The organism is Flavobacterium zhairuonense (assembly GCF_004352915.1).
GTDB classification, from domain to species: domain Bacteria; phylum Bacteroidota; class Bacteroidia; order Flavobacteriales; family Flavobacteriaceae; genus Flavobacterium; species Flavobacterium zhairuonense.
In genome coordinates, this window is record NZ_SJSY01000067.1 from 57,672 (window position 1) to 115,342 (window position 57,671).

The following is a 57,671-nucleotide window of genomic DNA, read 5'->3' on the forward strand; positions in this document are numbered from 1 at the left end:
ATAAAGTGTTAAAAGCAGAAGATCATACTTTCGAAAAAAATAATGATTTTGGCAGAGATATGCTGAATTGTGCAATCGGGATTGTATGGCAATCGAGTATGATTTTGCTTCCGATATTCTTTATCATCAAAGATTATCCAAAAGCAATCGTAGCATTAATAGTTTTTCTGATCACGACTACCATCCTGAAATTTACATGGCTGGATAGAGTTAGAAAAATTGCAGATTAAATAAATTTGGAATGCGTAGAAACATAGATTTTTATTTTTAGAAAAGAAGAGTACAAAAGAAAATTCCACACACACATATATCTTTTGGACTAAACCGAAACCAATTTTTTAATCTTAAAAACTATGTTTCTAAGTGTTTCAATAAAAAGAGAAAATAAGAAACAATTTCAGACTGTTTAAAGAAATAGAAAATATCTTTTTAGGAGTTTGGAGAATTAAAAATAATAAACGAAAAACTAAGAAAATGAGCAGTATTCCTTGGCAAGACAGACCAGAAAACAGTAATGATGTAATGTGGAGATATTCAAATAATCCTATTATAGAAAGATACGCGATTCCTTCATCAAATAGCGTTTTTAATAGTGCTGTTGTTCCTTTTGGAGATGGTTTTGCAGGTGTTTTTAGATGCGATAATAAGGCAGTTCAAATGAACATTTTTGCTGGTTTTAGTAAAAATGGAATCGATTGGGAAATCAATCACGAACCAATCGAAATGAAAGCTGGAAACACAGACATGATCGAGTCTGCTTACAAATACGATCCGCGTGTTGTTTTTATCGAAGACCGTTATTGGATTACGTGGTGTAACGGTTATAACGGACCAACAATCGGAATTGGTTATACTTTTGATTTTAAGGAGTTTTTTCAATGCGAAAATGCGTATTTGCCTTTTAACAGAAATGGAGTTTTATTTCCACAAAAAATCAACGGAAAATACGCCATGTTGAGCCGTCCGAGTGATAACGGGCATACACCTTTTGGAGATATTTGGATCAGTTATAGTCCCGATATGAAATATTGGGGAGAACACCGCCTAGTTATGAAACCAACTCCTTTTGAAGACAGTGCTTGGCAATGTACAAAAGTGGGAGCAGGACCAATTCCTATTCTTACCGACGAAGGTTGGTTGATGATTTATCATGGCGTTATCAACACTTGCAATGGTTTCCGATATGCAATGGGAGCGGCGCTTTTAGAAGTTGATTCACCCGATAAAGTAAAATACAGAACACAACCTTATTTATTAGGGCCAGCAGAACTTTATGAAATGGTAGGCGATGTGCCAAATGTTGTTTTTCCATGCGCTGCTTTACATGATACTGAAGAAGATAAATTAGCTGTTTATTATGGCGCTGCCGATACTGTCGTGGCTATTGCTTTTGGTAAATTAAGCGAGGTAGTCCAGTTTACGAAAGATAACAGTTTATAGAAAAATATGGATTTTAAATTTAAATGGTTACCCGTCGCTTTAGGATTTTTTTCTGTTATGGCGTTTTCGCAATCGAAAAAGACAATTGTGCCTAAAACCTATGTCGCAACCAAAACAGCAACTCCCATTGTAATTGATGGAGAAGATGCTGACACTTCATGGAGCAAAGCGGAATGGACTGATCTTTTTGAAGATATTGAAAACGGCATAAAACCAAAATATGCCACCAAAGTAAAAATGCTTTGGGATGAAACCAATTTCTATATTTTGGCAAAAATGGAAGAACCTCATGTTTGGGCCAATTTGAAACAGCGCGATACCATCATTTTTTATAATAATGATTTTGAGGTTTTTATTGATCCCGATAATGATACTTACAATTATTATGAGTTAGAGATAAACGCCTTAAACACCGCTTGGGATTTGTTTTTGACAAAGCCATACAGAGAACCTGATATTGTAGTCGCAAACGGCTGGGATATTCCTGGGCTTAAATCGGCTGTGAAAATTAATGGCACAATCAATAATCCGAATGATACTGATGAAGGCTGGGTCTTAGAAATGGCTATTCCGTGGGCGTCTTATAAAACGTCTTATTTTGACAAAGTTGTTCCGATAGATAAATTCTGGAGAGTTAATTTCTCTAGAGTAAATTGGCAACATTCGATTAAAAATGGAACTTATGAGCGAAAAAAAGATGCCAATGGAAAGTTCTTGCCCGAATACAATTGGGTTTGGTCGCCAATGGGTGTCATCAACATGCATGAGCCTGAAAAATGGGGATATGTTTATTTTTCTTCAAAAGAAGGGAAAGATGCTTTTGTAATTCCGCAGGATGAAAAAGTAAAATGGGAACTTTATACGTTGTACAGAGCGCAGAAACAATATGCTGAAAAGCACAAAGCTTGGGCAAAATCAATGGCAGATCTTACGAAAGAACCAATCGTAGTTGATACTAAAATTTTGAAACCGGTATTAGAAAACCATGCTTCGGGATATAATATTTCGATAAAAAGTCCTTTTTCAAACCAAACTTATATTATAAGGCAGGACGGCAAAATAATCTCAAAATAAACCACCTATGAAACTACCAAAACTATTACTTTTTTTATTAGCCTTTAGTATTTTTTCATGTGCTAAAAAAGAAGAACCAACCACTTTTAAATTTGCTGTCTGGACCACAGCTGACGCTAAAAAATCGGATGCAGATTATACAAAAGAATTTAAAAAATATAAAGACGGCGGCATCGATGAGGTTTTGATCAATACTGCTACAGATCCAAAACTTTTAAAAAAATTAGTGCCGCTGGCTACAAAAGAAGGCTTAAAAGTACATGCCTGGATTATGGCCATGAACAGACCTGGCGATTCGATTGCGCTACAACATCCAGACTGGTATCAGGTAAGCAAAGAAGGGAAATCATGTTTTGACACTCGTCCTTATGTTGATTATTATCAATGGCTTTGTCCAACCAGAAAAGAGTCTAGAGAACACGTTTTGCACTTAGTTGAAGAACTGGCAAAAGTGGATGGCATTGAAAGTGTTCATTTAGATTATATTCGTTTCCCGGATATTTTTTTGCCAATTAGTTTATTGCCAAAATACAATTTGGTTCAAGATGTAGAATTGCCACAATTTGATTTTTGCTATTGCGATGAATGTGTAAAAGCATTTGAAAAAATACATCATAAAAATCCAAAACAAAGCCACAATACTTCAATCGATATGGAGTGGAAAAACTTTAGATTAAATGCCATTCAAGCTGTAGTTAATGATGCTTATGCTATCGCGCATAAACACAACAAACAATTAACGGCGGCGGTTTTTCCTTATCCAGAAATGGCTGATCATATGGTTCGTCAACGTTGGGATAAATGGGATATCGACGAAGTTTACCCAATGATTTATCATAGTTTTTACGATGAAGAAATTGATTGGGTTGGTTATGCTACAAAACAAGGCGTTGCTGATTTGAAAGATAAAAAAACAAAAATCAATACAGGGATTTACGTTCCAGGATTAAAGAATGATAAAGAATTAAAAGAAGCCATTTTATTAGCCAAAGAAAATGGCGCAATCGGGGTTTCCTTTTTTGACGGAAACGCGCTGTCTGAAAGTAATTTCAAAACCATAAAAGAAACAAAAGCAAGTCTGAAATAATGTTCAGTTGCGAAAGGAAAACCGTATTGCTTTAATGCGGTTTTTTCTTTACAAATTAACAGCATGACTGTTTATTTGGCTTAAAAGAAACATAGTTTGAAGCTTTTGCTTAATTTTAAAATTATGTTTTCTGCGCCAAAAGCAGTAGAGAATAAAATAAAGAATGAAAAAAGCAATATCTATATTATCCCTATTATTTTCTTCAGTTTTAACGATAAATGCTCAGGAAAAAGTTCCGTTTTGGCAGAATGAAAAAATCAACGAAGAGAATCGTGAACCGATGCATGCTTCCTATTTTGTATTTGAAAATGAAGCTTTAGCAAATAAAAACAACTGGAGAGAATCTAAAAATTATCTCGACATCAATGGACCGTGGAAATTTAAATATGTTGACAGTCCGAATGATCTTCCAAGGGATTTTGAAAAAACGGATTTTAATGACAATTCTTGGGATAATTTTAAAATTCCTGCAAGCTGGGATGTAAACGGATATGGATTTCCAGTTTATGTAAATACCACTTATGATTTTGATTATTTGATGGCGCCAAATCCGCCATTTGTTCCAACAAAATACAATCCAACCGGCGTTTACAGAAAAGAAATCACAATCGATAAATCATGGGAAGGAAAAGATATTTTTCTTCACATTGGAACAGCAAAATCAAATCTTACGGTTTGGGTAAATGGCGTGTATGTGGGTTATGGTGAAGACGGAAAATTGCCTTCTGAATTTAAATTGAACAAATATGTAAAAACAGGTAAAAACTCAATCGTTCTAAAAGTAATGAAATGGAATGATGGTTCTTACTTGGAATGCCAAGATATGTGGCGTATGAGCGGAATCACAAGAGATTCTTATTTGGTTGCCCGAAATAAAGCGCATTTAAATGATTTCGAAATTATCCCAGATTTGGATGCAAATTACGTAAACGGAACTTTAAAAATTACAACTGACTTTTCTGATTTAGACAAAAAAGAAAGCTATAATTTTGAAGTGCAATTAAAGGATAATGGTCAAGTTGTTGACACTAAAAAAGTAGTTCTTTCGGGTAATTCTAAAAAATTGAATTTTGATTTCGCAGTAAATAATCCGAAAAAATGGAGTGCCGAAATTCCTAATTTATATCAGGTTAGTTTTCTTCTTAAAGATAAAAAAGGAAACTTGATTGAAGTAATCAACCACAATGTTGGCTTCAGAAAAGTAGAGATTAAAAACGGACAGCTTTTAGTAAACGGAAAAGCGATTTACATAAAAGGCGTGAACCGTCATGAAACCGATCCTGTAACAGGACAAACGATTTCTAGAGAACGAATGGAGCAGGATATTAAATTGATGAAAGAATTTAATATCAATGCAGTGCGAATGTCGCATTATCCAAACGATGAATATTTTTATGAATTATGTGACAAATACGGAATTTATGTTGTCGATGAAGCCAATATTGAATCGCACGGAATGGGTTACGATATTACGAAAACATTAGGCAATAAACCAGATTGGGAACTCGCTCATATACAACGTATGGAGCGTATGGTTGAACGCGATAAAAATCATACTTCGATCATTATTTGGAGTATGGGTAACGAAGCTGGAAATGGCTACAATTTTTACCGTGGTTATCTATGGATTAAAAACCGAGACAAATCGAGACCAATTCAGTACGAAAGAGCAACTGCTGGAGCTTGGGATGGAAAAGGTTTGAAATTTGAATGGGATTCGGATATTATTGATCCAATGTACAGTTCTCCGGATAAAATGGAAGAATATATTTTGGCAAATCCAAATCCGTCAAGACCTTACATTCAGTGCGAATACGCACATGCAATGGGAAATTCAATGGGTAATTTCAAAGATTATTGGGACGTTATCCGAAAATATCCAAACTTTCAGGGAGGTTTTATTTGGGACATGATCGATCAATCAGTTTATAAAAAATTGCCAAACGGAATTACGGTTTTGGCATATGGTGGTGATTTTGGCCCGAAAGATGTCAAAAGTGACAACAACTTTGTAAACAATGGTGTATTTACCGTAGATAGAAAACCAAATCCGCATGCGCTTGAAATGCGAAATGTGTTGCAGAATATCTTGACTTCATGGGAAAATAAAGAAACAGCAACAATCAAAGCTTATAATGAATTTTCATTTAAAGATTTGAGCAATGTAAAACTGGAGTGGAAATTAATTTTGGACGGAAAGATTGAAGCAACAGGTAATATCGATAATTTAGATATTCTTCCAAATCAATTTAAAACCTATGCTTTGCCAATCAAATTGGGAGACAAAAAGTTTCAGGAAGCATTTGTAAATATTACATATACTTTAAAAAGTGCTGAACCGTTTTTGCCAAAAAATTTCGAAATTGCAACTGAGCAATTAGCTTATAAAGGCGAATGGAAAAATGACATTAAAATTGCCGGAAAAGGAAAAATAACAGTTGATAAAAAAGAAAACAGTACTATTTTTAAAAGTGAAAATACCGAAATTGCTTTCGACAAAAAAACAGGTTTCATAAACGGATATTCTTTTCATAATTTGCCAATTATTAAAGGCGGTTATCAACTGCGTCCAAATTTATGGAGAGCACCAAATGATAATGATTTTGGAGCAAATTTCCAGAAGAATTTGGTGGCTTGGAAAGAAGCGACAGAAAATCCGATTTTAGTAAACTGGACATTTTCTGCAACAAAAGACAATAAGATTTTGGTAAAAGCAACGTATAGTTTGCCTCAGGTTGCTGCTACTTTAGAACTAAATTACGAGTTGAACAGCAACGGCGAATTAAGCGTAAAAGAAGAATTAAATATAGATAAAACCAAAGAACAGCCAATGTTGCCAAGATTTGGAATGGAAATAATTGTTCCAAAAGATTTTAGTACTATGACTTATTACGGAAAAGGCCCGCACGAAAATTATATCGACAGAAATTATAGTTCACAAATTGGCCTTTACAATCAAACGGTTTCTGAGCAATATTATCCATACATTCGTCCACAGGAAACAGGAAACAAAACCGATATTCGTTTTTTAGAATTATCGGGAGATAAACTAAAATTGACTGTAACTTCAGATATTTTGCTATCCGTTACAGCGCTTCATTATTTAAACGAAGACTTAGATGATGGCTTAGAAAAAGACCAAAGACACGCAGCCGAATTGCAAGAAAGAGATTTGACAAGCTTGAAAATCGATTACAAACAAATGGGCGTTGGAGGTATTGATAGTTGGCAAGCGTGGCCAATGAAACAATATCTTTTGCAGGACAAAAATTATCAGTATCAATTTAAAATAGCACCATCTTTAAAATAATAATTATGAGAAAATTAAAATCAATATTCATCTTAATCTTCTTAGCGGTTTTAAGTTCGGGTTATAGCCAGAAAGTTTTTACTGAAAAAGATATTCAGATTGTACCGAAACCAAATCAGTTACTGCTTCAGGCGGGATCTTTTGAGTTTTCAAAAAATACCGTTTTTGTTGCAACTACCGATTTTCAAAAAGACATTTCGAATGCATTAATTAGCAAATTAGAAACTGCAGCTGGCTTTCGTCCTGTTCTTGGAGCGAAAGTACCAAAGAGCAATTTTATTCAGTTTAAAACAGATGCGACATTTCATAGAGAAGCGTACAAACTCGATGTAAGCAATAACATCATTACAATTACCGCAAACGGGAATGCCGGTTTTATCTACGGTTTAGAAACCATTCGACAATTGCTTCCTGTTGCTATTGAAAGCAAATATGTCATTACATCTACAAAATGGCAGATCCCGAATGTTACAATTACTGATGAACCACGTTTTCAGTATAGAGGATTAATGTTGGATTTATCACGTCATTTCTTCGATAAAAACTATATTTTATCTACAATAGATCGTTTGGCAATGCACAAAATGAATGTTTTGCATTTGCATTTGGTTGATGATCAGGGTTGGAGAATTGAAATCAAAAAATACCCAAAATTAACCGAAGTTGGTGCATGGAGAGTTGATCAGGAAAATTTGGCTTGGAATGCAAGAGCAAAAACAAATCCTGATGAAAAAGGAACTTACGGCGGTTTTTTAACACAGGAAGAATTAAAAGAAATCGTAAGATATGCCGCTTCAAAAAATGTTGAAGTAATTCCTGAAATCGAAATGCCGGCGCACGTCAGCAGTGCTATTGCAGCTTATCCGGAATTAGCTTGTTTTGATCAGCGTATCGGAGTTCCGTCAGGTGGTTTATGGCCAATTACAGATATTTATTGTGCCGGAAAGGAATCGACATTTGAATTTCTTCAGAATGTAATTGATGAGGTAATTACCATTTTTCCTTCAAAATACATCCATATTGGTGGCGATGAAGCCACAAAAACAAATTGGGAAAAATGCCCGAATTGCCAAAAAAGAATGAAAGATCATGGCTTGAAAAATGTACATGAACTGCAAAGTTATTTTGTAAAAAGAATGGAGAAATACATTAATTCTAAAGGCAAAAAACTAATTGGTTGGGATGAAATTTTAGAAGGTGGCCTTGCTCCAGAAGCAACTGTAATGAGCTGGAGAGGAACCAAAGGCGGAACTGAAGCCGCTGCACAAGGGCACGATGTAATCATGACACCGGAATCGCCTTGTTATTTCAACTTTTATCAAGGACCTCAAAATGAAGAACCATTAGCTTTTGATGCTTATAATCCATTAAATAAAGTATATGAATTTGACCCTGTTGTTTCAACTATGTCGACAACAGAAGCAAAGCATGTTTTGGGTGGACAGGCTAATTTATGGGCTGAATTTCTTCCAGGGCCAAAGGATTCTGAGTATATGATTTTTCCGAGATTGGCGGCTTTATCTGAAGTTTTATGGAGCACAAAAGAAAACCGCAATTGGAATGATTTTACGACGCGACTGACTTCATTATTCAAACGTTATGATTATTTGGGAATCAATTATGCAAAAAGTGCTTATTTGGTTACAGCTTCTTCAAGTGCCGATTTACAGAAAAAACAAGTGAATGTGACACTGAAAAATGAATTCCCAAATCCAGACATTCGTTATGTTTTAGGGAATAACAATATTGGTCAGAATGCGATAAAATATACAAATCCAATTCAGTTTAAAGAAACTACAGTTTTAAAAGCTTCGCTTTTTCAGGATGATAAACCAGTAGGGAAAACATTTACAGATACAATCGTATTTCACAAAGCAGTTGCACATAAAGTAAATTATCTGACGCCATATAATAAAAATTATACTGGAGATGGGCCTTTTACGATGGTAAATACCATTCGCGGTTCTAAAAATTTCCATGACGGACAATGGCAGGCTTGGCTTGTAAATGATATGGAATTGGTTATCGATTTTGAAAAACTAGAAAGTATTCAGCAAGTTACAGTTGGAACTTTAGAGAGTCAAGGTGCGGGTGTATTTTTTCCGATACAAATAAAAATTTTGCTTTCTAATGATGGCATTAATTACAAAGAAGTTGGGAAAGTTTCGCGTCCTTATGCGGCAAATCCAATTTCAGAGTTAAAAGATTTTAAAATCAGTTTCCAACAACAAAACGCTAGGTATGTAAAAGTGATTGGGATGAATTTGAAAAAAAGTCCAAGAGGCGAGAGCTCATGGTTGTTTGTAGATGAAATTTTAGTGAATTAAAACCCGTTGGATGAAATTTTAAACACATAGAAACATAGATTTAGAAGGCGCAAAAATTTAAATAAACATAGTCAGCTATGTGTTAGAAACTAGTTTCTTTTTAGTGTCTTTATCTGAAAATAATCCCGAAGCTTCGGGACTATGTTTCTATGTGTTGAACAAAAAAACATGAATTTCACCAAACGGGTTAAATTAAAAATAAACAAGATTTAGTATGAAAAAAAGTATATTCATTTTAGCATTATTATTTTCTGTACAATTGTTTTCACAGGCAATTTATGAAGATGAACGTTATGTACCGGAAACAGATCCTGCAGTATTAAAAAATTTAGAAGAATGGCAAGGGAAAAAGTTTGGTCTTTTAATGCATTGGGGAACTTATAGCCAATGGGGAATTGTAGAATCTTGGTCGATTTGCCCTGAAGATTACGGTTGGTGCGAACGAAAAAAAGGAAGTAATCCGAACAATTATACTGAATATGTAAAAGAATATGAAGGATTGAAAAAAACATTCAACCCAACAAAATTCGATCCTACAAAATGGGCGAAAGCAGCAAAAGCAGCCGGAATGAAATATATGGTCTTTACCACAAAACACCATGACGGATTTACAATGTTCGATTCAAAATATACTGATTATAAAGTAACAGATGCGGCTTGTCCTTTCAGTACCAATCCGAAAGCGGATATTTTAAAAGAAGTTTTTAATGCTTTTAGAAGTGAAAATATATCAACTGGAGCCTATTTTTCTAAACCAGATTGGCATAATGAAAACTATTGGGATCCTTATTTTCCACCTTTTGACAGAAATGTTAATTATGATCCATCATTATATCCTGAAAAATGGGAGAAATATGTTAATTTTACACACAATCAAATTTTAGAGATTCTGACCAATTATGGCAAAGTAGATATTTTGTGGCTAGATGGTGGCTGGGTAAAAAAGAGAGATTTACAAAACATCAAAGAAAACTATGCATCGAAATTTGAAGAAAACGAATCTAAAAACGGCTTTATCAAACATAGAGTTGTAGATCAGGATCCTAAAATGGATGAATTGGTGGTAAAAGCACGTCAGAAACAACCAGGATTAATTGTAGTTGATAGAGCTGTTCATGGCAAAAATCAGAATTATTTAACTCCTGAAAACAGAGTTCCTGAAAAAACATTGCCTTACCCTTGGGAATCTTGTATTACCTCAGGTGGTGGATGGTCTTATACTCCTGACGCAAAATACATGACAGGAAGACAAGGAATTCATATGTTGGTTGATGTGGTAGCAAAAGGCGGTAATTTATTGCTGAATATTGCGCCAAGTCCAGAGGGAGAATGGCAGCAAGGTGCTTATGATTTGTTGGCTGCTTACGCAGATTGGATGAAGGTAAACAGTACAGCAATTTATGATACAAAACCAATTGCTCCTTACAAGGAAGAAAATATTTGCATGACGCAAAATAAAGCAGGAAATGTATTTTTGTTTTATTTGGCCAAAGACGGAGAGGACAAAATTCCTTCAGTAGTGACTGTAAAATCTATTAGTCCTAAAGAAGGAACCAAAATTACGATGTTGGGTTCAAAAACTTCTTTAAAATGGACTAAAGAAGCTAAGGGCTTTAAAGTTGTGATTCCGGAAAGTCTGAGAAAGAACCTTCCTTCAAAAGAAGCATGGACTTTAAAAATTGAAGCGATTAACAAATAATATGATATTAAGAAAAAAGCGAATTTTACGAGCAGTATGTTTTATCAACATACTGCTTTTTGGTATTACAGTTTCTGCGCAGCAACCAGCAGAGTTTGTGAATCCATTAATTGGTACTTCAAATTATGGAGCTACTTTTCCCGGGCCAATTGCGCCACGCGGGATGGCCAGTATAAGCCCGTTTAACGTTGCAGGAACTAAAAACAAACCTTTAGAAAAAGACAGTCAGTGGCTGTCTAATCCTTACGTAAACGAAAATACATTTTTGACAGGATTTAGTCATGTTAATTTGAGCGGAGTAGGTTGTCCAGATTTGGGCGTAATTTTGTTGATGCCAACAACAGGAGCTGTTGAGACCAATCATTTAAAATATGGTTCCACTTATTCTAATGAAATTGCCAAAACAGCTTATTACAGTGTAGATATTGACAAATATAAAGTCAAAGGCGAATTTACCGCATCAAAAAGGGTAGGAGTAAGCAGATTCACTTTCCCGAAAGGGCAATCCAATATTTTGCTCAATCTAGGTTTGGGATTAACAAATGAAGAAGGCGCGATGATAAAAGTAGTTTCTTCAACAGAAATTGAAGGAATGCGTTCTGTAGGCTCATTCTGCTACAACAGTCCTGAAGATGCTTATCCGGTATATTTTGTAGCAAAATTTTCAAAACCCGCCACTAATTATGGTGTTTGGAAAAAAACACAAAAATATGATGGCGTAGAAGCACAATGGATGGGCTATAACGGAAAAACGCGAATGATGAAAAATACCATCAAAACGGTGGTTGGAGACAGCATCGGAACGTATTTTTCCTATCAGTTTGATAAAAAAGAAACAGTTGAGGTAAAAATTGGAGTCTCTTATGTAAGTATAGAAAATGCGCGTGAAAATCTAGAAAAAGAAACAGCAAATAAGCCATTTGATACAATTTACAAAGAAACTTACGACGAGTGGAATAAGGAACTTTCAAAAATTTTGGTCGAAGGAGGCTCTTATCAGGATAAAGTTATTTTTTATACTGCCTTGTATCACACTTTGATTCACCCAAATGTTTTAAACGATAGTAATGGGGAATATCCAGAATTAAAAAGAAGTGAGATTGGTAAAACGGAAGGGACACGTTATACAGTATTTTCTTTATGGGATACATACAGGAACATGCATCCGTTAATGTCTTTAGTCTATCCTAAGCAACAATCTGATATGATAAAAAGCATGCTGGAAATGTATGATGAAAACGGCTGGTTGCCAAAATGGGAATTGAATTCGACAGAAACATTTACCATGGTTGGAGATCCAGCAAGTATCGTAATAGTAGATGCTTGCTTAAAAGGAATTCAGGATTTTGACATTTATAAAGCGTATTATGCCATGTTAAAAGGCGCTGATCAAGTTGAAAATAACCCGTTGCGCCCTGGACTTAAGGAATATCTGGAAAAAGGGTATTTGTCAACTAATTATTCTGGTCCTGTTTCTACTACACAAGAATATAATATGTCAGATTATGCGATTTCACTTTTAGCGAAAGCTTTAGGTGAAAAAGATGATTATAAGCGTTTTGCAAAACGTTCATTATCGTATCAAAAATTATTTGACAAAGATTTGAAATTACTTCGACCAAGATTAGCTAACGGAAAATGGTACGAACCTTTTGATCCCGAAGCAGGGGCCAATTTTCAGGCAAATGTTGGCTTTGTCGAGGGCAATGCTTGGCAATATGCTTTTATGGTACCGCATGACATTAGGGGATATATTAAATTAATGGGCGGCGACAAACCTTTTTCTGAGCAATTGCAAAAAGTTTTTGACACCAAACAATTTGATATGGCAAACGAGCCGGACATTGCTTATCCGTATTTGTTTAATTACATCAAAGGAGAGGAATATAAGAGCCAGGAATTGGTGAGAAAATTGGTGAGAGAACATTTTAAAAATTTACCAAATGGACTCCCAGGAAATGACGATACAGGAACCATGTCTGCTTGGCTGGTATATTCAATGATGGGATTCTATCCGATAACGCCTGGTGATCCAAGTTATACCATTACAACACCAATGTTTGATAAAATAACGATTCAGTTGGATCCAAAATATTACAAGAGAGAAAATATTGTAATTGAACGAGAAGTCAATAGTGACGGAAAAATCAAAGAAATTCAGTTAAATGGCAAAAGCCTGAACAGTTATTTTATTTCGCATGATGATTTTGTAAACGGAACAACATTGAAAGTGATTCAGGAATAAAGCAAAAAGCGTCTGATTAATTTCAGACGCTTTTTTGTTGGATGGAATATTTATGAAATTTAGTATAAACCCCAGCGGGGTGAAATATTTATAGAATACAACAAGACAAATGAAAAAAGCTCCGGAGGAGCGACATATTTTTTTCTAAAGTCTTAAATATGTCGCTCCTCCGGAGCTTTACGTTGTAAGCAATATTCCTTTGCTATAAAGATTTCGCTTCTCTGAAGCTTGAATTGAGACAATCTCTTTTTATAGCTTAAAAGGAATATCTATTCCACGCTTTTTACTCCCAATTCAGCAACTGAAATATAATTTCCATCTTCACTGCTTTTGCCAATAAATTTAATAAATCGCGCTTTCGCCGAAGTTTTTAAAGTAATAATCTGCTCGACAGGATTGCTTTTGATATTCGAAAATTCGCCTTCAGCAACTGTTTTCCAGCTTATGCCATCTGTACTTACTACCCACTGGTAATTTTTTACAATACCGCCTGTACCATTCTGGCGAGGCAAATAAGATAAAGATGAAATTTCCATTTCTTGTCCCATATCGATTCCAATGGATTGTGGGAAAGGTGTTATGGAAGTATTTTCGATTGTACTCCAAAAAGTCATTTCATTATCATCAATAGCATTTGACGCTTTTTCTTTATCTGGATTTTCAAAAGTAGCGGTAATTATTTTCCAATCTTTTTTGCAGACATTAAAAGATTGAATTACAGTTTCGCCTGATTTTAAATCTGTTCCAAAAGATTTCGCTTTTATATCGCCTGATGATAAAAATGAAAATGCACTTTCGTAAGTTGGAGACTGAATTGTAGGTTCTGTTCCATCAATTGTATAATGAATTTGATTTACAGGGGTTTCTGTAGTTATAGAAACGTTTCCATCTTTATCTCTTTTAATTTTTGGAAGTGCCAATTGTTCTGGCTCTCTAAAAACACCAATGTCACTCAAAGCAATACAAACTGGAGATTCTTCAATTCGGATTCTCAATTTTGAAGTTGAAATGTAATTAGGTAATCTCACCAAACGATTTGCCCCGATACTGGTTGCCTCTCCTATTTTTTTCCATTTTCCATTAAAAAATGCATCAAATTCAACTTTTTCAATACGTTGGCCAAGTTTGATGTTTTCTCTTAGGCGAATGATATTAAAAGTCTGTTCTTTATTCCATTCTAAAGTTACGAACGCTTTTTTTACCTCATCATTGGTTGCCCAATACGTATAACGATCATTGTCGGTAAGATTTTTGGTTCCGAAAAATATTTCATTTTCACCTCGAACTTCCGAAGCTTTTACTACAGCAGATTTAGCAAGATTGTCGGAGAATAATTTCTTCAGAAAATCGCCAAAATCTTTTAGTGCTTTAACATCATTTGGATGCAACAAACCGTCTCTATTAGGCGAAATTCCCAAATCCAGACAAGCGCCTCTTCCAACCGAATTCATATAAATTTTAAATAATTCTGAAACCGATTTTACATGATTGTCTTCATTTGAATGATAAAACCAGCCATTTCTAAGTGGTACGTCGCATTCTGCAGGTTTCCAATATTTGCCATTTCGAGTTCCTTCGGGCGCTTTGCTAGAATCTGTAGCTCCTGGAACGGCTACTGTATTTCCTGCAATTGGTAGTGGCGTAAAAGTTGCCCATGAAGTTTCGGCAGCAAAGCCATGTTCGTTTCCGACCCAGCGTACATCTCCCATGTCAGAAAAAATAACCGCATCAGGCTGCAGTTTTCTTGAAATTTGCCAAGTGTTATCCCAGTCGTAATATTTTGTACGATCGATGTTTCTTTTTTCATTTTTACCACCGTAATAACCATCACCTCCATTAGCACCGTCAAACCAAGTGATAAATAATTTTCCGTAATTCGAATATAATTCGGTTAATTGCTCACGGAATTTAGTAACATATTCGGGCGTTCCATAAAATTCATTATTTCGATCCCAAGGCGAACAGTAAAGGCCAAATTTCATTCCAGCACTACGAGTAGCAACTTCAAATTCTTTTACCATATCGCCTTTTCCATTTCGAAAAGGGCTTTTGCTGATATTGTAACTTGTTGTTTTTGTTGGCCATAAACAGAATCCGTCATGATGTTTTGCTACAAGAATTACACCTTTAAAACCGCCGGCTTTTGCCGCATTTACAATTTGGCTGGCATCAAATTTCGTAGGATTGAAGATTTTAGGATCAGCATCTCCGTATCCCCATTCTTTATTTTGAAAAGTGGTGGGGGTAAAATGCACTAAAACGTATTGTTCTACTTCTTGCCATTGCAGTTGAGCTTCGGTTGGCAATGCTCCATAAGGTGCTGGTGCACTTACTTTTTGAGCAGTCATAGAGACAAATACAAAACATCCAAAAAGCGTTAATAACTGTTTTTTCATTTTTTCATTGTGGTTTTTTAGTCAGTAATGTGATGCTGTTTTTTTAAGAAAATCGTTAGTTGACTTTAAAGACAACCGCCTCCGAATATACTAAAGATGTTCTAAGATTTTGCGGAATGCTGACAATAATTCCATCAGTTGTTTTTTTGCTGGTTAGCTTTTGTTTGTTAGCCAATAAAATAACTTTAGGATTCTTTAAATCCGTTTTAATGGTAATTTCTGCTGGCAATTCTTTTTCATCTTTTGCCGGCATATAAATTCCGTAAATTGCATTTCCTTTTTGAGTATAACCAACTTTTCCGTCTAAATATGGAGCGACAGGTTTGGTATCATAAATTGCTTCTCCATTTGTAGAAAGCCATTTGCCAACATTTGCCAAAGTGGTTTCGATTTTTGGATCAAATTCTCCTTTAGCATCCGGCCCAACTCCTAATAACAAGTTACCGCCTTTTACCACGATATTGGTCATTAATTGAATAACTTCTTTTGATGATTTGTAATGATCATTTGGCACCCAACCCCAAGCGCCACCAAGCGTAATGCAACTTTCCCAAGGCACTGTCAATGGTTTTTCTGGAGTTTTTTGTTCTGGAGTCAAATAGTTTTCATATTCGCTCGGAACCCAACGATCTACGACAAGCATTCCTGGTTGTTTTTTGCGTGCAGTTTCAGCAATATGTTTCATGTCGATATCCATATCGTATGGATATTTACAAAATTCTTCCACCTTTTTATTTATTGTAGAAAGTGGTCGAACCCAGCATCCATCAAGCCAAAGAATATCTACTTTTCCATAATTTGTAGTTAATTCATTTAACTGGTTTTGGGTGTATTGAACATAGCTTTTCCAACGGTCTGGAAACTTTTTTATGTCATAAGTCGGATTTCTATCTTTTGGCGGATAGTACGACCACCAGAAATTTTCAGTAGTCCAGTCTGGTTTTGAGAAATAAACACCAACAGCCAATCCTTCTTTTCTTGAAGCATCTAAAACATCTTTTAATACATCTGCTTTTGGATTTTTCGCATAAGGCAATTCTGGATTTGTGATTTTAAAATCAGTAAATTTTGAATCGTACATGCAAAAACCATCATGATGTTTTGAAGTGAAAATCATGTATTTTGCTCCTGCATTTTTGAACATCTTCGCCCATTTTTCAGAATTTAAATTCGTTGGGTTTAATTTGAATTTTGTATTTCTGTAATCAGTAGCATATTTGTAGTAATCGTCATAACCGTCTCGGGTAACCCAATCTTCGGGAGCCAATCCCCATGATTCTACAGTTCCCAATTGGGTGTAAAGCCCCATATGGATTAGAACTCCAAATTTATAGCCTTGCCATTTGTCAAGATTGGCTTTTACTTGTGGATCTTTTGTCCAAACGTAACCAGCTTCTTCTGATTTGTTTGCTTCCATACTAAAATCGCCTTGCGCGTGAACAGAAAATGAACCCGCACAGACAAAAGCTGTAAACAGTAACTTGAATTTATTTTTCATTTTGTTTTTGGTTAAGTCTTTATTGATGTTGCTGATTTGTTTACTTAATGTAAAAATCAGGATCAATTAATCGGTTTCCGGTTTCGTCATAAACAGCGTAGTTAAAACCACTCTGTACACAATACGAACCATAATCGCCTTTTTTGTTCAAAGCAATAAAGCCAACCTGTATATCTTTTAGGTTTTTGTTTCTATTTTTCATCAGTTTTACGACGCGTTGAACGGCTTCTTCACAAGCTTTTTGAGGCGATCTTCCTTGGCGCATTAATTCTACAACCAAATGGCATCCCGCAATTCTGATTACTTCTTCTCCATGTCCCGTTGCCGTTGCAGCTCCAATTTCGTTATCAACATATAAACCCGCACCAATAATAGGAGAGTCGCCAAGACGGCCGTGCATTTTGAAAGCCATTCCGCTGGTAGTACACGCACCCGAAAGATTTCCGGCCGCATCCAGAGCGATCATTCCAATCGTGTCATGATTTTCGATATTGGCAATTGGCTTATATTCGGAAGTTTTTAGCCATTCTTTCCATTCTCTTTCAGAATCGGGAACTAATAAATTTTCTTTTTGAAAACCTTGTGACAAAGCAAATTGAAGCGCGCCATCACCAACTAGCATTACGTGAGGTGTTTTTTCCATCACGGCACGAGCTACAGATATTGGATGTTTGATATGTTCAAGACAACCAACAGAACCAATATTCGACATTTCGTCCATGATGCAGGCATCTAAAGTCACACGTCCGTCACGATCTGGTCTTCCGCCGTAGCCAACACTTCGTTCTTTTGGATCAGCTTCTGGAACTTTTACGCCGGCTTCTACGGCATCAAGAGCTCTACCGCCGTTTTTTAATACTTCCCATGCCGCTTCATTTGCCTGTAGGCCAAAACGCCAAGTTGAAAGTACTATTGGTTTTCTAACTTTTCCTTCCGGAAGTTCATTTTGTTCCTCTTTAAGTTCTTCCGCATTTCCGGTGAAAGAATTTAATACAACGGCTGCCGATGCGATTGCAGTTGTTTTTAGAAAATTTCTACGATTTGTCATGTCTTGTTTATTTTAATCTGACTGAATTCAATCAGAAAGTAGTTTGTTTTTTGGTTATAAGTAGCGCAATTTCAGAAGATTGTTTTTTCTGTGAGAATATTGCTATTAGTTTGATTCTCTGTCTTTTTTTTGCTAAAAGTAGGGGTTTTTATTGAAATACTAAATCGTATTAGTAAAATTAACGCACCTGATTATTCAGAATTTATTTTTTTATTCTAATTGAAAAATTCCAACGTTTTGGCAGACCAGTCATTATCAAAGAAACCGCTTACTTTCATGCTTGGCAAGCCATTTAAAAGCAAGTCTGTTTTGAAAATCATAACATCTGGAAAGCCTGTGATTCCTGAAATGTAATTATTTGCCCAGGTCGCTTTCATTCCTTTTTCAGAAGTTCCTGATACAACGCCAACCATTGCAGTTTTGCTGTCAGATCTTGGCACAACAAAATAAGCAGCCAAATCATCTCCTTTTAATGTTTTGTTGTCAATTTTTACTTGCTGATTGTCAATTTGGATTGGAGAATTTTTCAGCAACAATTTCCATGCGCTATTGTTTGAAGCATTTCCGTAGATAATCACATTTCTGTCTTTGTATTTTTCTAATGAAAATTCCTTGTCAGAAATAACATCGATGCTTCCATTTCCTCTGTAATAAAAAGTTTCTGCGTCAAATCGTGCTCTGTTTTGGTACCATTCTTTTTCCAAAGCAGAACCCCCTGTTGCGTAAACAAAAACAACATTATTGTCAAAAGCAAATTTGAAACCGCCTTGGCGTACTGCGTATTTTTCAGCAGTATTAATTTCATTGACTAAAGTCCATTTTTCGTTTTTTAAAGCCAAAATTGCTTTTTTATCTGAAGCAGTTTTCAGAATTTGATCATCAATATTAATTGTAATTTCTTTGTTTATTTCCAATGAAGGCAAATCCAATTCTAGTATCGAAGCATTTTTGGTTTTAACGATAATTTCTTCTTTGCCGATTTTGGCATTAATATTAGAAAAATCAAAAGGACGAATTTGTTGTTGCAATTTGATCCAATAATCTGTCGAAGAAACTGCTGGAGTTGCTGTATAGAAATCAATTTCTTTTACATTTTTATTTGCTGGGATCGTTTGGCGTTTGAAAAATTCAAAAATCGGGAACCAATCTACCGAATGATCTCCATACCAATGTTCTCCGCCCGGATATTCATAATAGCAAAAATTTGGATGAAAAGTTCCCAAAATCTGACGCATTTCACGCACTTGTGAAATCGGAACAGTCGAGTCGGCATCGCCATGTAGAATATATACTCCGTCTTGTTTTAAATTTTGCACAAGACTTTTTACACGTCCCGAATTTGCAGAACGTTTGATTGGTTCATAAGCTTTGAACATATCGTGCATTTCATCTCCTTTGTCAAATCCGTAAGTAGAAATGTCAGGATAAGAAGCACATGGCGCAATTGCAGCAAATTTTCCGGGATAAGTAGTTCCTAAAAACCAAGTTCCATGACCGCCCATCGAATGACCTGTCAAGTATGTTTGTTCTGGAATCGTTTTGAAAACCCTTTTTGCTTCTTCTAAAACTTCCAAGGCATCAATTCTTCCCCAATCTTCCCAGTTAAATCCGAAAGGACGACGGTTTGTTGCCGCAACAATAGTTACCCAATCTTTTTGTTTATAAGCACGCGACTGATTTCTAGCTTCAACAGAAGCACCGTGAACCGATAAAACTAACGCTTTTGGCCCGGTTCCTAAAGCAGGAGCAATGCTGTAATATTGTACACTGTTGTCAACTTTACTTAGAAAAGTGCGCTCGTGATGAATGGTAGCTGAGCGTTGCTGAATAGGAAATTCTGTTTTGTCCAATACTTTTCCGCTTTTGTCAATTAACGTAAGTTCTAATTTTAGTTCGCCATTAAATTCTTTTTTTGCGGCTGGAACTTTGAATTTTACTTTTCTGACAAACATTGGCATAATGGCGTCAGTATTGTATGAAGCGGTTTCTCCGCTAGATAATTTCGCAACGATTTTTAATTCTTTCAAATCTTTTTCCGTTGCATTGATGATGCGGACTGAAGCCCATTTTTCGTCTTTTTCTCCATTGATGACATCAGGAAGGGTCAAGTCGCGTTTGGTAAATTGAATGTTTTTTGAAAGGACAATAATTTTTGATTTTACACGTCCAAAACGTCCTTTCGTATAAACAAATTCGTTCGTTCCTTTTCGAAGTTTAAACGGAATCAAAGTATATCCAAAATCATAATGATCTCCTTCATGAGGCATTCCATTTATATAAGTGCGCGTTCCGCCTGTAGTTTCCATAAGTACGATTTGCTCTTTTGGCGAATTATATTCGGTAAACAAAAAAGCAGATCTCAAATCTTTGCCACTGAAAACTCCAACCGAATCCACCTTAATATTTTGCCAATCTCCTTTTTGCTTGTTCGGATTAACAAATTTTCCCGTTGCATATTGCCAAGCTATCGGATCTTGTCCGTTGAAAAGTGTGCCGCTTTTTTTGTCAGCAGGCAGAAAATAACCTTCAGTGAATTGATGCAAAACACTTCCTTCGGCGGTTGTTTCTATTTTTTCTTTACCAAAATATTCCACAACATTTCCCGTAGTTTTAGTTTGTGCAATCAAATTTGTACTGAGAGCAATCAGGAAAATTAAGAGTTCTTTTTTCATTTGTTTTTTAGTTTTAGTTTTTTTGTTCCCGTTTTTCCAATTAAGTTGTCGTTAAATAATTTTTAAGTTTAGAATAAAAAGGAACGTTTGTAGATTTTTAAAACGCTTTTAAATTTTGCTTAAAAACGTTTTGTAAAATTGGTTGTCAATCCAGATATGTATTTTTATCGAGAAATCACTTATTAATTCAATTCTATCATTTTGTCCAAAAAAAGGACTTGATTTTTGGACTTAATCTTATTCCTAATTCCAATGTTTTTAGGACTTTCGAAGCAAAAAGCAAGTCTGCTTTTTAATTTAAAATAAGAGGCAAAAACAACTTTTTTTTGATTTTTTTATCTTATTAAAACGATTTAGTATTGTGGAATGCATTTTTATATTATTTTTGTTTTTAGGGTAAATTAAAATTATATCTAAATCAATTTAATAATTAATTCAATTTTATCATTATTTAATTATTAATTATCATTATTATTCGGAAAATGAAAATCGTTAAAACTACTATCGCTTCTTATACAAATACATCGCTATCTGTATTCTCTCGTGAAGAGTCGTTTTTTCAGTCGCCTTTTCATTCACATCCGGAATTTGAATTGGTTTATATATTAGAAAGTCATGGGAAAAGAATTATCGGGAATTCTGTAGAATCTTTTCAACCGGGCGATATGGTTTTCCTGGGAGATGATATACCACATGTTTGGCTCAATGACGAAATTTTTTATAAAGGAATCAATAGCCTTAAAGCAAAAGCGATTGTAATTTATTTTAGCCGAGATCTTTTTGGAAATTCTTTTTATGAATTGCCAGAAGCGCAGGAAGTCAAAAAGTTTTTTGCTCAGGCAATAAAAGGCGTTTCCATTACAGGAGAAACGAACGCTTTGATCGCAAAAAAAATGAGTAAACTTCTTAAAAAGAAAGGTTTTGAAGTTGTAATGGGACTTCTTGAGATTTTATTTCTTTTGTCAAAAAGCAAAGATTTGCGATACATTAATGATAATTCATATGTGCCGGTTAATGAGGATAATAAAAGTGATCGTCTTGCTGAAGTTTTCAAATATGTAAAATCAAATTACAAAGAAGAAATCTCGCTTGATGAAATTTCAAAAATCGCAAACTTGACTCCGACTTCTTTCTGCAGAATGTTCAAAGCAAAAACCAAAAAACCTTTTGTCGAATATTTAAATGAAATCAGAGTTTCAAATGCCTGCAAATATTTGATTGAAACTGATTTGGGTATTTCTGAAATTGCCTATGAATGCGGTTACAAAACGGCTTCAAACTTCAATAAACTCTTCAAGAAATTAATAGGTACCACACCAAAAGAGTATCGCAAAAATACTTTGGTATAAGCAACAGCTTCCAATTGTAATTTTATTAAAAAATAGGTATTCGATTTTGCTCAAAATTAAAATCTGTATTTTGAAGATTTCTTTTTATAACGTGCTATTTTTTTTTATCTCATAATTTATTTTAAAAAAGTGAGCTAAAAATCTGTCTTTTGGTGGTATTTATTAAAAAGATAATAAATGCTTAATTAATGATAATTTTGAGGTAAAATAAAAGATTATAATGCAATAATTTTATTTTTTTAAGATTGCAATAAAACTCTGTTCCAAAATATAAAACGATTTAGTTAATAACTTGTACAGAATAAAGAAACGATAATCAGTAATTTTAGGTCTCAACCTTAAAATTTAAATATAATAGTATGGTAACTCAAAAATATTGTCTGGCATTAGATTTACATGAAGATCCGGTTTTAATGGCGGAGTATAAGAAATACCATGAAAAAATTTGGCCTGAAATCACAGAAAGCATTACCAATTCAGGAATTGAGAATCTTGATATTTATTGTGTTGGCAACAGATTGTTTATGATTATCGAAGCCAATGAAACTTTTACTTTTGAAAGAAAAGGAGAAATGGATGCCAATAATCCTGTTGTTCAAAAATGGGAAGAATTGATGTGGAAATATCAAAAAGCTTTGCCGTGGGCAAAAGAAGGTGAAAAATGGATGTTGATGGAAAAAATATTCGACCTGCATGAAAATCGATAGCCACCAACATTTCTGGAAATTTGACCCGATAAAGGACGCTTGGATTACTGACGAAATGAAAGTAATCAAGCGCGATTTTTTGCCTGCTGATTTGGAGCCCATATTATTCGAAAATCAGTTTGGAGGTTGTGTGGCTGTTCAAGCCGATCAAAGTGAGGAAGAAACACTTTTTCTATTGGATTTAGCAAAAGAAAATCATTTCATAAAAGGAGTTGTAGGCTGGATAGAGTTGTGTTCCGACAATATTGCGGAGCGTTTGCAATATTGCGCCAAATTCGAAAAGTTGAAAGGTTTCAGACATATTATCCAAGCAGAAGCCGATCTCGATTTTATGTTGCAACCAAAATTTCAAAATGGAATTTCGCAATTAGCAAAATATAATTTCACCTATGATATTTTGATTTTCCCGAAACATTTGGAAAATGCGGCGAAGCTTGTAGCAAATTTTCCGAAACAAAAATTTGTTATTGATCATTTGGCAAAACCAGATTTTAAAAACAAAGAATTCATTGATTGGGAAAACGGAATTCGAGCAATTGCAAAATTTCCAAACGTAATGTGCAAGGTATCGGGCTTGGTGACAGAAGCCGATTGGAATAATTGGACCAAAACAGATTTTACACATTGTTTAGATGTGATAACTGAGGTTTTTGGAATTGACCGTTTAATGTTTGGCAGTGATTGGCCTGTGAGTTTGCTTGCCGCTTCTTACGCCGAATCATGTGAAATTGTTGAAGATTATTTTTCTAAATTCTCAAAAATAGACCAAGATAAATTTTGGAGCAAAAACGCCATCAATTTTTATCATTTATAAAAAAACGACCATGATTGTGAGTTCAGATGTATTTGCAATCAAAAAACTATCTAACTAAAATAGCATACAAAATGAATCTTAACCTTACTGATAAAATAATTATTGTAACCGGCGGAGCAAAAGGAATTGGACTTGGAATCTGTAAAGTTTTGGCGGGAGAAGGGGCAATTCCAGTAATTGTAGGAAGAAGCAATGCCGATAATGAAAAAGCAATCAGAGAAATAGAATCTGAAGGTGGAAGAGCATTGGCAGTTTCTGCGGAGCTTACAAATCCTCAAGCTTGTAAAGATGCAGTTGATCAAGTTGTTGCATTATGTGGAAGAATCGACGGATTGGTTAATAATGCAGGAGTAAACGATGGCGTTGGCTTAGAAAGCGGCGATTATGAAAAATTTATGGCTTCGCTGCATAAAAACTTAGTGCATTATTATTTGATGACACAATACGCTTTGCCAGAGTTGAAAAAAACAAAAGGGGCAATCGTCAACATCGGCTCAAAAACAGCTGATACGGGACAAGGAAATACGTCGGCTTATGCCGCTTCAAACGGTGGGCGCAATGCGTTGACCCGCGAATGGGCTGTTGAATTGCTAAAATATGGAATACGCGTAAATGCCGTAATTGTAGCCGAATGTTATACGCCACTGTACGAGACATGGATTAATACGCTTGAGAATCCAGAGCAAAAATTAAAAGAAATAACAGCAAAAATTCCGTTTGAAAACAGAATGACAACTGCTGAAGAAATCGCTAATATGACAGTATTCCTATTGTCTGATAGATCAAGCCACACTACAGGACAGCTGATTCATGTAGATGGAGGTTATACGCATCTGGACCGTTCACTATAATTAATCAAAAATAGGAGCAAAAAGATGTTTTCATTACGTAATAATTTCGCTTTAATTCTGTGTTTGACAATCGGAATATCTAGTTTTTCACAACAAAAAGCAATTAAAAGAATGGGTTCGGCAGACACTGAGTCTTTCGATGACAATTGGGTTTTTTCACGTTTCGGACTTCAGGCTGACGGATTGATCAAAGAAGAGCCTAAGAATTTAGAAGCAGTTTCAATTAATGAATCCAATTGGGAAAAATTAAATCTGCCACACGATTGGGCAATCAAAGGACCTTTTAGAATTGAGCTTAGAGGAGAAACCGGAAAATTGCCATGGAAAGGAATTGGCTGGTATAGAAAACATTTTACTGTTCCAGCTTCGGATTCTGGAAAACAGATTTTTGTTGATTTTGACGGAGCGATGGCAAATGCCAAAATTTATTTGAATGGAAATTATGTAGGTACATGGCCTTACGGATATAATTCTTTCCGAATGAATTTGACTCCATTTTTAAAATTTGGAGAAGAAAATGTTTTGGGGGTTCGTTTGGATACTGAAAACTGGGATTCTCGCTGGTATCCGGGTGCAGGTATTTATCGTCATGTTTGGTTGGTAAAAACAAATCCGGTGCATATTGCACATTGGGGAACTTATATCACGACACCAAATATAACTAAAGAAGATGCGTCAATTAAAGTGTTGGTTAAAGTTGACAATGCAACAAACAAAACAATTAAAGCAGTTGTTACCACTGATTTATATGAATTAGACATCAATAATACGCCTACAGTGAAAGCAGGTTCATTAATTGTTTCTACTTTAGAAATCAAGCCAAATTCAACTGAAGAGGCAGAAACACATTCGATTTTGAACAATCCTAAACTTTGGGATTTAAAAACGCCAAATCGTTATGTTGCACAAACTAAAGTAAGCGTTGACGGAAAAGTGGTTGATACTTATAATACGCCTTTTGGTATTCGCACAATTGAATTTACTTCTCGAAACGGATTTCTTTTAAACGGAAAAAGAGTCGAGATTTTCGGTACCTGCAATCATCATGATTTGGGTGCTTTAGGAGCTGCAATCAATACTTCGGCATTGAAAAGACAATTGGTGATGCTGAAAGAAATGGGGTGCAATTCATTGCGTACTTCTCACAATCCTCCGGCTCCAGAACTATTGGAATTGGCAGATAAAATGGGATTTTTAGTTTGGGATGAAGCTTTTGACGCCTGGAAAATCGGGAAGAAAAAACTGGATTATAATGTAATTTTTGATGAATGGCATGAAAAAGATTTAATGGCTTTGGTGCATAGAGACAGAAATCATCCTTCGGTATTTATTTGGTCAATTGGAAATGAAGTTCCAGATCAACAAAATGTTGCATTGACAAAACAATTGGCAGATATAATGCGAAGAGAAGATCCAACTCGTCCAGTCTCAAATGGATATAACGATCCTGATGGTGGAAGAAGTTCAGGCGCGGCTGTAGCATTGGATATAATGGGAGTGAATTACTTTTTTGATCAACAACCAAAATGGGATATCGATCCGAGATACGAGAAAAAACCAACGATTGGAAGTGAAACAGCTTCAACCGTGAGTTCTCGTGGTGAATATTTCTTCGATGATAAATACAATAAAACGACTTGGCAGATTTCATCTTATGATGATGCATTTCCAGGTTGGGGTTGCTCGCCAGATACTCAATTTCGAACCAATGCAAAATATCCGCATTTATTGGGAGAATATGTTTGGACCGGTTTTGATTATTTGGGAGAGCCAACGCCTTATAATTCAGACGAAACCAATTTGTTGAATTTTAGAACTGATCCGTCTAAACAGAAAGAATTGGAAGCAAAATTGGCTGAATTGCAAAAAAGCAATCCGCCATCAAGAAGCAGTTATTTTGGCATTATTGATTTAGCTGGTTTCCCTAAAGATCGTTATTACAGCTACAAATCGCACTGGAGACCTGATGTGCCAACTGCTCATATTTTACCACATTGGAATTGGAGTGAACGTATTGGTCAAGTAGTTCCTGTTCATGTCTATACTTCAGGAGATGAAGGCGAATTGTTTCTTAACGGAAAAAGTCTTGGGAGAAAGAAAATGGCAAAAGGGAAAGATTTCCGATTAGCTTGGGATGATGTACGATATACGCCGGGAGAATTAAAAGTGGTTTGTTATAAAAACGGAAAAATTTGGGCAACAGATATTGTGAAAACAATAGGAACTCCCACAAAACTAAATATGTCAGCTGATCGAAAAGCAGTATATGCAGATGATGTTGATTTGGTTTTTGTAACGGTTGATGTTGCTGATAAAAATGGTTTAGTTGTTCCTCGCGCAAATCCTTTAGTCAAATTTTCAATTGAAGGAGCTGGCGAAATTGTGGCAACTGATAATGGAGATGCAACAAGTTTTGTGCCTTTCCAAAGTAAAGAAAGACCTGCTTACAACGGAAAAGTTTTAGTAATTGTCAAAGCTAAAAAAGATCAAAAAGGACAATTTATCATAAAAGCAGAAAGCGAAGGTTTGCAAGCGGCTGCAACAACAATCTTGATTAAATAATAACTACATAAAAACAAAAAAATGACCAAAAAGATAATCTTAGCGATTTTAGTGATTGGTACAACTATCGCAGGCTATTCGCAAAACAAAATTGAAGCTAAAGATATTGCTGAAAAAATGAAATGGTTTGAAGATGCGAAACTAGGAATCTTCATTCATGCTGGAATTTATTCAGTTGCGGATGTTTCCGAATCATGGAGTTTTCACAACGGAAAAATTTCTGTTGAAGATTATATGAAACAACAAAAAAGTTACACTTTAAGCAATTATGATCCTGCAGCCTGGGCAGATATGATCAAAGATTCAGGAGCAAAATATGCTGTAATCACAACCAAACATCATGATGGAGTAGCGATGTATGATACTAAGTTGGGTAAATTGAGTTCGGTAAAAACTTGTCCTGCAAAAAAAGATATGGTTAAGCCATTTTTTGAAGAATTGCGCAAAAGAGATGTAAAATGTGGCGCCTATTTTTCATTAATCGATTGGACTCATAATGATTATCCTGGTTTTTTGAAAGATAAAGCGAGATACGATATTAAAAAAGAGCCAGCGCGTTGGGAGCGTTTTCAAAAGTTCTTCCAAGGCCAAATCAAAGAAATTTCAGATTGGTATAATCCAGATTTGTGGTGGTTTGATGGCGATTGGGAACATAGTGCAGAAGAATGGCAAGCTGAAAAAACGCGCAAAATGATGTTAGACAGAAATCCGAATACGATTATCAACGGACGTTTGCAAGGTTACGGAGATTATGACACTCCTGAACAAAATTTCCCAGTAGTGCGTCCAGCCTTCAAATGGTGGGAATTATGTATGACGATGAACGAAAACTGGGGCTACCGTGTAAGTGATACGAATTGGAAAACGCCTTATGAGATCGTAACGATTTTTGTAGATGCAGTTTCAAATGGCGGAAATTTATTGCTTGACATCGGACCAAAACCTGATGGAACTTATCCTGAAACTGTGGTAACAACTTTAAAAGAATTAGGAGATTGGAACAGAAGAAACGGAGAAGGGATTTTTGGAACCATTCCAGGAATTCCGCAAGGACATTTTTATGGTCCAACAACACTTTCTAAAGATTCAAAAACACTTTACTTATTTGTTCACGGAAAAACTTCAGGCCAAGTAATGCTTAAAGGTCTTGATAATAAAATTCAGGATATTACAGTTTTGGGTTCAAATGTAAAATTAACTCATAAAGTTGTTGGGAAAATTTCTTGGAGTGCAGTGCCTGGTCTGGTTTACATCGATCTTCCAGAAAGTGCAATTGATAAATATGTGACTTGTATCAAAGTTACTTTGGATGCACCAATTAAATTATACAGAGGTCACGGAGGATTTCTGACAAACTAATAATTCTAAAATGTCATCTCTCAGATGGAGATGGCATTTTTTTATCTAATTTTTGAATTGATTTCATATAAAAGCCAATAAAACTATGCCTTACAGGTGTTTCAATAATTTAAGCATGAACAAAAAAATATTTTTACTAGGTCTGTTTCTGGGATTCCAATCATTATTTTCTCAAAATACGCCAAAATATAAAAACCCAAAATTACCTGTTGAAGAACGCGTTCAGGATTTATTGTCCAGAATGACGACGGAAGAGAAATTTTGGCAAATGTTCATGATTCCTGGTGATTTGTCTGATGGTGAAGCAAATTATAAAAATGGAATTTTTGGTTTTCAGGTTAGTGCAAAAGGAAGTTCAGATGCAAGTAACCAAATTTTAGATTATGGCGCCGCAAGTAATGCAAAAGAAACAGTAAAACTAATTAATAAAATACAGAAATATTTTGTTGAGAAAACACGTCTCGGAATTCCGATTATTGCTTTTGATGAAGCGTTGCACGGATTGGTGAGAGATGGAGCAACAGCTTTTCCGCAATCTATTTCATTGGCAGCGACTTTCGATCCAGGATTGGTTAAAAGAGTTTCAACAGCCATTGCAATGGAATCAAAAAGCCGTGGAATTCGCCAAATTTTATCGCCGGTTGTCAATCTAGCTTCAGATGTTCGTTGGGGACGCGTGGAAGAAACATATGGAGAAGATCCTTTTCTTTCTTCAAAAATGGGCGTAGCGTATGTTTCCTCGTTTGAAGAAAGAGGTGTGATTACAACTCCAAAACATTTCCTTGCCAATAGTGGCGACGGTGGCCGCGACAGTTATCCGATTGATTACAATGAACGTTATCTGGAAGAATATCAGTTGCCATCTTTCCGCGCATGCTTTTCTGAAGGAGGAAGCCGAAGTGTTATGACTTCATACAATTCATTAAATGGAAGTCCGTGTACGGCTAATGATTGGTTGCTGAATAAAAAATTAAAAGGCGAAATGAATTTTAAAGGATTCATTATTTCTGATGCAAATGCTGTAGGTGGTGGAAATGTCTTGCATTACACCGCAAAAGATTATCCAGAATCTGGAGCAAATGCAATCAACAACGGATTGGATGTGATTTTTCAAACGGCTTATGATCATTATAAATTATTTCAACCGCCTTTCCTTGACGGCAGAATCGATATGAAAAATATTGACGAAGCGGTGGCGAGGGTTTTACGATTAAAATTCGAATTGGGATTATTTGAAACCCCGTATGCAGATGAAAAGGAAGCCAACAAATGGAATGGGAATCCAGCCCACAAATTGTTGTCAAGAGAAGCTGCTGAAAAAGGAATCGTTTTATTAAAAAATGAAAACAATGTTTTGCCTCTTAAAAAAACAATCAAATCCATTGCTTTAATTGGAAATGATATTACCGAAGCGCGTTTGGGCGGTTACAGCGGGCCGGGAAATGGAAAGGTAAATATGCTTGACGGAATAAAAGCAAAGTTAGGAGCATCGGCCCAAATAAATTTTGTAGAAGGAGTTGCAAGAAGAAGTAAAGAATATGTTCCGGTTCCGTCTATTCAATTGACAAGCAATGAAAATGGTAAAACCAAAAATGGCTTGGTGGGTGAATATTTCAATAATGTACAACTAAGCGGAAGCCCTGTTTTGACTAGAGTAGATCAAGGAATTAATTTTGATTGGACACTTTATTCTCCAGATCAGGAGAAAATCAATTACGATTTTTATTCTGTCAAATGGAGCGGAAAAATAAAATCTCCAGAATCGGGAACTTACAAAATTGGTTTTGAAGGAAATGATGGTTTTCGTCTGTATCTGAATGGGAAATTAATTATTGACAATTGGAAAAGTCAGACTTATTCAACAAAACTTGTTGACTTCAATTTTGAAAAAGACAAAGAATACGATATTAAAATTGAGTTTTTTGAATCACAAGGGTATGCAAAATTCAAATTAGTTTGGAATATCGGCGTAAACAATAATTGGCAAAACAAAATTGATGAAGCCGTAGCTGCAACTAAAAAATCAGATGTTGCAGTAATTGCAGCTGGAATCGAAGAAGGAGAATTTAACGACAGAGCATATTTAGGTTTGCTTGGACATCAGGAAGAATTAATAAATGCTGTAGCCGCAACTGGAAAACCAGTTGTGGTAGTTTTGGTGGGCGGAAGCGCTATCACGATGGATAAATGGATTAATAATATTCCATCAATTTTAGATGTTTGGTATCCGGGCGAAGATGGAGGTAATGCTGTTGCTAATATTTTGTTTGGAGATCGAAATCCTGCAGGTCGTCTGCCAATTACCTTCCCAGTTTTTGAAGGGCAATTGCCATTGGTTTACAATCATAAACCAACAGGCCGTTCTGATGATTATACCAATTTAAACGGAGCTCCCTTATTTCCCTTTGGCTTCGGATTGAGCTATTCAACTTTTGAGTACAGCAATCTTCGTTTTGACAAAAGGCAAATTGGAAAATCAGAATCGACAAAAGTGTATTGCACGATAAAAAATACAAGCAATGTTGATGGCGATGAGGTTGTTCAGTTGTATGTGCGTGATGTTTTGGCATCTGTGGCTCAGCCGATAAAACAATTGAAAGGTTTTCAGAGAATATCTCTTAAGGCTGGAGAGTCGAAAGAAATCTCATTTGATATCAATAAAGAAACGCTTAAAATGCTGAATGGGGAAATGAATTGGGTTATAGAGCCTGGCGATTTTAGGATTATGATTGGTGCTTCTTCAAGAGATATTCGATTGAGAGAGATAATTACGGTTTCGGAATAGCAAAAAACGACTCAAAAAAAGGAAAAAAATCAGCATAAAAAACAAAAGAAGCCAAATGAATTCGTGAGTTTTAGCGTTTGAATAAAATCAAATGCAATAAAAAGCTTACAACTTTGAAAGCCAGTAAAAAAGAAGTCATAATTAGGAAAAAAAAGATTTTCTATTTTCTATAAAAAAAGAAGAAATAAAAAAGCAATTATTTACGAAGTTAAAAACAGGATGTACAAGTAAGGTAATTGTTATATGAATATTAGTTAACATATATTTATGTTAAAAATGTCGCATTTTTCGCGATTTTAAAGTGTGGTTTTTTGCAATATTGATTTTTATTGGATTTTTGCTTGATTTTTTGGTTTTGTGAGAAAAATAATATTTCGATTTGTATTGGATAGTGTTTTATTCTCAGGTGGTTAGGTTTAAAATTTAGTTTTGAGTTTTTTAAATGTTAAAAAAAAATATTTAGCATAAAAAAAATACTAAAACGTTTTTGTAAATCGTTTTATTAAATATATATTTGTTTAAACATATTAACTAAAGTTTAAGATAAGCTTAACGTTTCATGAAAAAAAACATCACCATTAAAGATATCGCCAAAGCAGCAAATGTATCAGTTACAACTGTTTCATTTGTTTTGAACAACAAAGGCGAAAAGATGGGGATAAGCAAAGAAGTGATTAAAAAAGTTCTTAAGGTTAGTGAAGAAATGAAATTCAAACTCAATATGATCGCCAGCAGTTTGAGAACAGGCAAAACAAGATCAATTGGGCTTATTGTAGAAGATATATCAAATCACTTTTTTTCTGATTTGGCAAAAGTGATTGAGAGGGAAGCGATAGATTCTAATTACAGAGTATTTTATTGCAGTACCGGAGGAAGTGATGAACGTGCGGTGGAATTAGTGGATAGTTTATTGCAAGCAAATGTGGATGGATTTATCATAACGCCAACAGAAAACATGAAAGGTACGATTGATAGATTATTGGAACTTCAGTGTCCAGTTGTATTAGTCGATCGTTATTTTGAAGGTCAAGAAGTAAGTCATGTAGTGCTTGATAATTTTGAAGGAGCAGAAAAAGCAACACAATTTCTTTTAGAAAAAGGATTTAAAAAAATTGCTTTTGTTACCAATTACTCACAGTTGATTCAAATGAATCTGAGGAAGCAAGGTTATGTTCATGCATTGAAAGAAGTCGGTTTATATGATGAATCAAGAATTCTGGATATGGATTATCAAATAACAGAAGATAAACGAATAGAAAGAATCTCTGAATTTTTGAGCACCAATACTGATATAGATGCCATATTATTTGGAGCAAATTATTTGCTGTTGGCAGGATTACAATCTTTACGGAAACTTGGGTTGAAAATTCCGGTAGATAAAGCGGTGATTAGTTTTGATGATCATGACAGTTTCAGGCTTAATTCTCCTTCGATTACGGTTTTGGCGCAGCCAATCGAAGAAATGGGAAAAAAAACGGTAAAACTCCTAATGCAACAAATGACAGATGGAAGTGATTACAAGATTATAAAAGAAAAGAATAAAGGGAATTTAACTATAAGAGAATCAGTATAGCATAACGTTCCTTTTTTTAAAGACTATTTGCTAAAACGTTATAGTAGATACGAAAAAATAAATAACACAGAAAACTCAAACCAATTACTAAACAAAAAAAAACGCGTATGATATAAAAGAAAAAAATAGAGATGTGACAAACAAGAAACTCAGTTATTGCCAGGTTGAGAAACTGGTAATATGAAAATTAAAGGTTTTAGTATCCAATGTTTTTTTAAATAATCAGAACCTTTTAATTTAAAAATAAAATTTAAACCAAACCAAACTAATATTAATTATGAGAAAACTGTTATACAAATCATTGTTAGTTTTTCTAATGATGTTGTGTTACCAAGGAGTAAATGCACAAAACAAGACAATCTCCGGTGTAATTACAGATAATACAAATTTGCCGGTTCCTTATGCAAACGTTAAAGAAAAAGGAACAAAGCAAGAGACAATTACTGATGAAAACGGAGGATTTAAAATTTCAGTAAAAGAAGGAGCTACACTTATTATTAGTGCAGTAGGATTTAAAACAGTAGAATTAAGAGCTACTGACGGAATGGATGTTAGGTTATCTACTGCTACTAATGAACTTGATGGTATTACGGTTACTGCTTTGGGGCAAACTAAAAAGAATAAATCTATTGGATATGCCACAAGTATCATTAAAGCAGATGCGATTACAAAAACGGCATCACCTACAATTGCAAACTCTTTATATGGTAAAGCGCCAGGTGTGCGTATTACATCTGCTCCAGGTGGATCTGGACCTATCAATATCCAGATTCGTGGATTGAATAGTGTTTCTGGTAAAAACCAACCACTTATCGTTATGGATGGTATTCCAATTCGTGATGGTGATGTTAACAATGGTGATTATTGGAACCAACCACGTATGAAAAGCAATGGTTTAGCAGATATTAACCCTGAAGATATTGAGAATATCTCGATTCTTAAAGGAGCTTCTGCTGCTGCATTATACGGTTCTGAAGCTGTAAATGGAGTTGTATTGATTACTACAAAATCAGGTAAAGGAAAAAAAGGTTTAGGTATTGATTTCAGTACAAGCTACTCAGGAAATCAAATTGCTTACTTGCCAAGATTTCAATATGAAAGAGGTCCAGGTTGGACAAATGCTAACTACTCTTCAGGATATTTAGCACCAGACGGTTTTGCACATTATGATACTAATGGTGACGGTGTTGCTGACATGAGAGGAGTTTCTGCTAGTAGTAACAACTTCGGTCCTTGGTTTGATGGTCAGCCAATTATGTCTTGGGATGGTGTGGTTCGTCCATATTCTGCACAAAAAGACGGTTATAAAAACTTGTTCCAAAATGCATGGGATGCTACAACAAACGTGGCACTTACAAATACTACTGATAACAGTAATATTCGTTTTTCTTACACACATATTGAATCAGATGGATTGTCTATGGGTAACAGCAATAAGAAAAACAACTTAAGCTTAAATGCATCATTTAAAACAGGTAAATTCTTAAAAACTGATGTTATTGTAAACTACATGAACCAAAAGGTTAACAACCGTGCTTATGCTATGGACCGTTTGGTGAATAATTTTACAGGTATGCTTAGCCCATTTGATAATGGAGATTGGTATAGAGCTAAATACCAAACAAGTTTAGGTTACAAATATGTTCAAGGCGTAAATGGTCAGAGTTTGACTCCAAGTGAAAACATTATTCGTAATGGATTCAAAGCTGATATTGGAGATTATTTTTGGAATACAAATGCTAAGCAACAAGATGAGATTACAAACCGTTTGATTGCTAGTGTTACAGAAACACTTACGTTTGGAGATTTCACATTACGTGGTCGTGTTTCGTCAGATTTATCTTCAGTAAACATTGAAAATAGAGATCCTGTAGAAGTTCCTTTGATTTATCAATTCGGAGGAGACAAATCTGGTGCTTTTGGAATGGAATCTCAAGATTATAACATTCTTTACGGTGAGGTATTGTTAACATATAACAAAAAACTTAACGACGATTTTACTGTAGGGGCGCAAGTTGGTTTCAATGGTTCTCAAGAAACAGGTAAATTTTTAACTCGTTCTACAAATGGAGGATTGAGTGTTGAGGGATGGTACGATATGAATGCTTCTATCAATATGGCAAACAGTACTTCTAGAAGATATGAAATTTTGAAAGATGCTGTTTTTGGAACTGTTAATGGTAGCTACAAAAATTATTTATTCTTAGAAGGTACGCTTAGAAGAGACCGTACTTCTACAATGAACCCAAACAACAATTCATTTACATACCCTTCTGTTAACTCGAGTTTCGTATTGTCTGAAGCAGTTAAATTGCCAGAAGTTATTAGTTATGCAAAATTGCGTGCTTCTTGGGGAATTGTGGGTAGTTATCCAGAATCTTACTTAGCAAACGTTGCATTTAACCAGACTACATTGGGTACTCAAGGAACAACTACTCCTGTTTTGATTACAACATCTAATGCATCATATGGTAACGAAGGAATTAAGCCTGAAATGAAAAATGAGTATGAGCTTGGTTTTGAAACTAAATTCTTTGACAGAAGACTTGGTTTAGATTTTTCATACTATAATGCAAAAATTAAGGACCAAATTCTTCCTTTGACATTAGCGCCTACTACAGGAGCGAAATCGATCTTGGCTAACGTTGGAGAATTGGCTAATCACGGTTTTGAAGTTTCATTAACAGGATCTCCTTTTAGAACAGAAAGTTTCTCTTGGGATGTTACTCTTAACTGGGCGAAAAACGTAAACAAATTAGTATCATTATCTGATGGATCAAAAGAATATTTGCACGCAGATTATGATGGATCAGCAGCTCAATTGAAATCAGTTGTTGGTGAGCCAATGGGAGGTATTTATGCACACCCTGTTAAAACAGATGATAATGGAAACAAAATGGTTGATTCTGACGGATACTATATGATCGATGGTGATAAATGGGTGAAATACGGATCAGCAATGCCTAAAGGTGTTGGAGGTTTGATTAATACATTTACTTACAAAAACTTTACATTAGATGTAAATATCGATTACTCTTACGGAGGTTATTTAATGCCAACTGGTGTTAACTGGATGACTTCTAGAGGTTTGACAGAAGAAAGTTTGAATTTTAGTACGAATGAGCGTGGTGGTTTGACATATTACATGGATAACGGTAAAGGAGTTCAGGTTCCTAACAGTGCAACTGCAGGACCAGCTGGTCAACAACTATTCCGTGATGGTATGTTAATGGATGGTATAGCTCCTGATGGTACAAAGAATACAAATGTTATCTCTCAGGCAGGTTACTACAACATGACTTATAACTGGGGTGGACCACAATACAGTAGCTCTCGTTATGAATTGTATATCCAAAAGAATGACTATGTTAAATTAAGAGAATTATCATTAGCTTATAATGTTCCTTCTGCTTGGGCTGCAAAAATTGGAGCTACAAGATTAAGCGCTTCTTTCTTCGGACGTAACTTGTTTTTTATCTATAGAACAATTAAGGATATGGACCCTGAAGCAACTACTGCAGGAACAAGATGGGCTCAAAACGTAAACAACGCAGGTTTATCTCCAGCGACTAGAAGTTATGGAGTATCGTTAAGAGCATCATTCTAATTTGATAAATTCTAATTTAAAAAAATACAACATGAGAAAATTATTATATATATCATTAGCGTCAGCAGGACTTTTTCTAGGTTCTTGTTCGCAGGATGATTTCGCAGATGCATATAGAGATCCATCTAAGATTGAAACTACAACTGTGCCTAAACAGTTCGCTGGATTCTTAAAAGTTAATTTTGAGGATGTAATTCCGTCATATTGGAACTATTTTACAGTTCTTAGATCAACTTCTCTTACGTATACTCAAGCACACGGATTTACCAATACTACAGGACGTTATATTCCTGGAGCTGCTACAGTTTACAGATGGGATAGATATTACAACTTTATTACACAATATAGAGAGTTGGAAAAAGCATTCGCTGCTCTTCCAGATGCAGAGAAAGCAGATAGCAGAATCTATACTATTGCTTCAACAATCTATTTGTATGATCATACACAAAAAATGATCGACAACTATGGCGATATTCCTTTTTCTGAGGCTGGTAAAATCAGTATGACAGGTGGAGATTATACTAAAGCAGCAGCGAAGTATGATAGCCAAACTGAGATTTATGCAAAGATGCTAGATGATTTGAAAGGTTTTTCTACTGAATTGAACACAATTACATTATCTACAAAAACAGGAGTAGAGTTCAAAAATCAGGATTTGATCAACAAAGGAAACTTGGTAATGTGGAAAAACTATTGTAATTCATTACGTTTAAGAATCCTAAACAGAGTATCTGGTGTTTCATCTTTAGCTTCAAGAGCAAATACTGAAATCGCCGAAATCATTGCTGAAGGAAAAATTGTTGATGAAAATGCTGAAAATATTGCTTTCAAAGTATATACTCAGGATACAGATTTAGATACTTCTGGTTTCTTTGATGCTTTAGAAACATCTAACAATAACGTTGCTCCAAAACCTATGATTGATCATATGAATGCGAATCTAGATCCTCGTGAGCAATGGTTGTTTGAAAAAGGAGTAAATGCAACAACTTATGTAGGACTTGATCCATCATTGACTTCAGGAGCGCAAGATCAATTGCTTACTGATGGTAAAATTGCAATCTACAACAGATCTGTAATCAGTAGAAATGACTGGTTGCCTGGTACATTAGTTAACGCTGCAGAAATGAACTTGCTTCTTGCTGAGTACTATTCAAGAAATGGTAATGGCGCTACTGCAAAAATACATTTTGAAAAAGCAATCAGACAATCTATCGAATACTATGTAAGATTAGGAGATAAAGCAGATGATTTGACTTGGAAACCAACTTCAGAGCCAACTGCAGCTGAAATTGATGCTTATATTCTTAAAATCAACTTTGCAGGAGCTACTACAGCAGCAGCACAGTTACAGTTAATTGCTTTCCAAAAGTACATTCACTTCAACATCATGCAAGCTGACGAGGCTTGGGCTGAACAAAGAAGATTGAAACTTCCAGCATTGACTTTCATGGAAGATGAAACAAGCTCTGTTAGAAAAACACCTCCAACACGTTGGACATACCCAACTTCTGAAAGTGTTTATAACACTGCAAATTACAATACTGTAAAAGCAAATGATAATTTAAGTACCAAAATTTTCTGGGACGTAAAATAATTTCATTTTTAATGTTTGGTTAGTACTTGGTAAGCCCCAGATTCAGGAGAACCCTGAGTCTGGGGTTTTTGTTTGTGAAAACCTAATTTCAACAATGTGACTGTTGTTGAAACTTAACCAAACTAATAGTAATCGAGTTGAGAAGACTCGTTGCTTTTAGAGACTTTGTTTTTTAGGAACTGTTACACTCTTTGTAAAATTTATTTAAAGAAATTTTATTGTAAGAGGTTGATTTTTAATAGGAATAAAAGAACGGTTAAGCATGAAAAAAGGCGAATCTACTTTGATTCGCCTTTTTAAATCTGTATAATTTATAAAATTTATGGTCAAATTTACATTTCCACTTGTTTAATTCTGTTTGATAAAAGTCAACGGTTGCTCATAATTGGCAATAGCCGTCAGAGCATTGTAAATGTATTTTGAAACCAAAATTGCTCCTTCACTATTAATTAAAGCAGTGTCATCTTCTGGTGTATGATATTGCGGATGCCCGCCGGTATGTAATCCGATCACTGAAATATTGTTTTTGTAAAAGGTAACATGATCGGAACCGCCTACATCGCCGGCAAACACAATCGGATTCAGCCCACTGCCTTCGCCTAATTTTTTCATCAATTCAACACCGTCAGGAAAAGTGCCGGCACCTCCCATATAAAGTTCTTTTTTATCATTTAATCTCCCAACCATATCCATGTTGATCATCACTTTTACAGCATTTTTATCTACTGGCAAATGATTGACAAAATATTTAGATCCTAACAAACCTTCTTCTTCGGCACTGAAGGAAATAAAGATAATGCTTCTTTTTGGAGCGGTTTTGGCATGATGCAATTCTTCTAAAATAGACAATAAAGCCGAAACTCCAGAAGCGTTATCATCAGCTCCGTTATGAATGGCAAGTGTGTCTTTTTTCTTGCTTCCAGAACCTTTTCCGCCCCATCCCCAATGGTCGTAATGTGCGCCAATGACAATGAATTCTTTTTTAAGATTTTCATCCGAACCCTCTAAATAGCCTACAACATTTTGGGTTGAAATGCTGTCAGATTTCATTTTATTTATCTCTGGTTTTATGAAAATTTTGAAAGGCTGATAATAGTTGTTGTTGAATTCTTTGAGCCCAAATTTTTTGAAATATTTTTTGATGTAAGCCGCCGCTTCATTATTGCCTTTCGTTCCGGCCAAACGACCTTCTAACTTATCTGATGCAAGATAAGTGTCGTGTTTCAGAAATTTTTCTGCTGAAAATGTTGATTGTGCTGTTGCTTTTCCACATGTTATTGTAGCAAATGAGAAAAGGAAAAGGGTCTTTTTTAACATTGTATTTTTTTTTAAGCATTAGGCTGTAAGCCATAAGCCATAAGCTGTAAGCTTTTTCAGCAAGATAAAGCTTATTGCCTAAAGCTTACAGCCTATAGCCTTTATAATATTTGCATTTCTATTATCGTATCGATTGTATCCATTTTGATACCGCTCAAATAAACAAAAGTTCCTTCTGGCTGTTGCTTGAATTTGATTTCTTTTCTGCCGTCCATCAAGTAGCATTTTTTGATTTTTTGCTTCATTTCTGGAATGAAAATATAACCTGTTTGTTTTGGCGTATTGATGATGTGTGCAAACAAAGTTTTGTCTTTTGCCGTAAATACGCCCCAGTCTTGTGATTTTATAATATTGCCTCTTGTTCCGTAAATGCTGTTTCCGTTTTTGTTCATCCAGATTCCTATTTCTTTCAAAGTTTCAACAAATTCGGGCTGAATTGTTCCATCGGCCATTGGGCCAACATTCAGCAGAAAATTCGCATTCAGACTTGCAGCATTTATCATATAATGCAATAAGTCTTTTGTCGATTTGTATTTTCTATCATTGATATTGAATCCCCAAGAATTGTTCATGGTTTCACAAGTTTCTAAAGGCAACTGAGAAACAGATTGTCCTCCAAATCCGGTAGTATTTCCGCCTGGCAAATCTTTTTCAAACGCCTGAAAATCTTCTCCTTGAATTGGCAATAAATGATGATTGTTTGAAATCAAACAGTCGGGTTGAATGGAATGAATCAAGGAATAAATTTCATCATAATGCCAATTGACTTTTGAAGTTAATGTTTTATCGGTATCATTATCCAGCTGATCCCAATGACCGTCAAACCAAATACCGCTGATTTTTCCATAGTTTGAAAGTATTTCAGTCAATTGTCCTTTCATAAAATGAATATAGCTGTTCCAATCGCTTTTTTGCGTTCTGCCAGTTCCTTTTCCTGTTTTTCCGGTTTCGTACTGATAATCAGTTCTAGTCCAGTCTAAGAGAGAATAATAACAAAATAATTTGATGTTTTCTTTATGGCATTCATCTGCGAGTTCTTTCAGCAGGTCTCTTTTAAAATGCGTATTTGTGATTTTCCAATCTGATAATTTGGTGTCAAAATTGCTGAAACCATCGTGGTGTCGCGTAGTAAAAGTAATGTATTTCATACCCGCTGCTTTGGCAATTCCAACCCATTTTTTCGCATCAAAATCTTGCGGATTAAATACATTAATCAATCTGCCATACTCTGTAACTTTAATATTTTGGTTGTTCATAACCCATTCGCCATTCCCAAGAACACTGTACGGCCCAAAATGAATGAACATTCCAAATTTGTCATCTTGAAATTCTTTTCGGTTTTTTAAATTTCCTTCCGTTGGAGTGTAATTTTGAGCAATTATTGCTGTTAAGCTCAGCGAGAAAAACAGCAGGCAAAATGTGATTTTTTTCATGTTTTTGAGTTAAGTGGTTTGATAGTCAGATTTCAGAAAAAATGATAATCGAATAATTATATTTGGTGAAAACATAATGTATTGTACTTGATTTCGTTACGTCTTTTTTCTGGAATTTAAAAATAGAAAGACTTACGTTTAATAAATAAGTCGATATTATCTAAATTTAATTATCAATTACCTTTCTCCGATTAGAAATCCTGAAACATTCCAAGCACTGCTGCTGGTTCCTTCTGGTTTTCCCATTGGAATTGAAACGCGAATGGTATGCTTGCCTGGAGTTAAATTTCCTAAGTCAATTAAATTTGGGTTAGTAGTTGTTCCTGGACACCAATTTGAACGACTTAAATCAGATGATGATAAGCCATTGCCAAAATTACCTGAAGCTGGATTACTCAATCGGTAAGAACCGCAGTCCGTGCGCCATGGTGTAAATCCAAAAACTTCTTTTCCATCAATAAAAATGGTATTTTTCTTTTGCAGAAATTCATCGCCATTTCCCCAACCTCCATGGCCGGTTGTAGTATAACTCAATTTGAAATTTTTGTATCCCTCTGGCACTTCAAATGACATTTCTAATCCTTTTTCATTGTCAAACATAGTTCCGTATTCTTGACCTGCCATTTCCATTACGTTCAGTGTGTTGAAAAGAGGCAAAATATAATCGGCCTTAGTATTGTTATCTTCGCCTTCGTGAATGGTAATATTCAAGCTCGCTTTGTGTCCGCCGGCATCATAGTTCCCGATAAACATTCCGATGTAAACTTCTTGATTGCTCAATTTTGGTTGCAAAAGCGAAATATCTTGACGATAAGAAACGCTATCTTGCCAAACTTTATTTTTTAATTGCAAATAGTTGAAATGTTTTACACCAAAAGGAGTGAAAAATCGCATCAATTCCAATAAAGGAGTAAAGTCGTCTGATGCCGCAACTCCTTGATATTTTTTTCCGTTTCCATTGTCGTATGCAGGCAATGATTTAACTCCATTTTTTAATCCATCAAGAAAAGACATTTTTTTATCCATCGGAATCATAAATACAGATCCTGTTCTGTCATAAGCATCGCCATTCGACTGTTGCGTTACGTCAACAAAAATGGCGCTTCCTTTTTTGATTTCAGGAAGTTTTACTTTTCGGACAATGACTGTTCCGCTGGCAAATCTCAAAATACTGTCGTTCGATTTTGCATCAGGCACAAAATGAATCTGTTCTTTATTAAAAATAGGAATATTGACAAAACGGCTTTTCCACAATAAATCTTTGTATGTCAATTGATCAACAGTTTGTACAGCAGGAATTTTTAAAAAAGATGGAACAGCTTTTAATATTTCGATTTTTGATGCCGTCACGACGCTATTTCCATTGCGGATTGTTTCTAAAACCAAACCTAAATCCTGTCCTAAAACTGAAGGCCCGCCTTTTAAGCCTAGATCAGTGGTATACCAGATTTCGATTTTATTAGAGTTTACAGAAGTCGTCGCTTTTTTGCAGGTATAGTTTAGGATTTTTTTGGTTTCATTGCTGAATTCAAAATTTTGCTTTCCTAAAGCTTCAGTATCATTATTAAGAATCGATTTGTTTTTTAGTTGCGCCCATTGCGAAATGGTTTTGGTATTGAAATCAATAAAAGTCTGCTCGTACGGAAGTGTTGCTTTTTGCTCTAAAATTTTAGAGGTAGTAGTCAGACTCAATTCTTTGGAAGCAAACAAAACTAATGGGTCTTGGTTTTCAGCAATTTTTCCGTTATAACTTCTTTGATAAGTAATTTTGATGGCCTTTGGCGCTTTTTGTCCAAATGAGAATGCGATAACGAAAATGGCAAGTAATAATGTTAAGGAAATTTTTTTCATATTTGGTTTGGTTTTATGATTGCCCCAATGCAATAGGAAACAGTTCATACATAATTAGTTAATAAGAATATCCGAATATAGATCAATTTACTAAATCGATTTAATAAAATAAGAGTAAAAAGGGATCAAACAATCGGAGAATGCTTTTTCATTGGGCTTTTTAAAAATTAAAAATGGGATTTATACTCGAATCTCAGTACGAATTTCGTAAAAGCTAAAGTAGAAAATTTTCAATTGCGATAGGAATTTAATACTATCTTTTTTTCTTAAAAAATTAGCTTTTTGTTTCTTATCTGCCATTTTACAAAGGTAATTGTTGCTTAAATTTAGATAAAATCGAAGTATTATTTAAAGAAAAGATATTATATCTTTAAATTTCCGAAATTACGCAGCTTAATAAGCTGTTTTAAAAGATTTCCTGTCTGTATAATAGATAGTTGTGTTCTTTTAGAAATGTTTTGGATGGCTTTTGGCCTTTCTTTTTCGTTTGAATTGGTAAAACGTTTTAGAAGAAGAGAAATAGATTATAAAATTTTAAATATTGCAATAATGAATTGTTTCAACACTTACCGATTTATACTGTTTTTTTGTTTTTGTATGGGTATTGCAAATGCACAAAAGACTCCAGCTTATAAAAATCAAGATTTGCCAATAGAGAAAAGGGTAGATGATTTATTGAAACAATTGACGATCGAAGAAAAAATTTCATTGTTAGGTTTTGAAAGCAAAGCGGTAAAACGATTGGATATTCCGCAATACAATTGGTGGAACGAATCGCTTCACGGTGTGGCAAGAGCAGGAAAAGCAACCGTTTTTCCTCAAGCTTTAGGAATGGCAGCTACTTTTAATGATCCTTTGCTTAACGAAGTGGCAAATGCAATTTCTACCGAAGCCAGAGCAAAAAATAATATGGCTGTAGCCAAAGACCGTCGCCTGCAATATATGGGATTGAATTTTTGGTCTCCAAATATTAATATTTTTAGAGATCCACGTTGGGGAAGAGGTCAGGAAACCTATGGAGAAGATCCTTTTCTTACCGGAAAAATGGGAACAGCTTATGTTAAAGGTTTACAAGGAACTAACCCTAAATATATGAAAACAGCCGCTTGCGCCAAACATTTTGCTGTACATAGCGGACCGGAAAAAACAAGACATTCGATTGATGTAATTGTTGATGAAAAAGATTTAAGAGAAACCTATTTATATGCTTTTAAAAAACTGGTTGATGCTAAGGTAGAAACAGTGATGTGTGCGTATAACAGAGTAAACTCAGAACCTTGTTGCACAGGAAAAACACTTTTGCAAGATATTTTAAGAAAAGAATGGAATTTCGGAGGACATGTAGTAACCGATTGTTGGGCATTGCAGGATATTTATGAAGGTCATAAAACGTTGCCAAACAGTGTAGCTGTTGCAGCTGAAGCAATCAAGCGAGGAGTAAACATGGATTGCAGCGGATTATTGCAAAAAGATGCCATCAACGCGTTGAATCAAAAACTGATTACGGCACAAGATATTGATAATGCATTGGCTCCAACGCTGAGAACGCAATTCAAATTAGGATTTTACGACAAAGCAGAAGATAATCCGTATAGAAAATATGGCATTGACAGTATTGCCAATACGTACCACAGAAATCTAAGTTTGAAAATGGCGGAACAAAGTATGGTTTTGTTGAAAAACGGTCAATTTGGTGACAGTAAAACAAAAGTATTGCCACTAAAAAAAGAAGATTATAAATCAATTATGATTGTTGGCCCAAATGCAGGTTCATTAGATGCTTTATTAGGGAATTATCACGGAATTAGTGATAAAGCAGTAAACTTCGTAGAAGGAATTGCTGGGGCAGTAGATCCGGACACGCGCGTTGAATATGACATGGGGTGCGATTTTACCAATACAACAGATTTTGGCGGAGTTTGGGCAGCGTCTATGGCAAATGTTACAATTGCAGTTATTGGTTTCACTCCAGTGTATGAAGGCGAAGAAGGCGACGCATTTTTGGCCGATGGAAAAGGAGACAGAAAAAATATGGATCTTCCGGCTTCACATATTGCGTACATCAAAGCACTTCGAAAAGGTACAAAAACGCCACTTGTAGCAGTAGTAACTGGCGGAAGTGCTGTGGATATTTCAGCAATTGAACCTTATGTAGATGCTATTGTTTTTGCTTGGTATCCAGGTGAGCAAGGCGGAACAGCTTTGGCCAATCTTCTTTTTGGAAAATCTTCTCCTTCAGGGCATTTGCCTGTTACATTTTACAAATCTTTCAGTGATTTGCCGGATTATAACAGTTATGCAATGAAGGGCAGAACGTACCGCTATTTTGACAAAGAAGTGCAATATCCTTTTGGTTTCGGATTAAGTTATTCTTCTTTTGGCTACAATTGGGTTGAACAGCCTAAGACAATCAAAATGAGTTCTGATAAAGTTTCCATGAAAATCGAAATCTTTAATACAGGTCAATATGATGCAGATGAAGTAGCTCAGGTTTATCTTGAATATCCAAATATGGACAGAAAGCCAATAAAAGAGCTGAAAGCTTTTAAACGTGTTTCTTTAGGTAAAGGAAAATCAAAAACAATTACATTGGAAATTCCATTGGAAGAACTTCAAAAATGGGACGATGCTGCAAAACAATTTAAAATCTATGAAGGAAACTACACTTTGAAAATCGGATCAAATTCAAGAGATACTATGTTGGAAGGGAGTTTTGAAATCATAAAATAAAACAAGACAGAAAATAATCAAAAGCAAAAAAAATATTGGCTTGAAAATTCTTGCCGAAAAAAAACAAAAAAATGAATAAAAATATCAAAACCGCATTTTTTACACTTTTAGGGCTTTGTTGTCTGCAGATGCATAGTCAGACTTCAAAACAAAATTTGACACAATATGTAGATCCTTATATTGGGACAGGATTTCATGGTCATGTATTTATGGGAGCCAATGTTCCTTTTGGAGGCGTTCAACTAGGACCCGTAAATATTTCGCAAGGTTGGGATTGGTGTTCGGGGTATCATTATTCTGATCAAACCATTATTGGATTTTCACATACACATTTAAGCGGCACCGGAATTGGTGATCTTGGAGATTTCCTTTTTATGCCTGCAATTGGCAAAGTGAATTTGAAAAAAGGAACCGCAAAAGACATGGCAAACGGCTATATTTCAGATTTTGATCGTAAAGATGAAAAGGCAAAACCAGGATATTATTCGGTTATTTTAAAGAAAAACAAAATCAAAGCCGAAATGACTGCTACAGAGCGAGTAGGTTTTCAAAAATATACTTTTCCAGCTTCAGATCAATCGCATATTGTTTTAGATTTAGTAGAAGGAATTGGCTGGGATAGAGCTGTTGATACTTATATCCGCATAAAAAATGATACTTTGATTGAAGGATATCGTTTCTCAAAAGGGTGGGCTAATGACCAACGTATTTATTTTGCAGCAATTCTATCAAAACCAGCAAAAAAAATCCAATTGTATGAGAATACAAAAGAGATGATCAATAAAGTTGTTTCGGGAGATAGTGCAAAGGCTGTTATTCATTTCTCAACTTCGAAAGATGAAGTTGTTAAGATTAAAGTTGGTATTTCTCCAGTAAGTACCGAAAATGCTTTAATGAATATCAAAAAAGAAATTTCAGGTTGGGATTTCGAAAAAGTGGCAACTCAGGCAGATGAAAAATGGAATAACGAGTTAGGCAAAATGGCAGTGAAATCAAGTGATCCTGCTAAAATGAAAATCTTCTATACCGCTTTGTACCACACTATGATTGCGCCTTCTATTTTTAATGATGCTAATGGTGATTATTACGGTACAGATAAACAAGTTCATAGAGCGGCAGGATTTACCAATTTGACTACTTTTTCATTATGGGACACATATAGAGGTGCAAATCCTTTATTTACGCTAACACAACCAGAAAAAGTTTCAGATATGATCAATTCGATGTTGGCGATTTATAAAGAATCAGGACATCTTCCGGTTTGGCATTTAATGGGCAACGAGACTTATTGTATGCCCGGAAATAGTGCTATTCAGATTGTAGCTGATGCCTATTTAAAAGGAATAAAAGGTATTGACGGCAATTTGGCTTTTGAGGCAGTAAAAGCAACAGCAATGCAGGACGATCGTGGGGTTGATTTTGTAAAAAAGCTAGGATATATTCCGGGAGATAGTTTGAGAGAATCAGTATCTTATGGATTAGAATATGCGATTTCTGATGGTGCTATTGCGATGATGGCAAAAAAAATGGGTAAGACTGATGATTATAATTACTTCTTTAATCGTTCAAAAGCCTATAAAAAATATTTTGATCCTTCAGTTGGTTTTGTACGCGCAAGGTTAAGCGAAACAACATGGCGAACACCTTTTGATCCTTTTAAATCAATTCATGAAAAAGGTGATTTTTCAGAAGGAAATGCATGGCAATATACTTGGTTAGTACCTCAAGATGTTGAAGGGCTTATTGCATTGTTGGGAGGCGAAAAGCCATTTGCTAAAAAACTAGACACTTTATTCACGATTTCCGGTGATATGGGGAAAGAAGCTTCAAGCGATATCACAGGTTTAATCGGGCAATATGCACACGGAAATGAGCCAAGTCATCACATTACGTATTTATACAATTTTGTTGGTCAGCCGTGGAAAACAGCAGAAAAAGTGCGTTACATTGTAGACAATTTATACAGTGACAAACCAGATGGATTGTGCGGAAATGAAGATGTTGGACAAATGTCAGCTTGGTATGTTTGGAATGCTATGGGAATGTATTCTGCAAATCCTTACAACGGAGTTTATTGCATAGGAAGCCCTTCGATGGATGAATCGGTTTTAAAACTGGCTGATGGTAAAACGTTTACGGTAAAAGCTTTAAACAACAGTTCAAAAAACATCTATATACAGAAAGCGACATTAAACGGAAAAGAATACACAAAAAGTTATATTCTTCATACTGATGTTATGAAAGGCGGTGAATTAATATTTACGATGGGAGCAAAACCTTCTAAAACTTGGGGAGTTTCTGCTAAAGACAGACCTTATTCGGCACAGTAAATTGCTTTCGAAAGCAAAAAATAAAAATCCCAAATTCCAAATCTAATACTTTGGATTTGGGATTTTTTTTATAGCCTGCATTCTTTTCAGAAAGCAATATTTTTTCATCTGATTTTTTTCAGAATTGACAATTACTGATTAAACAAGGACAATATTGAATTAATACATATACGTTAGATATAGTATTTTTATATTTCCAAATAACCACAATTTTAATAAAAAACATATGGCTTTACTAACCGAACTGGATGTGCAAAAAAAAGTATCTTCTCACGAAAATAAGAAATGGTTATTTCCTTTTATATTGGTTACCAGTCTTTTCTTTTTCTGGGGTTTTGTACATAACCTTGACCCAATACTTATTCCTCATTTAAGAAAAGCATTTAATCTAACCGATTTAGAATCTTCTTTAATCGATTCTTCTGTATTTGTGGCTTATTTTTTTATGGCTTTGCCTGCCGGGTATATTATGAGGAAATATGGTTATAAATCTGGAATCATGATTGGGCTGGTTTTGTTTGGTATTGGCTCAATTTTGTTTGTACCCGCAGCTAATTCACTGCAATATATTTACTTTTTGGGAGCCTTATTTGTGATTGCCTGCGGACTTACTTTTTTGGAAACAGCGGCAAATCCATATGTTACCATTTTAGGTCCATCAGAAACAGCAACAAAGAGATTGAATTTTTCACAATCGTTCAACGGACTTGCCGCTTTTATTGCGCCTGCCTATGTGGGACCAATGATTTTATCTGGCAAAAATTTGACAAAGGCAGAAATGGATGCAATGGCTCCAGCAGATTTGCATGCTTATATTTTAGAAGAAGCCGCAAGTGTAAAAATGCCTTATTTGATTTTAGGATTAATTATTCTTTCAGTGGCATTGATTTTCTATTTTACCAATATGCCCGATGTAAAAGATGAAGATAAAGAAGGAGCGGAAGGCGCTAGTTTTTCAGGCGCTTTAAAGTCAATGCGCTTGCGTTGGGGAATTTTAGCACAGTTTTTCTATGTTGGAGCACAGGTTTGTGTAGGTAGTTTTTTTATAAAAATGGCGACCACTTCTGCAGGTCTTGGCGAAGATGTAGCGGCTAAATATTTAGGTTTCTTTGGACTGGCTTTTATGTTAGGACGTTTTGCAGGGACATTTTTCATGCAATACATCAAACCAAGAAAATTATTGATCATTTACGCCATCATTAATATTTTCTTATCCTTAGTGGCCATTTTTGGTTCAGGAATGATTGTGGTTTACACTTTAATAGCAATTGCCTTTTTTATGAGTATTATGTTTCCAACGATCTTTTCAATGGGAATCGACGGGCTTGGTCATAATACTAAAATAGGATCTTCATTGATTGTAATGGCTATTGTTGGAGGGGCTTTACTACCTCCGGTTTTAGGATTGATTTCAGATATTACAGGAAGCATTCAATACGGTTATATAGTGCCACTAACTTGTTTTTCGGTAATACTATTGTTTGCATTTAACGGACATAAAACAAATAAAGCATAAATTCTATTTATATAATATGTTAGAAAACGGAGTTAAAAGATTGGTTATAAAAATGCACCCAGCAGATAATGTTTTGGTTGCCTTAACTGATTTAGCAAAAGGAGAAACGGTAACTTTTGAAGGACAGAATTATGTTTTGACGGATACTATAAAAGCAAAACATAAATTTTATACAGCAGATTTAAAACAAGGTTCTGAAATCACGATGTATGGGGTTTTGGTAGGAAAGGTGCAAAGCGATGTCGCAAAAGGAAGTTTGATGACCACCGAAAATCTTAAGCATGCGGCAGAACCTTATCAATATCGTGATGTCGATTTTGTGTGGCAAGCACCAGATGTTTCGAAATATCAAAACAGAACTTTTAAGGGATATAAAAGAAGTGACGGTCGCGTTGGAACAGCAAATTACTGGTTATTTATACCAACAGTATTTTGTGAAAACCGAAATCTGGATGTCATTCGCGAAGCGCTTCACAATGAGTTGGGATATTCGGTAAGTGATAAATACACGCAGTACACACATTATTTGCTTGAGGCTTATAAGAATGGAGAAGATTTGGATTCAATTGATGTTCAAATGACGCCGACTGCAAATGCAAATAGAATATTTAAAAATGTTGACGGAATCAAATTCCTGAATCATCAGGGAGGTTGCGGAGGTACGCGTCAAGATGCAGCAACCTTGAGCGCTTTATTGGCATCTTATGCGAATCATCCAAACGTTGCAGGAATTACATTGTTAAGCTTGGGTTGTCAGCATTTGCAAATTCAGGATTTTGTAAACGACGTTAAAAAGCAGAATCCGGTTTTCGATAAGCCATTATTGGTTTTTGAACAACAACAAGCCAAAAGCGAAGAACAATTAGTTGCTGACGCAATCAAAAAAACATTTGAAGGATTAGTCGAAATCAACAAATTCGAAAGAACGCCAGCGCCTTTAAGTGAATTGTGTTTGGGAGTAAAATGTGGTGGAAGCGATGGTTTTAGTGGTGTTTCTGCAAATCCAGCTGTTGGTTATACTTCTGATTTGCTTGTGGCTTTAGGTGGAAAAGTACTTTTGGCTGAATTCCCTGAATTATGTGGTGTAGAACAAAATTTGATTGATCGTTGTACAAACGAAGAAGTAGCGACAAAATTCATTGATTTAATGCAGTCTTACGATGCATTGGCACATAAAGTTGGCTCAGGTTTTCACATGAATCCGTCGCCAGGAAACATTAAAGACGGATTAATTACTGACGCCATAAAAAGTGCAGGAGCGGCCAAAAAAGGTGGAACGGCACCAGTTGTAGATGTTTTAGACTACACAGAACCCGCAACAAAAGCAGGTTTAAGTTTGGTTTGTACGCCAGGAAATGATGTTGAAGCAACAACAGGCAAAGCAGCATCTGGAGCGACATTAATATTATTTACGACAGGATTAGGAACGCCAACAGGAAATCCAATTTGTCCGGTTATTAAAGTGGCGACAAATTCGGTTCTGGCAAAGAAAATGAGCGATATTATTGATATTGACTGTGGTCCAATTATTAGTGGAGAAAAATCAATTGAAGAAATGGGAGAAGATATTTTGGAATATTGTATCAAAGCGGCAAGCGGCGAAATCATACCAAAAGCGGTTTCTTTAAATCAGGATGATTTTATTCCGTGGAAACGTGGTGTATCTTTGTAAAAATGAATTTCTTTTATAGAAAAATTAAATGTCTAAAATGCAGATTTGAAAAGAATTAATGCTGAATTTTCAAATCTTTAAAAATAAAAATATGTTTTCATTACAAAATAAAAAAGCAGTAGTTACAGGTGGCGGAAGTGGAATTGGAAAAGCGATTTCTGCCTTATTTGCAAAACAGGGAGCTGAAGTTCATATTATTGAACTAACCGAAGAAAGTGCTAAAGACGCTGTTGCAGAAATTACAGCTGCTGGCGGAAAAGTATTTTCTCACGCTTGTAATGTCGCAAGTCAAAAAGATATAGTAGCAACATTTGAAAAAATTGGAAATATTCAGATTTTGGTAAACAATGCTGGAATTGCTCACGTTGGAAAAGTGGATAATACATCAGAAGAAGATTTTGACAGAATTATGAATGTCAATGTAAAAGGCGTTTACAATTGTTTGCATGGTGCTATTCCACATTTAAGAGCTTCGGGTGGAGGTGTAATTTTGAACATGGCCTCGATTGCGGCTTGGGTTGGTATTCCGGATCGTTTTGCTTATTCAACAGCGAAAGGAGCAGTAATGGCTATGACATTATCTGTCGCTAAAGATTATATGGCAGAAAATATTCGTTGCAATTCAATTTCGCCTGCAAGAGTTCACACGCCTTTTGTAGATGGATTTATTGCTAAAAATTATCCAGGAAAAGAAGCTGAAATGTTTGAAAAATTGTCAAAAACACAGCCAATTGGCCGTATGGCTAAACCAAATGAAGTAGCGGCTTTAGCTTTGTTTTTATGCAGTGACGAATCAGGTTTTGTAACCGGTTGTGATTATCCTCTTGACGGTGGTTTTATTAAATTGAACAATTAAGTGAAATGAAAACCGCTTTAAGATGTTAGAAGTCAAAAAATTATGCAATTGAATGAGAAAAGTATAATATAATAAAGTAATAAAATGAAACTAATACGATTTGGTGAAGCTGGAAAAGAAAAACCAGGTGTTTTGATAGATGAAAAAAGATTTGATGTATCCTCACTAGTAACAGATTATAATGAAGCTTTTTTTGAGGAAGATGGATTAGAAAAATTAAAAAAGGCTTTAGAGAGCAATCCTGTCTTGCCAGAAGTTGATGCTTCGGTTCGTTTGGGTTCTCCGGTTGCACGACCTTCAAAAATAATTTGTATTGGATTGAATTATGTGGATCATTGCCTTGAAACGAATGCTCCAATTCCGACTGAACCAATTATTTTCTTTAAATCAAGCACCTCTTTATGCGGACCAAATGACAATTTGATTATTCCGAAAAACAGCGAAAAAACGGACTGGGAAATTGAATTGGCTTTTGTAGTTGGCAAAAAAGCAAGTTATGTAGAAGAAGCCGATGCTTTAGATTATGTTGCAGGTTATGCGCTGCTGAATGATTACAGCGAAAGAGCTTTTCAGATAGAACGCGGTGGACAATGGGCTAAAGGAAAAGGATGCGATACTTTTGCGCCTCTTGGACCATTCTTGGCAACTCAAGATGAAATAGAAGACGTTAACAACATTCCAATGTGGTTGACAGTAAACGGAAAAACATTCCAAAACAGTAATACTTCTAATTTGGTATTTAAAATTCCGTTTTTAGTGCATTATCTAAGTCAATTTATGACATTGCTTCCTGGCGATATTATCAGTACAGGAACGCCTCCAGGTGTTGGTTTAGGAATTAAACCAGATCCTATTTATATTAAAGCTGGGGATGTTATTGAATTAGGAATGGACGGTTTAGGCAGCAGTAAACAAATTGCTGTAGCTTATACAAAATAGATTAGCTTAATCTTTTGGTTTGATTAATAAAAGACACATAGAAACATAATTTTTAAGTTTCTATGTGTTTACAAAATTTATATTGATTTGAGCTAAAAATGTTATCGTGCACACTTCAGCGTTTTTAGCTTTTAATACTAATTAATAAAATTTAAACATGGTAAAATCATTTCTTTTTTCGCTTCTTTTCTGCAGTGCTATGTCGTTTGCTCAAGAAGTAAATGTCATTCCGCAACCTGTAAAATTGGTCAAACATGTTGGAAGTTTTGCGATTAATTCAAAAACGAATTTGGTTGTTGCAAATCCAGAAGATAAAGCGACAGCAGCTTTCCTTAATAAATATTTGACCGATTATTATGGTTTTGCTTTGCCGATATCAAAAAATGCTAGTAAAAATTCAATTAAGTTAATTAGTAAAAAAAATATCAATGGACTTAAAGGCGAAGGATATGCTTTAAAATCGGATAAAAACGGTGTTGTAATAACTGGAAACTCGGCTATCGGTACTTTTTATGGAATGCAGACGCTTATCCAGTTGTTGCCTACTGAAAAAAGCGATAATCTTGTTATTGCTGCTGTTGACGTTAACGATGAGCCTCGTTTTGTTTACAGAGGCGCGATGTTGGATGTTGGGCGTCATTTCTTTCCGGTTTCATTTGTGAAAAAATACATTGATTATTTGGCTTTGCATAAACTGAATTATTTTCATTGGCATTTGACTGAAGATCAAGGTTGGAGAATCGAAATCAAAAAATACCCAAAACTTACAGAAATCGGTTCAAAAAGAAACGGAAGCATCATTGGAAGATATCCAGGTACAGGAAGCGACAATACTGTAGAGCAAGGATTTTATACGCAGGAAGAAGTAAAAGAAATTGTGAAATATGCTTCAGACCGATTTATTACAGTAATTCCAGAAATCGAAATGCCGGGACATGGAAGTGCAGCTATCGCAGCTTATCCGGAATTGAGCTGTTTTCCAAACGAGAAAACAAATCTTCCTGATAATATGATTTCTGACTTGAGCAAAAAAGAAATGGCAAACGGCAGAAATAAAATTGTTCAGGAAACGTGGGGAGTTCATGCCGATATTTTTGTTCCAACTGAAAATACTTTTAAATTTTTAGAAGATGTTATTGATGAGGTAGTAACTTTATTTCCGTCAAAATATATTCACATTGGAGGCGATGAAGCACCTAAAGATGCATGGAAAAAAAGCGAATTTTGTCAGCAATTGATAAAAGAGAAAAATTTAAAAGATGAGCATGGTTTGCAAAGTTATTTCATTCAGCGCATGGAGAAATACATCAATAAAAAAGGAAGAACGCTCATTGGTTGGGATGAAATTTTAGAAGGAGGACTGGCACCCAACGCAGTTGTTATGAGTTGGAGAGGTGAAGAGGGCGGAATTGCGGCAGCTAAAGAAAACCATCAAGTTATCATGACGCCGGGAAGCCATGTTTATTTGGATCATTCTCAAACTAAAAATGATAAAGAAGTTACTATCGGTGGATTTTTGCCATTGGAAAAAGTCTATAGCTACGAACCGATTCCAAAAGAATTGAATGAACAGCAAGCAAAATACGTTTTAGGTGCTCAAGGAAACGTTTGGACAGAATATATGGCAAATCCAGCCAAAGTTGAATATATGATATTTCCGCGTTTGAGCGCTTTAAGCGAAGTGTTGTGGTCTCCAAAAGAAAACAAAGATTGGACTCAATTTCAAACAAAAATTGAAATTATGAAAAAACGTTATACGATTTGGGGAGCAAATTATTTCAAAGAGTAATCAGAATAAAAAAAAGACAGTTCAAAGTGAGCTGTCTTTTTTTTATCTTATTTGAAAAGCGCAATTGCATAAAATTTAAACTTTAATCTAGCAGAAAAGCTTTAAAAAAGACAATTTAGCGTTTAGTTATTTCCTCTTTATTGTATAAAATTCAGAATTGTTTATTCCATAGCCCAAATCATTCTCAGGGAAAGAAGTTAATCCCAAATAGATTGAATTATTTAATTCTGATTTTGTCCAAGAATCTCCGCTATTAGAAGTTTCGAAGCTTTGACTTCCTTGGAAGGTTGGGAAATCTCCACCTTTATAAGCTGAAACGGTTTCGATATTAAAACCCTCCGACTCGCTATTGAAATGTAAGGTGCCAAATGATGAAAAAGGAAACTTTACAATTTGCCAATTTAGCCCACCATCAGTCGTTTTATATATTTCTGTTACACCATCCATAAATCCAATTGTTTTATTGTAGAAGTATAAATTTCGTATAAAATTAGAAGCTGATACAGGTGTATTTATTGTTTGCCAATTGTTGCCATAATCTATGCTTTTATAGATTTTCTGATTTTCACCTCCTATAAATACAACATTGTCAATGCAGTAAAATTTATCATACACTGGCTTGATCGCTAGATTTATAAATTCCCAACTATCACCACCGTTTTCAGTTTTAGCAATATGATAATTTCTAGAATTAGGAAGATCAGGAGTATATATCAATGCTAAACCTTTGTTTTCATTGAAAAAATGTAATGATCTTATTTCAATATAATCTGCAAAAAGTTTTTTTATCCAAGTCTTGCCACCATCAGTAGTTTTTAAGAATACACTTCCTTTATCGCAATCTTTGCCAAGACAATTAGTCATTGCTTGTCCAGAAATAAATCCTACGTTTGAATTTATAAAATGTACCGATGATAAATGTAAGTCTGTTCCTGAGTCTTGTTTTTCCCAATTTACGCCTGAATTGTTGGTTTTGTAAATAGTGCCATTGAAACCAACTACAAATCCAATTTGAGGATTTATAAAAAACAAATCACGAGGATTTATATCAAAACCAAGCGGTGTTTTAGTGATCTCCCAGTTCTTTAGAATTGAAGTGTTCTTAATTTCATTATTTTCCGAGCTATTATCACAACTTGTAAATGCGAAAAATGAAATTATCAAAAAAATGATATAATGTTTGTTCATAGTTCTTTTTTTTAACAAAATGGTTATTGTTAATAAGATGGTAATTATGTTTTTTGGTTGCGTCTGAATTGAATGTTTTTTTTAAAAATACATAAAAAATAATATTAATCTGTCTTTTTTAAGTGAGATGTGTATGGTATTGATCATGTATTTTGGTAAAAAGGCTTTGCTTTTTATAACAAAGAAGGAATTGAAATGTGTTTGCTGTGAGACTTATGAATTCGATATAATTCTCATTGATTTTTTAGAATAAAGTATGTAAACAACAGAAAATGAGAATGATGATTTAGTGCAAAAAAAAACACCACTTTTAAAAAGTGGTGTTTTGCCTTTTGTAGCGAGGACGGGAGTTGAACCCGTGACCTCAGGGTTATGAATCCTGCGCTCTAACCAACTGAGCTACCTCGCCTGGACTGCTAGTAGGAGTAATTCCTGATTGCGGGTGCAAAGATAGAAATAATATTAAAGCATACAAGTATAAAATGAAGAAAAAAAAATATTTTTAAAAACGCATTGTTTTTGGACATATATTCTTATATTTCGAAAAAATTAAACGCAGCACATGGATTCAAAAATACGTTACGAAATCGAGTTCCCGATCAATTCTTCGCCGCAATTATTGTATCAATATATATCAACGCCATCAGGTTTGTCAGAGTGGTTTGCAGACAATGTAAATTCAAGAGGTGAATTTTTTACTTTTATTTGGAATGACTCACAGGAAAAGGCGCGTTTAGCATCTAAAAAAACTGGAGAAAAAGTGAAATTTAAATGGGTTGATGAAAGCAGTAAGGATACTGAATACTTTTTTGAACTGCATATTTTGGTTGATGAATTGACTAAAGATGTGTCGTTAATGGTAGTTGATTTTGCTGATAAAGAAGAAGTAGGCGAAGCTAAACAACTGTGGGAGAATCAAATCTCAGACCTAAAACATCTTATAGGATCTGTTTAGTATAAAACTATTTTATCCCTTATATTTGCCCTGAACAAAATTCAGGGTTTTTTTATGATCAATTTTAACGGAAACATAGCGCAGGAAGAAAATATACTAACTCAAAATCGTGCTTTTTTATATGGAGACGGCGTTTTTGAAACAGTAAAGATTTTAAACAATAAAATTTTATTTCTGGAAGATCATTATTTTCGATTAATGGCTTCAATGCGTGTGGTTAGGATGGAGATTCCTATGGATTTTACGATGGAATATTTTGAAGAGCAAGTTTTGAAATTAGTGCAACAAAAAAATATTTCCGCTTCAGCAAGAGCACGAATTACTGTTTTTAGAAACGATGGCGGATTGTATTTGCCTCAAACTAATAATGTTTCGTACTTAATTAACGCGACATCACTTGAAAACAGCTCTTACGTTTTAAATACAAGTGCATACGAGGTTGATTTGTATAAAGATTTCTTTGTGGCCAAACAATTATTATCGTCGATTAAAACGACTAATAAGATGGTAAATGTTACGGGAAGCATTTTTGCGCACGAAAATGGCCTTGCAAACTGTTTGCTGATAAATGATGCTAAAAATGTGATTGAAGGCTTACAAGGCAACTTATTTATGCTTACAGGCAAGAAATTAGTGACGCCTCCTGTTTCTGAAGGTTGTTTGAATGGTATTATGCGCAAACAGATTTTAGCTTTGGCCAAAAAAGTTGAAGGCATAGAAGTGTCTGAAGAAATAATTTCACCGTTTGATCTTCAAAAAGCGGATGAATTATTCTTGACAAATGTAATCACGGGCATACAGCCGATTACTAAGTATCGAAAAAAAGAGTTTACAAGCAGTCTGGCTCATTTATTAGTACAGAAGCTAAATGAATCCATATCTGAAAATTAATTCAGATACGGATTTTCAGGTGCATTTGACCAAATAAGATAATCACCTCCCAGCTCAATTATTTGTTCTTTCCAAAAATGAGTGGTGGATTTCCCGATAATTTTGTTCTTGTAATTATTATCGGCGATGATCCAGGAGTTTCCCTGCATTTCATTTTCAAGCTGATTTTCATCCCAGCCAGTATAACCTAAGAAAAAGCGAATG

Annotated in this window: 36 protein-coding genes and 1 tRNA gene (2 of these 37 cut by a window edge); 27 read left to right on the top strand and 10 right to left on the bottom strand. The window is 35.0% G+C overall.

Going from position 1 to position 57,671, the window contains the following annotated elements:
- The 8 genes from EYY60_RS05210 to EYY60_RS05245 all read left to right on the top strand — a co-directional run.
- A protein-coding gene (locus tag EYY60_RS05210; protein WP_132988334.1) for a sodium:solute symporter family protein crosses the window boundary here: on the top strand, window positions 1–230 show its 3' portion. Its footprint begins 1,648 nt before the window's first position; only the last 230 of its 1,878 coding nucleotides appear in the window; its start codon lies beyond the left edge, outside the window; it ends in the stop codon at window positions 228–230.
- 244 nt (window positions 231–474) lie between these two features.
- Entirely contained in the window at window positions 475–1,440 is a 966-nt protein-coding gene (locus tag EYY60_RS05215; RefSeq protein ID WP_132988335.1) for a glycoside hydrolase family 130 protein, read from the top strand.
- A 6-nt stretch (window positions 1,441–1,446) separates the two neighbouring features.
- Window positions 1,447–2,514, top strand: a complete 1,068-nt coding sequence (locus EYY60_RS05220) for a carbohydrate-binding family 9-like protein (RefSeq protein ID WP_132988336.1) — start codon at window positions 1,447–1,449, stop codon at window positions 2,512–2,514.
- Between the two features lie 7 nt (window positions 2,515–2,521).
- Window positions 2,522–3,601, top strand: coding sequence for a putative glycoside hydrolase (locus tag EYY60_RS05225; protein WP_132988337.1), 1,080 nt, complete (start codon window positions 2,522–2,524; stop codon window positions 3,599–3,601).
- A gap of 163 nt (window positions 3,602–3,764) precedes the next feature.
- Window positions 3,765–6,911, top strand: a complete 3,147-nt coding sequence (locus EYY60_RS05230; protein WP_132988338.1) for a glycoside hydrolase family 2 TIM barrel-domain containing protein — start codon at window positions 3,765–3,767, stop codon at window positions 6,909–6,911.
- A 5-nt stretch (window positions 6,912–6,916) separates the two neighbouring features.
- Window positions 6,917–9,238, top strand: a complete 2,322-nt coding sequence (locus EYY60_RS05235; protein ID WP_132988339.1) for a glycoside hydrolase family 20 protein — start codon at window positions 6,917–6,919, stop codon at window positions 9,236–9,238.
- Between the two features lie 214 nt (window positions 9,239–9,452).
- Complete coding sequence (locus EYY60_RS05240) at window positions 9,453–10,937, top strand: alpha-L-fucosidase (RefSeq protein ID WP_132988340.1); 1,485 nt, start codon at window positions 9,453–9,455, stop codon at window positions 10,935–10,937.
- 1 nt (window position 10,938) lies between these two features.
- Complete coding sequence (locus tag EYY60_RS05245; protein ID WP_132988341.1) at window positions 10,939–13,182, top strand: GH92 family glycosyl hydrolase; 2,244 nt, start codon at window positions 10,939–10,941, stop codon at window positions 13,180–13,182.
- A 269-nt stretch (window positions 13,183–13,451) separates the two neighbouring features.
- Here EYY60_RS05245 and EYY60_RS05250 read toward each other — a convergent pair whose 3' ends face one another.
- The 4 genes from EYY60_RS05250 to EYY60_RS05265 form a co-directional block, all read right to left on the bottom strand.
- Window positions 13,452–15,578, bottom strand: a complete 2,127-nt coding sequence (locus tag EYY60_RS05250) for an alpha-L-fucosidase (RefSeq protein WP_132988342.1) — start codon at window positions 15,576–15,578, stop codon at window positions 13,452–13,454.
- A gap of 55 nt (window positions 15,579–15,633) precedes the next feature.
- A complete protein-coding gene (locus EYY60_RS05255; RefSeq protein ID WP_132988343.1) occupies window positions 15,634–17,076 on the bottom strand; it encodes an alpha-L-fucosidase in 1,443 nt (480 codons plus the stop codon).
- Window positions 17,077–17,116: 40 nt separating this feature from the next.
- A complete protein-coding gene (locus EYY60_RS05260) occupies window positions 17,117–18,124 on the bottom strand; it encodes an isoaspartyl peptidase/L-asparaginase family protein (RefSeq protein ID WP_132988344.1) in 1,008 nt (335 codons plus the stop codon).
- A 215-nt stretch (window positions 18,125–18,339) separates the two neighbouring features.
- Window positions 18,340–20,796 (bottom strand): prolyl oligopeptidase family serine peptidase, encoded by a 2,457-nt coding sequence (locus EYY60_RS05265; RefSeq protein WP_132988345.1) that lies wholly within the window; start codon window positions 20,794–20,796, stop codon window positions 18,340–18,342.
- A gap of 482 nt (window positions 20,797–21,278) precedes the next feature.
- Between EYY60_RS05265 and EYY60_RS05270 the strand changes: the two genes are divergently transcribed.
- The 10 genes from EYY60_RS05270 to EYY60_RS05315 all read left to right on the top strand — a co-directional run bounded on the left by EYY60_RS05270 (window position 21,279) and on the right by EYY60_RS05315 (window position 38,000).
- Window positions 21,279–22,145, top strand: coding sequence for an AraC family transcriptional regulator (locus tag EYY60_RS05270; protein ID WP_132988346.1), 867 nt, complete (start codon window positions 21,279–21,281; stop codon window positions 22,143–22,145).
- A 359-nt stretch (window positions 22,146–22,504) separates the two neighbouring features.
- Window positions 22,505–22,852, top strand: coding sequence for an L-rhamnose mutarotase (locus EYY60_RS05275; protein WP_132988347.1), 348 nt, complete (start codon window positions 22,505–22,507; stop codon window positions 22,850–22,852).
- On the top strand, window positions 22,839–23,666 hold the full coding sequence (locus tag EYY60_RS05280) for an amidohydrolase family protein (protein ID WP_132988348.1): 828 nt from the start codon (window positions 22,839–22,841) through the stop codon (window positions 23,664–23,666). The genes EYY60_RS05275 and EYY60_RS05280 overlap by 14 nt, the downstream gene beginning before the upstream one ends.
- A gap of 71 nt (window positions 23,667–23,737) precedes the next feature.
- Window positions 23,738–24,517, top strand: a complete 780-nt coding sequence (locus EYY60_RS05285; protein ID WP_132988349.1) for an L-fucose dehydrogenase — start codon at window positions 23,738–23,740, stop codon at window positions 24,515–24,517.
- Between the two features lie 24 nt (window positions 24,518–24,541).
- A complete protein-coding gene (gene galB, locus EYY60_RS05290; RefSeq protein ID WP_132988350.1) occupies window positions 24,542–27,079 on the top strand; it encodes a beta-galactosidase GalB in 2,538 nt (845 codons plus the stop codon).
- 21 nt (window positions 27,080–27,100) lie between these two features.
- Complete coding sequence (locus tag EYY60_RS05295) at window positions 27,101–28,438, top strand: alpha-L-fucosidase (protein WP_132988351.1); 1,338 nt, start codon at window positions 27,101–27,103, stop codon at window positions 28,436–28,438.
- 115 nt (window positions 28,439–28,553) lie between these two features.
- Window positions 28,554–31,223, top strand: a complete 2,670-nt coding sequence (locus tag EYY60_RS05300; RefSeq protein ID WP_132988352.1) for a glycoside hydrolase family 3 protein — start codon at window positions 28,554–28,556, stop codon at window positions 31,221–31,223.
- Window positions 31,224–31,782: 559 nt separating this feature from the next.
- Window positions 31,783–32,796, top strand: a complete 1,014-nt coding sequence (locus EYY60_RS05305) for a LacI family DNA-binding transcriptional regulator (protein ID WP_132988353.1) — start codon at window positions 31,783–31,785, stop codon at window positions 32,794–32,796.
- 277 nt (window positions 32,797–33,073) lie between these two features.
- Complete coding sequence (locus tag EYY60_RS05310) at window positions 33,074–36,403, top strand: SusC/RagA family TonB-linked outer membrane protein (protein ID WP_132988354.1); 3,330 nt, start codon at window positions 33,074–33,076, stop codon at window positions 36,401–36,403.
- Window positions 36,404–36,434: 31 nt separating this feature from the next.
- Window positions 36,435–38,000 (top strand): SusD/RagB family nutrient-binding outer membrane lipoprotein, encoded by a 1,566-nt coding sequence (locus EYY60_RS05315; RefSeq protein WP_132988355.1) that lies wholly within the window; start codon window positions 36,435–36,437, stop codon window positions 37,998–38,000.
- Window positions 38,001–38,348: 348 nt separating this feature from the next.
- Here EYY60_RS05315 and EYY60_RS05320 read toward each other — a convergent pair whose 3' ends face one another.
- From EYY60_RS05320 to EYY60_RS05330, 3 genes are all read right to left on the bottom strand, one after another.
- Window positions 38,349–39,317 (bottom strand): M20/M25/M40 family metallo-hydrolase, encoded by a 969-nt coding sequence (locus tag EYY60_RS05320; RefSeq protein WP_132988356.1) that lies wholly within the window; start codon window positions 39,315–39,317, stop codon window positions 38,349–38,351.
- A gap of 101 nt (window positions 39,318–39,418) precedes the next feature.
- Window positions 39,419–40,750, bottom strand: a complete 1,332-nt coding sequence (locus EYY60_RS05325; protein WP_132988357.1) for an alpha-L-fucosidase — start codon at window positions 40,748–40,750, stop codon at window positions 39,419–39,421.
- 177 nt (window positions 40,751–40,927) lie between these two features.
- The gene (locus tag EYY60_RS05330) at window positions 40,928–42,601 is read right to left on the bottom strand and encodes a GLPGLI family protein (protein WP_132988358.1); all 1,674 of its coding nucleotides are present in this window, start codon (window positions 42,599–42,601) and stop codon (window positions 40,928–40,930) included.
- 549 nt (window positions 42,602–43,150) lie between these two features.
- Between EYY60_RS05330 and EYY60_RS05335 the strand changes: the two genes are divergently transcribed.
- The 7 genes from EYY60_RS05335 (at window position 43,151) to EYY60_RS05365 (ending at window position 54,433) form a co-directional block, all read left to right on the top strand.
- The gene (locus EYY60_RS05335; protein ID WP_208749450.1) at window positions 43,151–45,331 is read left to right on the top strand and encodes a glycoside hydrolase family 3 N-terminal domain-containing protein; all 2,181 of its coding nucleotides are present in this window, start codon (window positions 43,151–43,153) and stop codon (window positions 45,329–45,331) included.
- A gap of 71 nt (window positions 45,332–45,402) precedes the next feature.
- A complete protein-coding gene (locus EYY60_RS05340; RefSeq protein WP_132988359.1) occupies window positions 45,403–47,661 on the top strand; it encodes a GH92 family glycosyl hydrolase in 2,259 nt (752 codons plus the stop codon).
- A gap of 226 nt (window positions 47,662–47,887) precedes the next feature.
- Complete coding sequence (gene fucP / locus EYY60_RS05345; RefSeq protein WP_132988360.1) at window positions 47,888–49,177, top strand: L-fucose:H+ symporter permease; 1,290 nt, start codon at window positions 47,888–47,890, stop codon at window positions 49,175–49,177.
- A gap of 52 nt (window positions 49,178–49,229) precedes the next feature.
- Entirely contained in the window at window positions 49,230–50,849 is a 1,620-nt protein-coding gene (locus tag EYY60_RS05350) for a UxaA family hydrolase (RefSeq protein WP_235832294.1), read from the top strand.
- A 91-nt stretch (window positions 50,850–50,940) separates the two neighbouring features.
- Complete coding sequence (locus EYY60_RS05355) at window positions 50,941–51,705, top strand: SDR family NAD(P)-dependent oxidoreductase (RefSeq protein WP_132988362.1); 765 nt, start codon at window positions 50,941–50,943, stop codon at window positions 51,703–51,705.
- An 84-nt stretch (window positions 51,706–51,789) separates the two neighbouring features.
- The gene (locus EYY60_RS05360) at window positions 51,790–52,644 is read left to right on the top strand and encodes a fumarylacetoacetate hydrolase family protein (RefSeq protein ID WP_132988363.1); all 855 of its coding nucleotides are present in this window, start codon (window positions 51,790–51,792) and stop codon (window positions 52,642–52,644) included.
- 157 nt (window positions 52,645–52,801) lie between these two features.
- Window positions 52,802–54,433: a beta-N-acetylhexosaminidase gene (locus EYY60_RS05365; protein WP_132988364.1), complete on the top strand. Its 1,632-nt coding sequence runs from the start codon at window positions 52,802–52,804 to the stop codon at window positions 54,431–54,433.
- Window positions 54,434–54,559: 126 nt separating this feature from the next.
- Here the strand turns inward: EYY60_RS05365 and EYY60_RS05370 are convergent, their stop codons facing one another.
- Window positions 54,560–55,621 (bottom strand): WD40/YVTN/BNR-like repeat-containing protein, encoded by a 1,062-nt coding sequence (locus EYY60_RS05370; protein WP_132988365.1) that lies wholly within the window; start codon window positions 55,619–55,621, stop codon window positions 54,560–54,562.
- Window positions 55,622–55,956: 335 nt separating this feature from the next.
- Window positions 55,957–56,030, bottom strand: a tRNA-Met gene (locus EYY60_RS05375).
- A gap of 153 nt (window positions 56,031–56,183) precedes the next feature.
- Here EYY60_RS05375 and EYY60_RS05380 point away from each other — a divergent pair.
- Both EYY60_RS05380 and EYY60_RS05385 read left to right on the top strand, forming a co-directional pair.
- Window positions 56,184–56,576, top strand: coding sequence for an START-like domain-containing protein (locus EYY60_RS05380; RefSeq protein ID WP_132988366.1), 393 nt, complete (start codon window positions 56,184–56,186; stop codon window positions 56,574–56,576).
- Window positions 56,577–56,630: 54 nt separating this feature from the next.
- On the top strand, window positions 56,631–57,467 hold the full coding sequence (locus tag EYY60_RS05385) for an aminotransferase class IV (protein ID WP_132988367.1): 837 nt from the start codon (window positions 56,631–56,633) through the stop codon (window positions 57,465–57,467).
- Here the strand turns inward: EYY60_RS05385 and EYY60_RS05390 are convergent.
- Window positions 57,464–57,671, bottom strand: partial view of a YqgE/AlgH family protein gene (locus tag EYY60_RS05390; RefSeq protein ID WP_026727618.1) — the 3' end only. It continues 353 nt past the right edge of the window; 208 of the gene's 561 nt are visible here — the last part of the coding sequence; the start codon falls outside the window, past its right edge — the gene reads right to left on this strand; its stop codon occupies window positions 57,464–57,466. The genes EYY60_RS05385 and EYY60_RS05390 overlap by 4 nt on opposite strands.

What these genes read in the sequence shown, in the direction of transcription:
- EYY60_RS05265 (WP_132988345.1), bottom strand. Translation starts at nt 20,796, where the DNA reads ATGAAAAAAGAACTCTTAATTTTCCTGATTGCTCTCAGTACAAATTTG.
- EYY60_RS05230 (WP_132988338.1), top strand. Translation starts at nt 3,765, where the DNA reads ATGAAAAAAGCAATATCTATATTATCCCTATTATTTTCTTCAGTTTTA.
- EYY60_RS05340 (WP_132988359.1), top strand. Translation starts at nt 45,403, where the DNA reads ATGAATAAAAATATCAAAACCGCATTTTTTACACTTTTAGGGCTTTGT.
- EYY60_RS05215 (WP_132988335.1), top strand. Translation starts at nt 475, where the DNA reads ATGAGCAGTATTCCTTGGCAAGACAGACCAGAAAACAGTAATGATGTA.
- EYY60_RS05380 (WP_132988366.1), top strand. Translation starts at nt 56,184, where the DNA reads ATGGATTCAAAAATACGTTACGAAATCGAGTTCCCGATCAATTCTTCG.
- EYY60_RS05360 (WP_132988363.1), top strand. Translation starts at nt 51,790, where the DNA reads ATGAAACTAATACGATTTGGTGAAGCTGGAAAAGAAAAACCAGGTGTT.
- EYY60_RS05280 (WP_132988348.1), top strand. Translation starts at nt 22,839, where the DNA reads ATGAAAATCGATAGCCACCAACATTTCTGGAAATTTGACCCGATAAAG.
- EYY60_RS05255 (WP_132988343.1), bottom strand. Translation starts at nt 17,076, where the DNA reads ATGAAAAATAAATTCAAGTTACTGTTTACAGCTTTTGTCTGTGCGGGT.
- EYY60_RS05350 (WP_235832294.1), top strand. Translation starts at nt 49,230, where the DNA reads ATGCACCCAGCAGATAATGTTTTGGTTGCCTTAACTGATTTAGCAAAA.
- EYY60_RS05285 (WP_132988349.1), top strand. Translation starts at nt 23,738, where the DNA reads ATGAATCTTAACCTTACTGATAAAATAATTATTGTAACCGGCGGAGCA.
- EYY60_RS05295 (WP_132988351.1), top strand. Translation starts at nt 27,101, where the DNA reads ATGACCAAAAAGATAATCTTAGCGATTTTAGTGATTGGTACAACTATC.
- EYY60_RS05385 (WP_132988367.1), top strand. Translation starts at nt 56,631, where the DNA reads ATGATCAATTTTAACGGAAACATAGCGCAGGAAGAAAATATACTAACT.
- EYY60_RS05325 (WP_132988357.1), bottom strand. Translation starts at nt 40,750, where the DNA reads ATGAAAAAAATCACATTTTGCCTGCTGTTTTTCTCGCTGAGCTTAACA.
- fucP (WP_132988360.1), top strand. Translation starts at nt 47,888, where the DNA reads ATGGCTTTACTAACCGAACTGGATGTGCAAAAAAAAGTATCTTCTCAC.
- EYY60_RS05315 (WP_132988355.1), top strand. Translation starts at nt 36,435, where the DNA reads ATGAGAAAATTATTATATATATCATTAGCGTCAGCAGGACTTTTTCTA.
- EYY60_RS05310 (WP_132988354.1), top strand. Translation starts at nt 33,074, where the DNA reads ATGAGAAAACTGTTATACAAATCATTGTTAGTTTTTCTAATGATGTTG.
- EYY60_RS05275 (WP_132988347.1), top strand. Translation starts at nt 22,505, where the DNA reads ATGGTAACTCAAAAATATTGTCTGGCATTAGATTTACATGAAGATCCG.
- EYY60_RS05320 (WP_132988356.1), bottom strand. Translation starts at nt 39,317, where the DNA reads ATGTTAAAAAAGACCCTTTTCCTTTTCTCATTTGCTACAATAACATGT.
- EYY60_RS05270 (WP_132988346.1), top strand. Translation starts at nt 21,279, where the DNA reads ATGAAAATCGTTAAAACTACTATCGCTTCTTATACAAATACATCGCTA.
- EYY60_RS05365 (WP_132988364.1), top strand. Translation starts at nt 52,802, where the DNA reads ATGGTAAAATCATTTCTTTTTTCGCTTCTTTTCTGCAGTGCTATGTCG.
- EYY60_RS05355 (WP_132988362.1), top strand. Translation starts at nt 50,941, where the DNA reads ATGTTTTCATTACAAAATAAAAAAGCAGTAGTTACAGGTGGCGGAAGT.
- EYY60_RS05300 (WP_132988352.1), top strand. Translation starts at nt 28,554, where the DNA reads ATGAACAAAAAAATATTTTTACTAGGTCTGTTTCTGGGATTCCAATCA.
- EYY60_RS05250 (WP_132988342.1), bottom strand. Translation starts at nt 15,578, where the DNA reads ATGAAAAAACAGTTATTAACGCTTTTTGGATGTTTTGTATTTGTCTCT.
- EYY60_RS05235 (WP_132988339.1), top strand. Translation starts at nt 6,917, where the DNA reads ATGAGAAAATTAAAATCAATATTCATCTTAATCTTCTTAGCGGTTTTA.
- EYY60_RS05240 (WP_132988340.1), top strand. Translation starts at nt 9,453, where the DNA reads ATGAAAAAAAGTATATTCATTTTAGCATTATTATTTTCTGTACAATTG.
- EYY60_RS05370 (WP_132988365.1), bottom strand. Translation starts at nt 55,621, where the DNA reads ATGAACAAACATTATATCATTTTTTTGATAATTTCATTTTTCGCATTT.
- EYY60_RS05260 (WP_132988344.1), bottom strand. Translation starts at nt 18,124, where the DNA reads ATGACAAATCGTAGAAATTTTCTAAAAACAACTGCAATCGCATCGGCA.
- EYY60_RS05245 (WP_132988341.1), top strand. Translation starts at nt 10,939, where the DNA reads ATGATATTAAGAAAAAAGCGAATTTTACGAGCAGTATGTTTTATCAAC.
- galB (WP_132988350.1), top strand. Translation starts at nt 24,542, where the DNA reads ATGTTTTCATTACGTAATAATTTCGCTTTAATTCTGTGTTTGACAATC.
- EYY60_RS05225 (WP_132988337.1), top strand. Translation starts at nt 2,522, where the DNA reads ATGAAACTACCAAAACTATTACTTTTTTTATTAGCCTTTAGTATTTTT.
- EYY60_RS05330 (WP_132988358.1), bottom strand. Translation starts at nt 42,601, where the DNA reads ATGAAAAAAATTTCCTTAACATTATTACTTGCCATTTTCGTTATCGCA.
- EYY60_RS05305 (WP_132988353.1), top strand. Translation starts at nt 31,783, where the DNA reads ATGAAAAAAAACATCACCATTAAAGATATCGCCAAAGCAGCAAATGTA.
- EYY60_RS05335 (WP_208749450.1), top strand. Translation starts at nt 43,151, where the DNA reads ATGAATTGTTTCAACACTTACCGATTTATACTGTTTTTTTGTTTTTGT.
- EYY60_RS05220 (WP_132988336.1), top strand. Translation starts at nt 1,447, where the DNA reads ATGGATTTTAAATTTAAATGGTTACCCGTCGCTTTAGGATTTTTTTCT.